The 52184-nt window shown below is 59.8% G+C and carries 40 protein-coding genes (1 of these 40 only partly in view); 20 read left to right on the forward strand and 20 right to left on the reverse strand.

What is annotated here, in order from left to right; all coding sequences use genetic code 11:
* The 3 genes from BSU04_RS14895 to BSU04_RS14905 all read left to right on the forward strand — a co-directional run.
* Positions 1-1238: the 3' portion of a Y-family DNA polymerase gene (locus BSU04_RS14895; RefSeq protein WP_089161320.1), read on the forward strand. Its footprint begins 256 nt before the window's first position; 1238 of the gene's 1494 nt are visible here — the last part of the coding sequence; its start codon lies off the left edge, out of view; its stop codon occupies positions 1236-1238.
* Between the two features lie 6 nt (positions 1239-1244).
* Positions 1245-4406 carry an error-prone DNA polymerase gene (locus BSU04_RS14900; RefSeq protein WP_089161321.1) on the forward strand — a complete coding sequence of 1054 codons (3162 nt, stop codon included), beginning with the start codon at positions 1245-1247 and terminating at the stop codon, positions 4404-4406.
* A gap of 133 nt (positions 4407-4539) precedes the next feature.
* Positions 4540-5013 (forward strand): DUF2501 domain-containing protein, encoded by a 474-nt coding sequence (locus BSU04_RS14905; RefSeq protein ID WP_089161322.1) that lies wholly within the window; start codon positions 4540-4542, stop codon positions 5011-5013.
* Between the two features lie 249 nt (positions 5014-5262).
* Here BSU04_RS14905 and BSU04_RS46435 read toward each other — a convergent pair whose 3' ends face one another.
* Positions 5263-5427: a hypothetical protein gene (locus BSU04_RS46435; protein WP_179258323.1), complete on the reverse strand. Its 165-nt coding sequence runs from the start codon at positions 5425-5427 to the stop codon at positions 5263-5265.
* Positions 5428-5816: 389 nt separating this feature from the next.
* Between BSU04_RS46435 and BSU04_RS14910 the strand changes: the two genes are divergently transcribed.
* The 3 genes from BSU04_RS14910 to BSU04_RS14920 all read left to right on the forward strand — a co-directional run bounded on the left by BSU04_RS14910 (position 5817) and on the right by BSU04_RS14920 (position 7970).
* Positions 5817-6731, forward strand: coding sequence for a LysR family transcriptional regulator (locus BSU04_RS14910; protein ID WP_089161323.1), 915 nt, complete (start codon positions 5817-5819; stop codon positions 6729-6731).
* Between the two features lie 334 nt (positions 6732-7065).
* Positions 7066-7356 (forward strand): hypothetical protein, encoded by a 291-nt coding sequence (locus BSU04_RS14915; RefSeq protein ID WP_089161361.1) that lies wholly within the window; start codon positions 7066-7068, stop codon positions 7354-7356.
* A gap of 287 nt (positions 7357-7643) precedes the next feature.
* Positions 7644-7970: a hypothetical protein gene (locus BSU04_RS14920; RefSeq protein ID WP_089161324.1), complete on the forward strand. Its 327-nt coding sequence runs from the start codon at positions 7644-7646 to the stop codon at positions 7968-7970.
* A 783-nt stretch (positions 7971-8753) separates the two neighbouring features.
* Here the strand turns inward: BSU04_RS14920 and BSU04_RS14925 are convergent.
* On the reverse strand, positions 8754-9395 hold the full coding sequence (locus BSU04_RS14925; RefSeq protein ID WP_089161325.1) for a TetR/AcrR family transcriptional regulator: 642 nt from the start codon (positions 9393-9395) through the stop codon (positions 8754-8756).
* An 88-nt stretch (positions 9396-9483) separates the two neighbouring features.
* On the opposite strand from BSU04_RS14925, the gene BSU04_RS47595 reads away from it, so the two are divergent.
* Both BSU04_RS47595 and BSU04_RS14930 read left to right on the forward strand, forming a co-directional pair.
* Positions 9484-9612: a hypothetical protein gene (locus tag BSU04_RS47595; RefSeq protein ID WP_256982768.1), complete on the forward strand. Its 129-nt coding sequence runs from the start codon at positions 9484-9486 to the stop codon at positions 9610-9612.
* A gap of 183 nt (positions 9613-9795) precedes the next feature.
* Positions 9796-10329 carry a hypothetical protein gene (locus tag BSU04_RS14930; protein WP_089161326.1) on the forward strand — a complete coding sequence of 178 codons (534 nt, stop codon included), beginning with the start codon at positions 9796-9798 and terminating at the stop codon, positions 10327-10329.
* 63 nt (positions 10330-10392) lie between these two features.
* Here the strand turns inward: BSU04_RS14930 and BSU04_RS14935 are convergent, their stop codons facing one another.
* A complete protein-coding gene (locus BSU04_RS14935; RefSeq protein WP_089161327.1) occupies positions 10393-10668 on the reverse strand; it encodes a hypothetical protein in 276 nt (91 codons plus the stop codon).
* A 12-nt stretch (positions 10669-10680) separates the two neighbouring features.
* Between BSU04_RS14935 and BSU04_RS14940 the strand changes: the two genes are divergently transcribed.
* From BSU04_RS14940 to BSU04_RS48520, 3 genes are all read left to right on the forward strand, one after another.
* Complete coding sequence (locus tag BSU04_RS14940) at positions 10681-12063, forward strand: HD domain-containing phosphohydrolase (protein ID WP_089161328.1); 1383 nt, start codon at positions 10681-10683, stop codon at positions 12061-12063.
* Positions 12064-12172: 109 nt separating this feature from the next.
* A complete protein-coding gene (locus BSU04_RS14945) occupies positions 12173-13987 on the forward strand; it encodes a putative bifunctional diguanylate cyclase/phosphodiesterase (protein WP_089161329.1) in 1815 nt (604 codons plus the stop codon).
* Positions 13984-15849 (forward strand): ATP-binding protein, encoded by a 1866-nt coding sequence (locus tag BSU04_RS48520; protein WP_179258324.1) that lies wholly within the window; start codon positions 13984-13986, stop codon positions 15847-15849. The genes BSU04_RS14945 and BSU04_RS48520 overlap by 4 nt, the downstream gene beginning before the upstream one ends.
* 59 nt (positions 15850-15908) lie before the next feature.
* On the opposite strand, the gene BSU04_RS14955 is transcribed toward BSU04_RS48520, so the two are convergent.
* Positions 15909-16781: a phytanoyl-CoA dioxygenase family protein gene (locus BSU04_RS14955; RefSeq protein WP_089161331.1), complete on the reverse strand. Its 873-nt coding sequence runs from the start codon at positions 16779-16781 to the stop codon at positions 15909-15911.
* 215 nt (positions 16782-16996) lie between these two features.
* Complete coding sequence (locus BSU04_RS14960; protein WP_089161332.1) at positions 16997-17383, reverse strand: MerR family transcriptional regulator; 387 nt, start codon at positions 17381-17383, stop codon at positions 16997-16999.
* Positions 17384-17467: 84 nt separating this feature from the next.
* Here BSU04_RS14960 and BSU04_RS14965 point away from each other — a divergent pair, with 84 nt between their 5' ends.
* Positions 17468-18376, forward strand: coding sequence for an alpha/beta fold hydrolase (locus tag BSU04_RS14965; RefSeq protein ID WP_089161333.1), 909 nt, complete (start codon positions 17468-17470; stop codon positions 18374-18376).
* A 114-nt stretch (positions 18377-18490) separates the two neighbouring features.
* On the opposite strand, the gene BSU04_RS14970 is transcribed toward BSU04_RS14965, so the two are convergent.
* The 5 genes from BSU04_RS14970 to BSU04_RS14990 all read right to left on the reverse strand — a co-directional run bounded on the left by BSU04_RS14970 (position 18491) and on the right by BSU04_RS14990 (position 25736).
* Positions 18491-19597 carry a porin gene (locus BSU04_RS14970; RefSeq protein ID WP_089161334.1) on the reverse strand — a complete coding sequence of 369 codons (1107 nt, stop codon included), beginning with the start codon at positions 19595-19597 and terminating at the stop codon, positions 18491-18493.
* A gap of 391 nt (positions 19598-19988) precedes the next feature.
* Positions 19989-22754, reverse strand: a complete 2766-nt coding sequence (locus BSU04_RS14975; protein WP_089161335.1) for an Hsp70 family protein — start codon at positions 22752-22754, stop codon at positions 19989-19991.
* A gap of 5 nt (positions 22755-22759) precedes the next feature.
* Positions 22760-24607: an Hsp70 family protein gene (locus BSU04_RS14980; protein ID WP_089161336.1), complete on the reverse strand. Its 1848-nt coding sequence runs from the start codon at positions 24605-24607 to the stop codon at positions 22760-22762.
* Positions 24604-25164: a DUF2760 domain-containing protein gene (locus tag BSU04_RS14985; RefSeq protein WP_089161337.1), complete on the reverse strand. Its 561-nt coding sequence runs from the start codon at positions 25162-25164 to the stop codon at positions 24604-24606. Before BSU04_RS14985 ends, BSU04_RS14980 begins: the two co-directional genes overlap by 4 nt.
* A 311-nt stretch (positions 25165-25475) precedes the next feature.
* Positions 25476-25736, reverse strand: a complete 261-nt coding sequence (locus BSU04_RS14990; RefSeq protein ID WP_089161362.1) for a hypothetical protein — start codon at positions 25734-25736, stop codon at positions 25476-25478.
* Between the two features lie 489 nt (positions 25737-26225).
* On the opposite strand from BSU04_RS14990, the gene BSU04_RS14995 reads away from it, so the two are divergent.
* Both BSU04_RS14995 and BSU04_RS15000 read left to right on the forward strand, forming a co-directional pair.
* On the forward strand, positions 26226-27467 hold the full coding sequence (locus BSU04_RS14995) for an ABC transporter substrate-binding protein (RefSeq protein ID WP_179258326.1): 1242 nt from the start codon (positions 26226-26228) through the stop codon (positions 27465-27467).
* Positions 27464-30418 (forward strand): bifunctional diguanylate cyclase/phosphodiesterase, encoded by a 2955-nt coding sequence (locus BSU04_RS15000; RefSeq protein WP_089161339.1) that lies wholly within the window; start codon positions 27464-27466, stop codon positions 30416-30418. Before BSU04_RS14995 ends, BSU04_RS15000 begins: the two co-directional genes overlap by 4 nt.
* A gap of 139 nt (positions 30419-30557) precedes the next feature.
* Here the strand turns inward: BSU04_RS15000 and BSU04_RS15005 are convergent, their stop codons facing one another.
* The 6 genes from BSU04_RS15005 to adh all read right to left on the reverse strand — a co-directional run bounded on the left by BSU04_RS15005 (position 30558) and on the right by adh (position 40371).
* The gene (locus tag BSU04_RS15005) at positions 30558-32642 is read right to left on the reverse strand and encodes a putative bifunctional diguanylate cyclase/phosphodiesterase (RefSeq protein WP_089161340.1); all 2085 of its coding nucleotides are present in this window, start codon (positions 32640-32642) and stop codon (positions 30558-30560) included.
* Positions 32643-33057: 415 nt separating this feature from the next.
* Positions 33058-34860, reverse strand: a complete 1803-nt coding sequence (locus BSU04_RS15010; RefSeq protein ID WP_089161341.1) for an NAD(P)/FAD-dependent oxidoreductase — start codon at positions 34858-34860, stop codon at positions 33058-33060.
* 99 nt (positions 34861-34959) lie between these two features.
* Positions 34960-36105 carry a sigma-54-dependent Fis family transcriptional regulator gene (locus BSU04_RS15015; protein ID WP_089161342.1) on the reverse strand — a complete coding sequence of 382 codons (1146 nt, stop codon included), beginning with the start codon at positions 36103-36105 and terminating at the stop codon, positions 34960-34962.
* Between the two features lie 185 nt (positions 36106-36290).
* Positions 36291-38273 (reverse strand): sigma-54-dependent Fis family transcriptional regulator, encoded by a 1983-nt coding sequence (locus BSU04_RS15020; protein WP_373452835.1) that lies wholly within the window; start codon positions 38271-38273, stop codon positions 36291-36293.
* 110 nt (positions 38274-38383) lie between these two features.
* The gene (locus tag BSU04_RS15025) at positions 38384-38776 is read right to left on the reverse strand and encodes a DUF779 domain-containing protein (RefSeq protein WP_089161343.1); all 393 of its coding nucleotides are present in this window, start codon (positions 38774-38776) and stop codon (positions 38384-38386) included.
* A 74-nt stretch (positions 38777-38850) separates the two neighbouring features.
* On the reverse strand, positions 38851-40371 hold the full coding sequence (adh, locus tag BSU04_RS15030) for an aldehyde dehydrogenase (RefSeq protein WP_089161344.1): 1521 nt from the start codon (positions 40369-40371) through the stop codon (positions 38851-38853).
* Between the two features lie 317 nt (positions 40372-40688).
* Between adh and BSU04_RS15040 the strand changes: the two genes are divergently transcribed.
* Positions 40689-41411 carry a haloacid dehalogenase type II gene (locus BSU04_RS15040; RefSeq protein ID WP_089161346.1) on the forward strand — a complete coding sequence of 241 codons (723 nt, stop codon included), beginning with the start codon at positions 40689-40691 and terminating at the stop codon, positions 41409-41411.
* A gap of 26 nt (positions 41412-41437) precedes the next feature.
* On the opposite strand, the gene BSU04_RS15045 is transcribed toward BSU04_RS15040, so the two are convergent.
* The 4 genes from BSU04_RS15045 to araD all read right to left on the reverse strand — a co-directional run bounded on the left by BSU04_RS15045 (position 41438) and on the right by araD (position 46510).
* On the reverse strand, positions 41438-42508 hold the full coding sequence (locus tag BSU04_RS15045) for a LacI family DNA-binding transcriptional regulator (protein WP_089161347.1): 1071 nt from the start codon (positions 42506-42508) through the stop codon (positions 41438-41440).
* Between the two features lie 74 nt (positions 42509-42582).
* Positions 42583-43917, reverse strand: coding sequence for an MFS transporter (locus BSU04_RS15050; protein WP_089161348.1), 1335 nt, complete (start codon positions 43915-43917; stop codon positions 42583-42585).
* Between the two features lie 49 nt (positions 43918-43966).
* Positions 43967-44698: a ribonuclease activity regulator RraA gene (locus BSU04_RS15055; protein WP_089161349.1), complete on the reverse strand. Its 732-nt coding sequence runs from the start codon at positions 44696-44698 to the stop codon at positions 43967-43969.
* A gap of 18 nt (positions 44699-44716) precedes the next feature.
* Positions 44717-46510, reverse strand: a complete 1794-nt coding sequence (gene araD / locus BSU04_RS15060) for an L-arabinonate dehydratase (RefSeq protein WP_256982777.1) — start codon at positions 46508-46510, stop codon at positions 44717-44719.
* 304 nt (positions 46511-46814) lie between these two features.
* Here araD and BSU04_RS15065 point away from each other — a divergent pair, with 304 nt between their 5' ends.
* The 5 genes from BSU04_RS15065 to BSU04_RS15085 form a co-directional block, all read left to right on the forward strand.
* Positions 46815-48026: a putative DNA modification/repair radical SAM protein gene (locus tag BSU04_RS15065; RefSeq protein WP_089161350.1), complete on the forward strand. Its 1212-nt coding sequence runs from the start codon at positions 46815-46817 to the stop codon at positions 48024-48026.
* A 27-nt stretch (positions 48027-48053) separates the two neighbouring features.
* On the forward strand, positions 48054-49571 hold the full coding sequence (locus BSU04_RS15070; protein ID WP_089161351.1) for a UdgX family uracil-DNA binding protein: 1518 nt from the start codon (positions 48054-48056) through the stop codon (positions 49569-49571).
* A gap of 209 nt (positions 49572-49780) precedes the next feature.
* Positions 49781-50656 (forward strand): helix-turn-helix domain-containing protein, encoded by an 876-nt coding sequence (locus tag BSU04_RS15075; RefSeq protein ID WP_089161352.1) that lies wholly within the window; start codon positions 49781-49783, stop codon positions 50654-50656.
* Between the two features lie 87 nt (positions 50657-50743).
* Entirely contained in the window at positions 50744-51655 is a 912-nt protein-coding gene (locus BSU04_RS15080; protein WP_089161353.1) for a PhzF family phenazine biosynthesis protein, read from the forward strand.
* Positions 51652-52184 (forward strand): RidA family protein (locus tag BSU04_RS15085; RefSeq protein ID WP_089161354.1); only part of this gene is annotated, 533 nt, incomplete at its 3' end. The genes BSU04_RS15080 and BSU04_RS15085, both read left to right, overlap by 4 nt.

The raw sequence follows: 52184 nt of genomic DNA on the forward strand, positions 1-52184 counted from the left end.
TGATGAAATTCTCACCCATGGTCGCGCTCTGCGATGAGGAAACCATTGTTATCGACGTCACGGCGAGCTTGCGGCTCTTCGGCGGCATCGTGCGGCTGTGTCATCAGATGCGGGACATTGTCGATGCCATCGGCGTGACGGCGCGCCTGAGCACGGCGCCGACCGGCCAGGGCGCGTGGCTGCTGGCCAAAAGCACCTACAGCATTCACCAAGGCAAGCGGCGCGTGCTGAAGATGGCATCGCTTGAACGCAAGCTTGGAACGCTGCCGTTCCAAGCCGCACCGGAAGTGCGGGCTTTCATGGACTGGTTCACGGGGCTAGGCTGCAAGACGCTGAACGACATCCGCCGTCTGCCGCGTGCCGGGCTTAAAAAACGCTGCGGCGTCGCGCTGCTGGATTCGCTCGATCGCGCTTATGGACTCGCGCCCGAGTTGTACGAATGGCTGGCTGTGCCGCCGGCTTTCAGCGCGCGCATCGAGCTGCCCGATCGTATCGAGCATGCGGAAGCCATGTTGTTTTCCGCGCGCCGGTTGATCGTGCAACTGTGCGGCTGGCTGAGCGCGCAGCAACTGGCGCTCACGCACGCCACGCTCACGCTGGAACACGAGCGCGGCCGCGACGCCATCGACCCCACCGTTATCCAGATCGCCCTCGCCGAACCCACCTGGCACGAAGAACATCTGCTGCGCTTGTTCAAGGAGCGGCTTGGCCGCACGGAACTCGTGGCTCCGGTGATCGCCATGCGCCTGAGCGCGGCAAAAATACAGCCCGCCGAACCGCCTACCGAGACGCTTTTTCCCGAACCCGGCGGCTCGCCTGAGGACCACAACCGCTTGCTGGAATTGCTGGTTGCGCGACTGGGCGCCGAGAACGTGCTGCGCGCTGCGCCTTCATCGGATTACCGGCCTGAACAAGCGAACCGATGGATCTCCGTCACCGACACCACCCATCCTCAAAAGCTTGAAGCCGTGCCGTCCGATCTGCCGCGCCCGGCGTGGCTGCTTGAAACGCCGCTGCAACTGATGATGAAAAGCCATCGGCCGTTCTATGGGTCGTCGCTGAAACTGGTGTCGCCGGCTGAGCGCATCGAAGCGGGATGGTTCGACGGTAATTTGACAAGCCGCGATTATTTCGTCGCGCAAGCCAGCGATCAAAGTTGCTACTGGATTTATCGCGAGCGACCCGGTAGCGCGGAGGCCGAAGACCCGCGCTGGTTTCTCCACGGTCTGTTTGGATGATGCATCGTGGATACAACCTTCTCCATGCTGCCCGCGTATGCGGAGCTTTTCGCGTTTTCCAACTTCACGTTCCTTCACGGGGCATCGCGTGGAGAGGAGCTGGTCGCGCGGGCGGCGCAACTCGGTTATGCCGGCCTGGCGATTACCGATGAGTGCTCGCTCGCGGGTGTCGTACGCGCGCATGTGGAGGCAAAGAGCCTGAATTTTCCGCTTGTGATCGGCTCGTATTTCAAGCTCGTCAACGCGGATCTTTCGCCGGCCTTCGGACTCATTTTGCTGGCGACGAACCGCAATGGATACGGCAATTTGTCCGAGCTCATCACCATTGCCCGCATGCGATCGAAAAAAGGCGCGTACCTGCTCACGCCGAACGATCTGGCACGGCCCGATAAAGAGTTCGCGCATCTGCGCGGCATGCCGGATTGCCTCGCGATCCTGGTGCCCGATTTCCCCGCCAAGCAGGCTGCGCTCGATGCCCAGATCGAATGGCTCGACACCACGTTTCCTCAACGCGCGTGGGTCGGGTTGACGCTGCACCAGCGCGCACTCGATGACATGCACCGGGGGACCGTCGAGCATGTGGCCGCGTTTCATAAGGTGCCCGTGGTGGCGACCGGCAACGTGGTGATGCATGTGCGCTCGCGCAAGCCGCTGCAGGACACCATGACGGCAATTCGTATCGGCAAGCCGGTGTCGGAATGTGGTTACGACCTCGCTCCGAACGCCGAACAACATCTGCGCTCCAGGTTGCGGCTCGCTAATCTCTATCCGGAATACACGCTTGGTGAAACGCTCAACGTGCTCAGGCGCTGCACGTTTTCACTCGATGATTTGCGTTACGACTATCCAGACGAGATCGTGCCGGCCGGTTATACCCACGCCGCTTATTTGCGGCAGGAAACCTATATTGGCGCGAACCGGCGTTTTCCGCTCGGCGTTCCGCACAAGGTACAGGCGCAGATAGAACACGAACTCGAGTTGATCGAGCATATGAAATACGAGGCGTATTTCCTGACGGTCTATGATCTCGTGCGCTTTGCCCGCGCCGAAAACATTCTTTGCCAAGGACGTGGTTCCGCGGCGAACTCCGCCGTGTGTTATTGCCTCGGCGTGACCGAGGTGGACCCGGCGCGCAGCAACATGCTGTTCGAGCGGTTCATCAGTAAAGAGCGCGGCGAGCCGCCGGATATTGATGTCGACTTCGAGCATCAGCGGCGCGAGGAAGTGATCCAGTACATCTATCGAAAGTATGGGCGTGATCGCACCGCGATTGCGGCGGCGGTGTCGACATATCGGCCGCGTGGCGCATTGCGTGAAACAGGCAAGGCGCTGGGGGTCGATCCGCAGATTGTGGATCGCGTCGCGAAGTCGCATCAGTGGTTCGATACCAGTCATGACCTGCTGCAGCGTTTCACTGAATCCGGGCTTGATCCGGAGAATCCGTTGATTCAGTCGTGGGCTTCGCTGGCCGCGCAATTGCTGAATTTTCCGAGGCATCTGTCCCAGCATTCCGGCGGTTTTGTGATCAGCCGGGAGAAACTCACGCGGCTGGTTCCTATCGAAAATGCGGCTATGGTGGATCGCAGCGTGATCCAGTGGGACAAGGATGATCTGGAAGCGCTGGGGCTTTTAAAAGTCGATGTGCTCGCGCTCGGCATGTTGTCAGCCATTCGACGCACGCTCGATCTCGTCTCGGAGAAACGCGGTGAGCGCCTCGAGATGCAGGACATCCCACCCGACGATAAAGCGACCTATGACATGATCTCGCAGGCCGACACTATCGGCGTGTTTCAGATCGAGTCGCGTGCGCAGATGTCGATGTTGCCGCGACTGCGGCCGAAGGAGTTTTACGATCTGGTGATCGAGGTTGCGATCGTACGGCCCGGTCCGATTCAGGGTGGTGCCGTGCATCCGTATTTGCGGCGGCGTCAGGGTTTGGAAGCGGTTAAATATCCTAGCGAGGGGTTGAAGGTCGCACTGGAACGAACCTTGGGCGTGCCGATCTTTCAGGAACAGGTCATGCAGATCGCGATGATCGCAGCCGGGTTCACAGCGGGTGAAGCCGATGCATTGCGGCGGGCAATGGCCGCGTGGAAACGCAAAGGCGGTCTGGGGAAATATTATGACCGGATTGTGAACGGCATGGTTGAGCGCGGTTATGAAAAGGCCTTTGCAGAAGCTATTTTCGAACAGATCAAGGGCTTCGGTGAATATGGTTTTCCTGAGAGCCATGCGGCGAGTTTTGCGCTGCTTGTGTATGTCAGCAGTTGGTTGAAGCGACATGAACCGGCAGCGTTTCTCGCTGCCATGCTGAACTCGCAACCGATGGGTTTCTACTCCCCTTCGCAACTCGTGCAGGATGCGAAGCGCCATGGCGTGGTGGTGTTTCCCGCTGACGTGACGGTGAGCGGCTGGGATTCGGTGCTTGAATATCCGGATGCATATCGGGGCGATGACAGCAGGCCTGCTGTGCGGCTGGGGTTATCGCTGCTTCGCGGGATGCGCGATGGTGCGGCTGAGCGTATTGAAACGGCCCGTAGTGTGCGTCAGTTCGAGAACGTGGGGGACCTCGCGCAACGGGCGCAACTTGATCGGCATGATCTGCAGGCGCTGGCTGCTGCCAACGCGTTGACTTCGCTCGCCGGTAATCGACGGGAAGCGTTATGGCAGTCCGTGGCCGCAGTGCCCGACAAGGACCTGCTCAACGATGCACGCGTGGAAGATGTCACGCCGCTGCTCGGTGCGCCTTCTGAGGCCGACGATATTGTCAGCGACTACAAGACTACCGGTCTATCACTCGGACGTCATCCGCTTGAACTGTTGCGTCCGGCGTTGCTTGAGCACCGGTTGATGTCGGCTGCTACGTTGCGCAATTACAGGGACGGCCGGTTGGCACGCGGTTGTGGACTCGTGACTGTGCGCCAACGGCCTGGAACGGCGAAGGGTGTGATGTTCGTTACGATTGAAGATGAGACCGGTAACGTCAACGTCATCGTATGGCCCAGTCTGCTGGAGAAGCAGCGCCGCGAGGCGCTCGGTTCGACATTGCTGGCGGTGTACGGTACGTGGCAATGCGAGGGTGAGGTTCGACATCTCGTCGCGCAGCGATTGGTGGATATGTCGTATCTGCTGGGTGGATTGACGAGCGTGAGCAGGGACTTTCATTGACATTTTTTGATCTTCTTTGATTATCAGCACTCCATCAAATTGCTTAGGCGCAAGCCGGGAACGTTCTTATTCAACGTCTTGCGTGAAACGCACTATATTAGAGGCTGGTTTTAGTCACTGAAGGAGTTCGAGTATGAAAATCCGCACGTATCGCCGCACAGTTGCAGGCATCGCAATTGCAATGTTGTTACCCTTTTCAGTCGCTCACGCGCAGCTTGGCAGTTTGTTGAAGGGTGGCGGATCCGACGGGTCATCGTCCAGCGGGCTCAGTAGCCTGGGGAGCATGAGCGGTATGACTAGCGGGTTGAGCGGGTCATCGCTGACATCGGGTAGTACCAGCAATGTTGCAGGCGTGCTGCAGTTCTGCATCAAGAACAACTATCTCAGTGGGAATGGGGCTTCGTCGGTTAAAGACTCGCTGATGAGCAAGCTGGGTGGGACATCGGCTGCGTCGTCGGATAGTGGGTATACCGCAGGGGCCGCAGGTCTTTTGAAAAGTGGTGATGGGAAGTCAGTGGATTTGAGTGGGGGTGGGTTGAAGCAGCAGGTCACGAAGCAGGTTTGTGACAAGATTCTTTCGCAAGGGAAGTCGTTGGTGGGCGGGTGATTTGGTTCTTTAATACTGCTCTGGCAACTTGACGAGTTGTCTGGGTTGTCCGTTATTTTTCAACCCCGGTGGGTCCTTCATTCCGGTTGGGCCTGTCGGAGTCGGCGCGATGCATCGCCCTCTTTAGTTCCGACTTCAGTTTCGATTCTAGTCCGGATGCACACCCCCCGATGCACACCCCACTACCCACGTTTGAGACCGGTATGCGTCGTCCTTGATCGAGTGACGGAATCATCGCTGGTCGAGCAATCAGACCACTACTCGATCCTTGTCGTGGAACTGCTGCATCCAGTACACGCCCGCAAGCGGACTCCACACCAGAAGTGAAACATCATTCATCGCCGCACCGGTCTGCGGATTGGCATGGCCGGATGCTCGCTTCAACAGGTCGCGGCGGGGGAGTTGAATGGTCATCTTCTACTCCTTGGGAATTGGAATGAACAATGGTTGGCGTGACGTGCCAATCAGTGACATCAGCGACATCAGCGACATCAGCGATGTGCGCGACTCGCGGCCCGCTGAGGTTGAAACGTGCTGTTGGAATGCATTGCGGATAAACGCGATGAGAAACTAAACGACATGAATGACACTTGCTAAGTGACTGATAGTTACTAATGAGTCATAGTGCGGTTTTTGACGCACTGTGCAGGGCCACCCAATAACGGTCCTGCACGGCGCGAATCGGGTGTTCGGGACCGACTGCGTGGCCTTCGATCGCGGCTGTGAGCCGGAGCCGTCCTGCGTGCTGTGTTGGCGTTCGACTGAACGTCTTTCGACCATTAAATGACCAGGGTGCAGCGCCTATGAGATCGTCCAGCGAGAATCTCTCTAGCGGTATCAGCGTATTTGCTGCTGTCGTCGATGCGGGAACGTTCGCAGCCGCCTCCGAATTGATGGGTATGTCGCCACCCGGCGTTAGCCGTGCAATCGCTCGACTCGAAAGGCGGCTGAAAACACGGCTCTTCAATCGGACGACCCGTGCCGTTTCCCTTACTGAAGAGGGCCGGCGGTTCTATGAGCAGGTCATGCCGCACTTGAGGGGAATGGAGGAAGCGGCCGCAGCCGCGGCGGGAGGCGCCGCGACAGTGCGCGGGAAGCTGCGAATCAATCTTGATCCAGTGTTTTCTCGAATCATTCTGGGCACCAAGCTCGACGAATTCATGGATGCGCATCCCGAACTTGAACTCGAGTTCATTGCGAGAGATCAGCTGGGCGACCTCATCATGGACGGCTTCGATCTGGCATTGCGATTTGGCGAACCTCGCTCATCCAGTCTCATAGCGCGAAAGCTCCTTGACACCGCGATTGTCACTGTCGCTTCGCCCTTGTACCTCGCTCGCCGGGGGCGCCCAGCTGAGCCTCAGGAGCTGGGTCACAAGGTGCACAGGTGTCTCGAATTCCGGAACCCGGAGACCGGAAAGCCATATCCGTGGGAATTTCATCGCAAGCGCAAAAAGCTTGTTGTCGAAACGAATGGACGGCTTACGGTGAATGATCCGAGCGCACTCCTTAACGCGTGTCTGGCTGGCTCCGGCATCGCGCAGATGCTTCTGCTCGGAGCCGAGCACCTGATCCGCGAGGAACGGCTCGTCAACCTGTTCCCAGACTGGCCGGATGAGCGCTTCCCGCTCTATGCTTACCATCCGTCGCGGCACCAGATGCCGGCCAAGACAAGGGTATTTCTTGACTTTATCGTGGCCTTGACGAGGACGAGTTAGCAAGTCAGAACAGGTCTGTCGTCGAGAATCCGTGCGAATCAGAACGATGCTGACGTTCGCCCCACCGTCGCATCTCTACAAGCCGCGTGGCCTCGTCGGCGAGCCCGTCAAACGCTTCAGCCGACACGCTTTCGGAATGATGCGCGACCGCGATTCAGATGCGACCACAAAGGGACGCTCGACCGGACTGTCTACATCGTCGACAATTGATTTTTCATTCGCAGACGGAATCGCACCCATGTTGAGAGGAGAAGTATTCGTCACGTTTCTATGCGTGGCTTTGTTCTCAGGCAGCGCAGCTTCGGAACAACCGCAGAGGCCACCAGGACCGGTAATGATGGTCCATTTCGATTACTACCCCAAGGACCGCGCGCGAATTCGCGTTCTGGAACGCCGGCTAGAAAGTGCGATAAAGCATGCGGGCGTTGGCGAACTTGGAGAGACCGAATATCACATCGACGGCAATGATGGCTATTTGTATATGTACGGTCCCAATCCCGATCGACTGTATGGGGTGACGGGTCCAATCCTGAAATCGTCCAGACTGATGACCGGCGCCGAAGTGACGAAGCACTATGGTCCCCGCGCGGAAACGTTCGCGATACACCCAGACGGCATCCGGTAACGACTGACCCTTCAGACTCTCAACGTGAAACACATTTCGACATCGCGTATTGAGCCTTCCCAGCACCAATCGGTCATGACCGTCCGCTAACGAGGATGGATTCCGGTCACGCGCGCCTCAGCTGAACGACGTGGCGCAGCTGCCAAGCGCAGACGAAAGCCGCTCGCTGCGACGCACATCGTTGCGGTGCGAACGAGCGCGCGCGGCACGGTGATTGCTGCGATTGTGATCAAGCAGGCGGTGGTCGTCTGCGCCTATATTCCAGTCCAATCAAGGAGGGACGGATCATGAACAAAGCAACCAGCACGTTAATCGCGGCCGTCGCCGCACTCACGCTGTCGGGCGGGGCTTATGCACAGGCGGGCGGAGGCTCGAACGGCGGCAGTTCGTCGGGCAGCACGGCCAGCCCCGCGAACCAGGTGAACCAGATGAACGGTGCAACCGGCGGCTACGGCACGCCAGGCGTCAGCAACTCAGACAGCGGCATGGCCAAGGCGCCGAACTCAGGCCTTCCGAGCAGCACGAACAGCACCTCGACGTCCGGCACCAGCGCTCCCCCGAGTAACAACACCCTGGCGACCCCGAGCGTAGTGTCGCCGGCCGCCAGCCATTAACCGCTGCAAAGATGACAACCCGCCGCGAATAAGCGCAAAGCGTGCAAGCGGTTCGATCGCATGGGGCGCATGAGTAGATGCGATCGGCGCCCCAGTTTCGCTTGCTAGCAAGCGGCGGTTCGCTAGCGAATACGACTAACCCACACACGGTCCATGCTGCCGAGCGTCACGGATAGTAGAAACTTCGCGACGAAACATTCTCATTGATGCGCAGGTGCGCAAGAGACCGTGAGCAATTCAAGCCTTGGCGAAAAGAAACAACGACAGGTTTGGCTTATGTCGTAACAGACTGCCCTCACGAAATCTACAAATCCGACGTTCAAGTCCCTCATTCGCCACCCGTCGTAAGACAGGCCGCCGCCCCAAGGACAGCGGTCTTTTTTTCTCCCTGAACACTTCCTGGCGGCGGCTATCGGCACGCCGACTGGTGCATGCCCATAGGGCCACCGGATACCAGCGACTGGCGATACCGATCAGCAACTGTCAGAAAGCGCTAACGCGATTGGCCTAGCCCGCCATGTAGCACCAGATAGGCATCAGATAGGCATCAGATTGCCGAATTCGACCTAACGTTGAAGATCGCTTTGCGGAAGATCGACGGACGAAGTGAATCGAATTCTGCTGATCGACGGCCGTCAGCGACCCGTCAGGAGCGTGTGCTCAATCTCGCCTCGCTGGTTTCGCGATAACGGCCACCTGGGCGCCATGCCACAGCATCGCCAGGTGGCCGTGACATCGGACGGATCATCCATGCATCAGGTCTGCTGGCGGGGCGTCGCAGCGCTAATCGCAAGCGGGGTGAAGTCTAAGAAACGCAGCTGTGGCGTCGCGGGCACGTGCCGCGGCTTCGCGTGAATTCGGACGCTCGGCGACGCCGAGCAGCAGACTGAGCATCAAATTGCCCCACAGCAACCCTCCGAACTGTTCGGCAAGTTCGGCAGGACGGCCATTGAGCTGTCCGGCCACCTGTGCCTGCGCCATGATTTGACGCACGGCGGCACGACTCGTCTCGCGCCCTATCGAGTCGAGCGCCTGCGCCACCTCAGGAGCATGGACCGCCTCGGCGATCGCCAGTCGGAATACTGCAACGACCGTTGGATCGGTTATCTCGCGGACAAGCTGCGTCCCGAGGGAAGTCAATACGCGCGCGAGGGTCTCGCGATCTTGCGGCACAGGCAAGTCAGTGGATACCTGCAGTCGCGTGGCCCGCGCGCTTATGCATGCGACCAGCATTTCCTTCTTGTTGCCCACCAGCGCGTACAGCTCGCGTTTCGAAACGCGAGCGCGCGTGGCGATCTCAAGCGTGCTGGCCGCGGCGTAGCCACTCTTCATGAACGCCGCGAAAGCTGCGTCAAGAATGCGCGCGCGCACCTCGGTTTCGTCGCGGCCTTCCTGGCGCTCCTTTGACAGCGATGCCGTGGTCATCTCGCCTCTCTTGACAGTCGGTACCGCATAGTACCATACTGGGGTCACCAGATGGTACTTACAAGTACCAGACTTGCCGGAGGACATCATGCGCAAGCCAAGGATCCTCGTGAGCGGTGCGACCGGGGAGATGGCCAAGGCGATAGATCAGGTCGTGCCGATGCCGCGCCGGTTATTCATGAAAGCCGCCAGATGGGCGGCTTGCCGACCGATCTGATCAGCGGCGTTCGCTACTGCATTGACGATGACAAATGCAGGGCTTTTGAGCCAAGCGCACCGACCGCCGATGCGCTTGATTCGTGGCTCACACAGAGCGCGGCGTTGTGATCGCGGAGCGACGCACGCTGCGCGCTCAAGTTCTCGAAGTCAATCGCGGGCATTCGAACCAAAGGAGAGACTCATGCAGCCGCAACTCTATTTTTTCGTGAACGTCGCCTTCAGCCTGATCGCGTGGGGGATCGTCGCGAAGCGATACATCTGGCCAAACCTCCGGCTCCTGGGACGGGCCGAAGCGCTGCGGCCTCTTCTCGTCCTGCACAGCTTCCGCTTCCTTGGATTGGCATTCCTCGTTCCAGGCGTCGTGTCGCCCGCGCTGCCGTCTGTCTTTGCGCATTCCGCCACATACGGAGACCTCATTGCAGCGACACTCGCGATGCTCTCGCTCGTATTGCTGCCAGGCGGGGCTGGCGTTGTCATCGCATGGGTCTTCAACCTCTGGGGCTCAGCCGATATCCTGAACGCGTTCTACCAGGCTAATGCTGCCGGGCTCATGGCGGGGCAGTTGGGCGCCGCCTACTTCCTTCCGACGCTCGTCGTCCCGCTGCTGCTGATTACGCACGGCCTCATCTTCCGGATTCTTCTGCAACATCAAAGTCAGTCCGGAATGCGGGAGGCCGACAGGCTGGCGAAAGGCTATCAAGCGGAGGGCCCGTGATCGACGCAACACCCTCCACAGAGCCTCAATCGGTCTGATGGAAGTTCAGTTTTCAGTCGATGCTCAAACCGTCAGGGCCGACCAGATGATCAGTAATCCGAATGCCATGATAGAGCCGCTTTCTGCCCATTTCAGCCAGGTGGGGCGGCGCAGGAAACGTCCCTCGAAAATAGTCTCGATAACCTGCGCTTGAATTTCGATACCCGGCACCAGACAGTTCGCAAAGATCTCGTTTTCCCTAATACGTAATTCATAAAATCGGTCGATATCTAGAATGAGCCTAAAACAATTAAAGAGAGGAGCACCGTGGCGGAGCCCGTGGAAAAGCTGCACATCCATGTCTTGGACGCAATGCCAGCGACCAGGCAAGCGGACGAGCGTCCCCCGGTATCGATTGAGGACTCCAATCCGGCGTCTACCCCCGTTGTGCTACTCGTCGACGACGAACCGAGTGTCTTGTCTGCTCTCAAGCGTTTGCTCAGGCCGACTCGTTACCTGACACTCACGGCGGAAAGCGGCGCGGCAGCGCTGGAGCTGCTCGCGTTGGCCAAGGTTGATCTGATCGTCTCGGACATGCGAATGCCCTATATGAGCGGAGCCGAATTCCTCGCTCACGCCCAAGCGCTCTATCCGGATACGATGCGCATTCTGTTGACCGGCTATTCAGAAATTGAATCGGTTGTCCGCGCTATCAACGAAGGCGGCGTCTATCGATATCTGAACAAGCCATGGGACGACCAGGACTTGCTCCTGACAATCGCGCAGGCACTCGAGCAACGCAGACTCCTTAAGGAAACCCAGCGACTGACCGCGCTGGCACACAAACAGAACGACGATCTGCGGCGTTTCAATGCCGAACTCGAGACGCAAGTACTCTCTCGCACAGAGGAAATCCGTCAGACCGTCATGTTTCTCGAAGATGCACAACGCGATCTAAAGCGCAATTTCTCAACGATGGTGCAGGTCTGCGCAAGCATGATCGAACTGCGTTGCGGTGTACTCGGTGGCCAATCACTGCGTATAGGTGAAGTGGGACGGCGTCTGGCGCTGTCGTTCAATATGAGCGACTTGCAGGCGCAGGATGTGTTCTTTGCCGGTCTGCTGCATGGCATCGGCAAGTTGTCGCTGCCTGACGAACTGCTGCGAAAATCGCTCGATCGTCTTTCGCCCGAAGAGATCCAGTTCTTCTATCAGCATCCGCTACGCGCGCAAATGGTTTTGACACCGGTCGCGCAGTTGGACCACGTCGCGCACATTATTCGGCACCAGTATGAGCGCTTCAATGGTCGAGGCACGCCGGACGGTTTATCAGGCTCGGACATTCCGTTCGGATCGCGAATTTTGGCCGTCGCCCGCGATTTCGAGGGTCTGCGCAGTGGCGCAATTGTGAAGCAAGCCATCTCGCTCGAGCAGGCGATCGTGATGCTCAAGTCGCAGGCTGGAACGCGCTACGATCCGCAGATTGTCGATCGCTTCGTGGAGTTGGTGAAGGACCCGCTCGCGTTGAGTTCGGAGACCTCAGTCGTGCAGATCGACGTATTGCACCTCCGGGAAGGCATGCGTCTCGCCGACGACCTGCGCACGAGCCGAGGTGTGCTGCTGCTCGCCAAAGACGGTGTGGTTTCCGCTCATCAGATCGAGCAGGTAAGACGCTTCCAGGCACAGGAAGGGACGCCATTCACGATTCTGATTCACGCGGCCGTACTGGCTCAATCCGAGCCCGCGAACCCATGACCGCATCAGCATAAAGCAGCGCTTGCCAGATGGCGCCGCGCAATTTTGTGCGACCCCAGGGCTTATCCGGAAGCATCGCAGCATCGAGTCAGCTCAAAGAGAGACATAGATGAACGTCATTCATAGTCCCTGCGCGCAGGTAGCCGAACTTGACGAGCCGATGCGCACGCGCAAAGAGCTCGTGCGCGAACTGACGGTGCAGCGGGACCGCCTGACAACCGCACTGGAGAGCATGCCACAGGGTATTTGCATGGTGGACGAGACGGGTCGGCTCACCATCTGCAATAGACATTTCCTCGAGATGCTTCAGCTTCCGGCCAACGCTTTCGACGACGGCAAGACCTATGTCGATGTCTTGTCCGGCAGCCCGGTATTCGGGGAACATATTGAATGCCCGGTGCGCCCTTACGCTGCTGAATATTTCGCGATGGTCTGGTCGAACGGTCCCGCGAATGTGCAACAGCAATGGTTCGACGATCGCGTCATGTCGATTACGCATCAGCCGTTGGCCACGGGCGGTTTCATTGAAACGTTCGACGACGTCACCGAACTACGCCGCGCCGACGCGCGCATTGCGCATATGGCAATGCACGATGCGCTGACCGAGCTGCCAAACCGGGCGCTGCTGCGGCAGCGGATCGAAGAGACTTTGCTGCACGGCGACCCTGCGGGTTTTGCGCTGCTGTACGTCGATCTGGACCGTTTCAAGAACGTGAACGACACCCTCGGGCACCCGATCGGCGATGCCCTGTTGCAACAGGTCGCGGCACGGCTCACGCAGCAGTTGCCGACCAGTGCCCTGGTCGCGAGGATCGGCGGCGACGAATTTGCAGTGCTGATGCGAAGCGACACCGGGCGCGGGCAGATCGCGATGCTTGCCGAGCGGCTAATTTGCGGTGTTAGTGATCCCTACACCATCGAAGGACATGACATCGTGATCGGCACCAGCGTTGGCATCGCGATCGCTCCGGAGCACGGTGACGACTGGGCAGCGCTCGCGAAGCACGCGGATCTCGCGCTGTACGAGGCGAAGTCAGCCGGGCGCGGATGCTACCGCTTCTTCGAAGCCAAGCTGGAGCATTCGATGCAGGCGCATAGAGCACTCGCACTCGAACTGCACCAGGCGATAGGCCGGCATGAATTTGAGCTGTGCTACCAGCCGCTCATCAATCTGCACCCGCAGCGCATCAATGGCTTTGAAGCGCTGTTGCGATGGCGTAATCCGAAGCGGGGTATCGTCGGAGCAGGCGAATTCGTGCCGCTGGCAGAAGAACTGAGTCTCATCGTACCGATCGGCGAGTGGGTGCTCCGCCATGCCTGCTGGCGAGCAACGCGCTGGCCGGAGCCTCTGCGCGTATCGGTGAATCTTTCCGCAGCCCAGTTTCAAGGCGATGGTCTTGTAGACACTGTTGCATCGGCCTTAAGGGAGTCGGGTCTCGCGCCGCATCGGCTCGAACTGGAGATCACGGAGTCGATGTTGCTCGAGAACACGGAAGCAGTGCTGGCCGTGCTGCATCGGCTTCGACGGATCGGTGTCAGCATATCGATGGACGATTTTGGCACGGGCTACTCGTCACTGAGCTATGTGACGATGTTTCCGTTTGACCGCATCAAGATCGACCAGTCTTTCACGAAAGGAATCGATGAACGTCCTGAAGCGGGAGCCGTCATCCGGGCGGTGACGGGCTTGTGCGCGAGCCTAGGAATCGTCAGCACGGCGGAAGGGGTAGAAACGATTGCGCAACTCGACTTCTTGTCCCGTGCCGGATGCGACGAGGCACAGGGATATCTTTTCAGCCGCCCGCGCCCGGAACAAGAAATCGCACGCTTCCTCGCCTCGTGGGAGCCTGGCGAATCGCGCCGTGCACCGATTCTATCGGAGGCGGGTACAGACCCGCACGCAGAGCAGGACGACCTGTCGTGACCTCGCGCTCATCGCCCCGGATTCGCCCTCAGTCGACGAATCCGGCTGCGCGTCTCTCTCCCGTGTTCCATGCGTTGCATGCACTTACGGCGACACGCGCACCCGACGAGTTATTCGATACCTTGATTCGTGCCGTGATGGAGAATTCGGAGGCTTCAACGGCCTTTTTGCTGTTGGCAGAGGGCGGAACGTTGGAAATAATCGCACAAGGAAAGGTGAAAAACCAGCGCGTGAACGTGCGCACGAATCGTCAAGGCACGTCATTCTCCGAACTACCAGAATCCATAGTCGCTAACGTACAACGCGAGCGCGTCCAGGTTGTTCTCGCTGACGCGGCGGAGGTCAGCCCCTTTTCCAACGACCCCTATCTGATGAAGCAGCATGTCCGGTCGGTTGCTTGCTTGCCCATGATCGGGCGAGGCGATTTCCTCGGGCTTGTCTATTTGGAAAACGATCTTCAGCCCGGCGTGTTCACGCAAGAGCGCGTCACGCTCCTGAACTTGCTGGTCGCGCAGGCGGCTATCTCGCTGGAGAACACCCGGTACTGCGAACGCCTGACAAAAGAAAATGAGCGCATGAATGCGGTACACGGCGAACTGGTGTTCCAGCGCAATTTGCTGCGGACGTTAGCTGAAACGTTCCCGCACCGCATCTATGCCAAGGATACCGAAACGCGCTTCATTTTCGGAAATATGGCTGTAGCGCAAGGCATGGGGGTGAGCAGCCCCGATGATTTGCTTGGAAAAACGGACTTCGGCTTTTATCCGGAGGCATGCGCCGCTCGTTACCATCGAGAAGAACGAGCGATCATGCAATCCGGCCAACCGTTGATGCATCGGGAAGAAGAAGTGAACTATCTGTTGACCAATGACGTGGCGTGGATGTTGACGACAAAGGTCCCTCTTCGGGATGACGACGGAAAAGTGGTCGGCATTGTCGGCGTCAACTACGACATCACCGAACGCAAGAGAACGGAGATGGAACTGGTCTCGCGCAATGCTCAACTGCTGGAACTTAACGCCAAGCTTTCTCGAGCTCAGGCGCAACTCGTGCAATCCGAGAAGCTGGCTTCTATTGGTCAGCTTGCTGCGGGCGTTGCGCATGAAATCAACAACCCGGTTGGGTTCATTTTCTCGAATTTCACCACCCTGGATGGATACCTGGAGAACCTGTTGACTATGCTCACTGCCTATGAAGAGGCGGAGCATTTCATTGAATCCCAAGCAATGAAAGACAGGTTGAGAGCGCTGGGTGAGACCGTTGACCTGCCATTCCTAAAGGAGGACATACCGGTGTTGATGACCGAGACCAAGGATGGAATCGCAAGAGTACGAAAAATCGTGCAAGCGTTGACCGAATTTTCACGCGTGGGCGGCAATGTAGAGTGGCGATTCGCGAATCTGCACCAGGGTATCGATGCCACATTGAACATCATCAATAGCGAGATCAAATACAAGGCAGATGTGATCAAGGAATACGGACAGATACCAGAGATTGAGTGCCTGCCGTCCGAAATCAACCAGGTAATCATGAACCTGCTCGTTAATGCAGCCCATTCGATAGGGGAAGATAGAGGCAAGATTACTATCCGTACGAGCGTAATGCGCGAGACCGTATCAATCGAAATTTCGGATAACGGTTGTGGCATTGAGAAGGAGAGCCTGTCACGCATCTTCGACCCGTTTTACACCACGAAACCAGTGGGTAAAGGAACCGGACTTGGGTTGTCGTTATCGTATGGCATTGTACAAAAGCATCGCGGAACCTTGGAAGTCGAAAGCGAAGTCAAGCAAGGTACGACTTTCCGACTGACTCTGCCAGTCAAACAAGGGCGCCTTCAAACGGGAATAGCCGACGCGTGAGGCCATAGAGCCGGGGGCGGCCTCTCGTCAGGTTATGCGCATTTGTCGGCGAGACACCATCACGCATCGCTTGTTGTTCGCGCGATATTGCCCGACTCGCCCGCTGGCCAGACAACAGGAAAAAGCGGATGTTCCATCACCGCGCCTTCGCTCAGCGTCTCCCCAAGACCCGGAAACTCAGGCGAGGTACGCCAACGCCGTGGCGCATGCCGAACGTCATCGCCAATAAACCGAATCGAGAAAGCGCGCCGCCGTGTCGGCCCGCTCACACCACCAGACGCATGCAGCGTCAGCATGTTAAAGCACACCATATCACCGGGCTCAAGCGCCCACCCAATGATCGGATACGCCCCCCGATCACCCTCAATATCCGGCAGATCCACCAAGCTGCCCTCAGGAAACCATTTAGCCTGATTGTCCATGAACGTACGCGGCATTAGCCACGGTCCGAGATGCGAGCCCGCAACAAACTCCAGCCGTGACTCCTGAGAAACAGGATCGACCGGAATCCACATGCTGACGTTGTCGCGGCCGGTGATGTTGTAATAGGGCTGGTCCTGATGCCATGGCGTACGCTGCCGGGTATTCGGCTCCTTCACCAGCAGATGATCGTGGTAAAGCCGTATCGTCTCGCTCCCCAACAACGCCGCCGCAACTTCGGGTGCTGCCGAATGAAAAATAAATTGGCGATATGCTTCGTTATCCTGCCAATTGCAGAAGTCTTCGAAGAACCAGCCCGGATCGTCGGGACGGCTCGCGACCTTCGCGCGCGGACTGGGTGCCTGCAGGTTGCTATCGATACCCTCGCGCAGCAGCGCCACTTCTTCCTGTGTGAATATCTGGCGGATGCAAACCGCGCCATCGCGGTGAAAGTCTTCCATCAATTGCGGCGTGACGGCCCGCGCAAGACGGGCGGTTACGGTCTCCAACATATCTGACTCCCTGCAAGAAAGAATGGGCTGAATCCTGACGCTCAATCGCCGTAAATGTCGAAATTGAAGTACTTCGCAGCGACCTGTTGATACACACCGTCATGACGTATCGAGTTTGCCGGAAACACGCCATGTGCTGCAGTCAGTCGAACTGTTGATCTGATGGTGTGCCGGGACTTCGCGAATGGTTTGCAGGCCGGCTGTGCGCCGGCGAACTAGTCCAAAGGCGGAACGATTCCCTCGACCAGCGTCTTGCGCAGGCGCGCGCGACGGCGTTCGAGGTCCGCTATCTGGCGCTCGATGGAGGCCAGCCGTTTGCGCTGCGCATCGGTGGTTTCGGAACACGAACTCGCGCCTTCGATCATGCGCATGCAGTCAGGAAAAGCGCGGATATCAGCCAGGCTGAAACCCGTCGCTATCATGCGCTGGATCTGCCTGACCTGCGTGACAGCCGCACTCGGAAACGCCCGGTAGCCATTGCTGGCGCGGATGGATGTGAGCAGGCCGTGTTCATCGTAGTGACGGATCGAGCGCACGCTTGCACCGGTCTCGCGGGCGAGCTCGCCAATGGTCAGCAAGTCTTGCGTAATGGCTTGGGTCATGAAAAAGAATAACACTTTTTGCTTGACCCTCACATCAGTGTAAGGGTTGAGACTGGGTATCTCAACGACCCTGGAGTACTGTTCATGCCCCGCCGCATTCTTCGTTACGCACTCTGCGCCCTGCTCGCCATGGGTGCCGTATTTGCAGCGTCACCCGCCGCAATCGCCGATACAAAAAGCTATACCGTCACCGCGCCGGACGGCGTCACGCTGGCTGTCCAGGAATCGGGAAGCGCAGATGGACCCGCCATCGTTCTCATTCACGGACTGCTCGGCAGCCACCTGAATTGGGACGCGCAATTGAAAAGCCGCGAGCTTCAGCGGTACCGCATCATTACCTATGACATGCGCGGCCACGGCCTGTCGGCGAAGCCAACGGACGCCAATGCCTATAGCGACGGGCGGCGTTGGGCGGATGATCTCGCAACGGTCATCGAGTCGTCGCACGCGCGCAAACCGGTTCTTATCGGGTGGTCGCTGGGCGGAGCTGTCATTTCGAACTACCTGGCAGCATATGGGGATAGCCGCATTGCCGGCGCGGTGTATGTCGACGGCGTAATCGAGTTGAAGCCGGACCAGATAGTGGCTCATCCGGAGGTGTACCGAGACATGAACTCACCAGACTTGAAGACCCACCTCGATGCCGAGCGCGCTTTCCTTAGCCTGTGCTTCCACACGCAGCCCGACAGGTCCATGTTCGAGCGTCTGCTCGCCAATGCCGCCATGGCCTCGTGGGACATGCAGAGCGCGGTTCAGTCGATGACCGTCCCCGCATCCGAGGGTTTGAGCCGCGCCCGGGTACCTGTTTTGTTGATCTATGGCGCGCGCGATGCGCTTGTGAAGGTCAAGCCCGCGATTGCCCGTGCGTCGGAACTGGATCCGCGGATACAGACCAAGCTGTACGCTAATTCGGGTCACGCGCCGTTCATCGAAGAGCCGGATCGCTTTAATCGCGACCTGTCCGCTTTCGTCGATGCCACTTCGCCGCGTTGAGTGGACAAGCGCAAAAAGTGGCATCCATTGCGCAGACAAAAAACGGCGCGCACCATCGAGTGCGCGCCGTTGGTTCGGAAGTGTCATGCCCGGCAGCAAACCGGGCGGCCCACATCAGAATATGTTGCGAAAGCCGACCGCGACGCCGGTCTGGTTGTTGCGTCCCGGGAAGTCTGCCTGCGCCGCGCCGGTGCCGCGGATGAAATCGACCGTGCCATACACTTCTGTCCGCTTGGACAGTGAGTATTCGGCAAGCAGCACGCCTGAGTAACGCACGCCGCGGCTAAGCGTTGTCCCGTCCGCATCCAGCGCATTGCGTGAGTGATCGTAGTAGGCCGCCGCGGTCAACAGCAACGGCGGGGTGACCTGCCACGTGGCGCCCGTGTAGAAACCATCGTCGATGCGGTTGGTGTTCGTCACAGGCGCCGCGAAATTGGCCGCCGGTGAGTTTGCAGCCGACATGAAGATGTCGACCATGCCGGTATTGTCCTGCGAATGCAGCCAGCCCGCGAAGGCCTTGACCGTGCTGAATGCATAGACCGCGCTCACGTTGACAACGTTGAACTTGTTGTTGTGCACGTCGCTGTTCTGCTGGAAGCCCGCATCAAGAGACAAGCCGGCGAACGTGTAGGACGCCGTCAAGCCGTACATGTTGCTCGCGCCGGTGCTGCCGGCCACGTTGCCGAAGCCGTACATGGCTTCCACGTTCACGCCGCCGAACTGGCCGTTGTACTTGACGGAGTTGTTCTGCCGCAGGCCGTAGCCGAGTGCGCCGGGCAACCAGCCGTCCTGATCGTAGTTACCCACGGTCAACGGGTCGTACACGTTCCCTAACTGGTCGAACAGCGGCGTGTTCTGTCGACCCAAGGTGACGGTGCCATATTGATTACTCGACAGCCCGACATAAGCCATCCGGTTGAAGAGCGTATTCGCGCTCGCAAACTGGCCGTTCCAGAGGTTGAAGCCGTCCTCGAGCCGGAACACCGCAGACAGACCGCCGCCCAGATCCTCAGATCCCTTCAAGCCCCATCGGCTGCCGGTGATCGGGCCGACGCCCATCGATACCTGGCTGTCGTTGCTCGCATTGGCGTTGGTGAGATAGCGGACGCTCGTGTCGACGATGCCGTACAGCGTGACCGAGCTTTGCGCGAAAGCGGATTGGGCAGCAATGGCGATCAGTGCGCCGCCGATTGCGCCAATTGCGCTGGTAGTTTTCTTCACAGAGTGTCTCCCCTATTGATTGCTGGGCAAACTACGGGCGTATGTAACGCAGGTAGCTCATGCGCGATTTTTGATCGCAAGCGGGATAATATTTCCTTCAAATTAAATCGGGATCTGTTTTCGATTGTTGTGTCTCCCGTTCACAACATTGGATTGACTTCCGCGTCGCGGGATAGTCCATAAAATCTGGGTTGGTTAACAATTATTGAAACGCTGTTAAATACCGTTTCGCCCAGCAGGCATCGAATCGCCAATAGGCGCCTGACGCATCGCAGCATCAATGGACGTGGGTCCCGAAGGCACTCTTTCTGGTCGGTGCTAAAATGAGCGTTTAGCGCAACGTGTATCGGCCGCCCGAATCTTTATGCATCGGAGCCGCTCGTAAGACGCATCAGCCAATAATCAGTTTTAATCCGGCTGGCAGCGACTCTCCGAATACGCGCCCGGTGTCTGCGTTATCGAGCGTCACGACCTCGCGAACCATGTCGGCCCACGCCGGCGGTGCATTGACGGCTTCGAGTCGTCGCACGACAGTTTCGCGGATCGGCTCCTGCAAATCCCTTGAACGGTCGCCCGTCATGCGGGCGATTTGCGCGGCGGCAAACATGGCCGGCTCAACCTTTTTCCAGTCCAGTGCGAGGATTGCGTCCAGCCATCGGGTCGCCACGTCCGCCGGGACAACACCATGCACGCTGCCATAGAACGGCCGACGTGCACCGATGCGTCCAATCGCCCACCAGCCCTGGTGATTTTCCGAGGGCCGCTGTAGCCGAACCAGAAGCTGTTCCGCGATGCTGATCTTGCGATCGACAGTGATGCGTTCAAGCGACGCGGAAAGGCGCAGCATGTCCGCGTAGCCTACCTTCGCGGGATCGAAAGGCAGCTTATGTCGCTTCGTGCCCGCAGCAGCCTGAAGCCAGGCCATTGCATCGAGCACCTGAAGCTGTGCATCCTCATGCAAGCCGCCTGCCGCGCGACGCCAGAGCGTCCACCATTCCGACCACACCTGGCCCTCGTTGACGTACTGAATGCCGTCGTCGAACAGCGACCAAAGCTGTTCGATGCGCCATTCATCGAGCGGATAGCCAAATCCCGGCCGCACGCAATAGCCGGCCAGATTCAACCATAGGCGTTCGTGATCCGCTGAACGCCGCCGCCGGCCGGCGCGTTCCCAGAGCGCCCCGAACAGTTCGCGAAGCAGTGCGCCCTCCCAACTCTGACGCGGCCCCAGAAGCAGTTCAAGTCCTGCACGCAGGCGCTTCACTTCCTTAGGATCGACGTTCGCCGAGCGGACGCCGAACGTGCGGTCGATGAGTTCAATGGCCTTGTCGAGCGACGGATTTCGGATAGCCGCAGAAACGTCGTGTTCAGCATCGTCACGTCGCAACTGGAACTCGAGCAGCCATCGTTGCGAAGCATCGTCGGTTGCGATGCAGTGCATCTCCAGCCGGCCGAGTTCCGTCAGCGACGTCGTGAGTCTGACGGGCCGCTCACGAGGCCCGCTTGCATCCTGCTGCTGTACCACCGTTGCGACCGGCGGCAAGCGGACGAAGTCGCCCGTCGTGACGTCGACAAGCTCGCCGGGCTGCCAGGCCGTGTCGGCGACGGTCGAGACCAGATGGAAGCGCACCGGATGCCCGATCCGCAACGCAAACACGCGATCCTCGAGATGCACCTCGTGGCCTTCTTCGGTTCCACGTGGCAACAGGCACACGCCCCGCGACGCCTGCGCGTCGTCATCGAGGACGAGAAAGTAGCTGCGTGGCGAGCCGCCGCCAATACGCGGTGCATGTCCCGCGCGGGCCAGGCCGTAAGCGACCGCGCCACGCGCAACAGCGACGTCGGGATGGTCGTTTTCCAACACATGCAGAGGCTGCTGGCGCCACGTGCCGAGCGCACTCGCCAGACGCCCGGAGAGCGCTTTGGCACGGAAGACGCCGCCGTTGAGCAACAAGGTATCGGGCATCGGCGTTTGCGCCACATCCGATGCGCCCAATGCATCGCGCGACTGCGCTTCGAGCCTTTTCAGAAACGCTGCGATGTGCCGCGTGATTGCCGGATCGGCCGCATAAGGCAAGCCGAACTCGACGAGCGCTGCCCGCGAACGGCGAGGCAATTCGTCCGGGCTGCCCGTTGGAAGGAACCCTTCCACGATGATCTGCTCGACTTCCTCCCGGCTCAACTCCGTCGTGCGCGCGCCGCCGACAAGCCGGGCTCCCGCACCCAGCAGCGTGATCGCAACGGAGTCGGGCGGCTGTGCGCCAAGCAGTTGTTCCTTCGCGGCGCGGCATCTTTCTACGAGCTGGGACAGGCTCGCCGCCGACAGTCGCGTTTGCTCCTTGGCCAAACGCGTCTCGACCAGATGCGCCAGCGCGAGATCCATGTTGTCGCCGCCGAGCATCAAATGATTGCCGACGCCGATGCGGGTCAGTTGCGGCTCGCCGTCCTCGACATGCACCTTGATGAGTGTGAGATCCGTCGTGCCGCCGCCCACATCGCAGACCAGCACGAGGCGTGTCTGCGAGAGTTCGGCGCCGAGTGTCGCGCGATGATGGAACAGCCAATCGTAGAAAACGGCCTGGGGCTCTTCAAGCAGGCGCAGTGCCGGGAGCTTCGCGATACGCGCGGCCTCCAGCGTGAGCGCGCGCGCGCCGTCATCGAACGATGCAGGAACGGTAAGCACCACGTCCTGATCTTCGAGCGGCGCGTGCGGAAAACGACGGTTCCACGCGGCACGCACGTGAGCCAGATAGCTGGCGCTCGCCGTTACCGGCGAGACCTTGCCGACGTCATCGTCCGCGCCCCACGGCAGAATTGGCGCGAGACGGTCGACCGACGCATGCGAGAGCCAGCTTTTCGCGCTGGTCACGAGCCGTCCCGGCACCTGCGCGCCCAGCGTGCGGGCGAGATGTCCAATCACGGCCGGTGGCGTCTCGGGCTTGTCAGCCTCGCTCCACGGTAATTGCAGATCGCCAGGCGCAAGCTCGCCCGGCGCCGGGTGATAGCGCACAGACGGCAACAACTCGCGCGCGCCGACCTCGCCAAGACCCACGAGCTGATCGATATCAAAGATGCGGATCTCGTCAGTACCCGCCTCGACGTACGCAACGACCGTATTGCTCGTGCCGAGATCGATGCCGACGATGGTTTGCTTCATCGAACTCAGGCGTTCGCGCTGCCGCGCACATCGAATTCGACTTTCCAGCGCTCGTTCGTGCCGCGCGGCACGGCTTCGAGTTCCAGTGTGCCGGCTTCAGTGATCCGTGCATGCAGCTTCACTGCGACGACTTCGCCGGGCGTGCGTCCTTCGGTTGGCAGCGTGGCGTGGATTTCCTCCAGCTCTTGCAACTCGTCGGGCGACCAGTAGTCGAGCATCGTGCCCACCTGATCTTGCCGACGTACCGACGAACCGAAGAAGCGGAAGTGCACGGGCTCGCCGACCACGAGGCCGAATTCCTGAGGCGGCAGGGCCGCGTCCGTGCCCTCTTCCATACCGAAGGGCGCGAGGCACAACGCCTGGAAAGGCGGTTCCATGCCGGGCACGGCCGGCATGGCCGACTCGATCGCAATGTAGTAGGCGCGGGCCGTACCGCCGCGAATGCGCACGCCTTTGCCCCGTTTCACGTAGCCGTAGTACGCCGCGCCGCGCGCGACCGCGAGGTCGAGATCGGCACCGCCCAAAAGACGCGCAGGCGCCGCGCCTTCCGCTGCGAGCCAGCCGTTGAGGCCATCGAGAATTCGCTCGACGAGCAGCATCGACTTGAACACGCCGCCGTTGAACAGGACCGCCGTGGGATGCAGGAAGCTCGCGTTCTCGGCCGGCATGTGCTGCAGTCCGTCGAGCTCCGCGAGCGCCGCCACCTGTCGGCCGAGGAATGCGGCGAGGTGCCGCGTGATGCCCGCATCCTGCGCGTACGGAAGGCCGAGTTGCGTCAAGCCGCCGCGCGTTCGGGTCACCGGCCGCGCCGATGCATCGACTTGCGGGAAGAAGCCGTCGAGAATCGTCTGCGTGAGTTCGGCGCGGGTCAGTTCGGTGCGGATCGAGCCGCCAATCAGTTTCGATCCGCGGCTCGGTACGACCAGCGGCACGGTATCGGTACTGCGGTCAGTCAGCAGCGTTTCCTTGGCTGCCCGGCACGCATAGGTGAGCGCACGCAACTGCCACGGGTCGGCCTGGGTGCCCTGGGCAGCCAACTTGCGCGCGACCACGTGAGCCAGCGCCAAGTCCATGTTGTCGCCGCCCAGCAGGATGTGTTCGCCGACCGCGACACGATGCAACTCAAGATTGCCTTCGCGTTCGATCACCGCGATCAACGACAGGTCGGTCGTGCCGCCGCCCACGTCCACAACCAGGATGATGTCGCCGACCTTCACTTGCTTGCGCCAGGCGCCGCTGCTTTTCTGGATCCAGCTATAGAGCGCGGCTTGCGGTTCCTCCAGCAGCGTCATGCGGGCGTAGCCAGCCGCCTGCGCTGCCTCGGCCGTCAATTCTCTTGCGGCCGGATCGAAGGAAGCAGGAATGGTGACCGTGACTTCCTGCTTGCTGAACGGTGCATCGGGATGCGCGTGGTCCCATGCTTCACGCAAATGCGTGAGATAGCGAACCGAGCTTTCAAGCGGCGAGACGCGCGTCACTTCAGGCGGCGCGTCGCTTGGCAAGATCGCCGCGCGACGGTCCACACCAGGATGACAGAGCCAGCTCTTGGCGCTCGACACGAGACGAATTGGCGTCCCTGCGCCTCGGCTGCGTGCCATTTCACCGACTGCGAAATCGCGTTCGGCAGTCCATGGCAAGGCCAGGTCACCGGGCGTCAGTTCGCTCGGATGGGGCAGGTAGAGAAACGAGGGCAGCAGCTCGGGCGCTTCGATCGCCCCCGGTGCGGTGAGCTGCGTGATCTGCAGGACGCCTTGCACGGTTTTCTCGCCGTCACTGGCGAAAAGGTCAACATACGACAGAGCGCAGTGGGTGGTGCCCAGATCGATGCCGATTGAATAGCGCGCCTCGGTCATAGTTCCACCTCGGCCTGTGCGATCACGGTCGCGTCATGTGTCTTCGTCAACATCGGGAGTCTGACCTCCTCCACTCGCCAGCCGCGGTGACTGACGTTGCCGCTGAATGGCGGCTTGCCCACCACGTTGCCTGTCAGCCGGATTGCGGTTGCGTCGAAGCCGTCGGCGAGCGTTACGCGGCTGCCTTCGGCCTCCTCGCGCACCGGCCGAATCGTGAAATGCTCGCGCAGCGTCGCGCGGCAACCGTCGTGCACCAGCCTGGCGGCCGCGCCGATGTCCGCATCGGAATAGCCTGCAATGTCCTCTTCGACGAAGTCGATGAAACGCGCGCCACGCTGGAGAAGCCCCAGAAGCTGAAGCGCTGCCTCCGGGCTTGTCTCCTTGATCGTGGGTGCGGCCGCTGTTGCGGGCTGGGGCGCCGTGACTGGCGCCGCCGCTACTGCCCCGTCACGCAGCCGACGCACTTGGGCGGCAAATTCGCGGTCCCCCAGGACCGCGAAAAAGGTGCCGACGGCCAAGGAAAGTCTGCTGAGAAAAGACATATTCGATTCGGTCATACAAAATTGCTCCTGTAGGCTCGCTTGAACAACGAGCTATCCTGCCGGCCGCAAGACCAGGCTCGTTGAAAGCCTTGAAGGGCGAGTGCCGGCGCTTAATTCGTGAGCCCGATTCAGGGCTGAAACCCGTATTTTGCCTTGATGTGGCCGAGAGCCGTTCAATATGCGAACGATGGTGGTCTATTGTCGCGATTGCATTGCTGCGCGCCGCCTGAAGAGCCCTACGGGGCGGGATCTGTTGCGTGCGTAAGCCCGCCACGCTGCGGCTTCGCTCGCTGAAGGCAAACTGTCGACCAACGTCCGTTTTGCGGCTAGTCGGCGTCGAAATCGTCCGCTGCCTTACGATTCCGGCGCTCTTCGTTGGCACGGCGAGCGCGCACACGCTGGCGCCACAGGACAGTAATGACCTCTCCCGTAGTCGCGCCAGCGGGAATTTCGTTGCGGATGAGATTCGGCACCATCGGCAAGCCCAGGCGCTGCCTGCGCAGAGCCCGGGCTATGGCCGTGCGGCACTCCTGCCCGTGGCAATCCCATTCGTCACGCATTTTTCCGCAGTAACGGCACTCGTTCATGGCAAATAGTTTAACTGTAATCTCTGATAGCCTCCCGGCCGCGGGGCAAACCACCCCGTACTTTGCCAGGCTTTGTGGCTGGCCGTGGCCAGTCAGGAGTCCGCAGGCAGTCAGTGACGCCATCACGCGCCAGGCCTTCGCATAACGGATTTAAAACGGATCTACAAACGCCTATTCGCGTCGACTGCTACTCACCATGTCGGGAAGATCCCGGCTCGCGTTAGTTAAAGTATTTGCGTCCGTTGCCGATATTCAATCTAAGCACTGCCCCCGTTCAATTCGCCTTGTCTTTGCGATTTTCCGCTTCAGAGTCGACACCATGGTCATGCCGTTGGCTCTTTCGCGATGCAGGTTCCTGCGGTCAGCTTTCAGGTGCGTCTAAAGTGCCGACTGAAGCCGGGTCGTTTCATCCCGCAACCAAAAAGTAAACCTCAAGTGCGACGAATTGAGCTTGCCTCCCTGCTATCTGCCTTAGTCAGCGTCATTCTCATGTCGTTGTACGGTTGTCACCAGCAAGACCACACCTCTTCGAACACGACCGTTCCGACCCCGACCACCATCACTGCGTTGATATGGGCGCCAGACTGGCCGGAAGAGATGCTTCAGATCGCCGCCGAATTCGGCAAGCTCAATCCGGACATACGCGTGAATGTGCAGTTCATGATCGGCAATTCGGTCGAGGAAAATATCAAGCCCCGGATCGCCTCTGGCAACTTGCCGGATCTGGTCAGTGTCAACCCGAACGCCTACGCGGCCGAATTGGCCGATCAAGGGATCCTGGCGGACGTCGGCGGGACATCGGCATGGAAAAACATGCTCGACCCTCTCAAGGGCGACTGGACCAGTCGCCAGTCCAAAAAATTCGGCATCTCCGGCGGAGTGGCCACGACGCTGATTTACTACAACCAGGACATGTTCGCGAAGGCGGGGATCACGCAACTGCCCACCAATTTCCAGGAGTTCCTGGTAGTTTGCGATAAGCTCAAACGTGCGGGTTTTACACCTGTCATGTGGAACGGCGGCTTCCCGAACATGCTCGGCAACGGTCCCTTCAGTTTCGGCTTTGCCAACAATGTGGTGGCACGGGAGCCGGATTGGAAAAGGAAAATCTCTGACGGCACGCTGGATTTGAACACGCCACAGGTAGCCGATATCTTTGCCAAGATTCTACTGATTGCAGACCGTGGATATGTACAAGAGGGGTTCATGGCGACGGACTACGACCAAGGCATACGTCTGTTCAAGGAAGGCAAGGTTGCGATGGCTTTTCACGGCAGTTGGGCAGCCGGCCTTTTCCTGCACGGCAACCCCTTCGAGGTTGGGGTGTTCATTCCGCCCTGGAACGCGCCGGGCAAGCGGGTGGTGCCTGTGATTGGCAGCGAAACAGGGTTCGCCGTGTGTGAGACGCCCAACAAAGTCGCGGCGACGCGCTTTCTCGAGTTCATCGCCGGGAAGGGGTTCTCCATTCTCCAAAGAAAACGCCAGAACATTCCGCCATTCAAGCAAGTCGACGAAACAATGGTGAGCAACCCGAAGATTGCCGACTATACGAATAGGGTCAGTCGCTTCTCCGTGACCGCCAGCCCGTATTATTCGGTTTTACCCTCCAATTCGATCGAGCGGCTGCATCAGTTGATGCAGGATGTGCTGTTCAAGAAAATCACGCCCAGGCAGGCGGCAAAACGCCTGGATGAATCTGTCAAGAACGAAGCAAAGATGCACTACAAATGAGCTCAATCATGGGTTCGCTGCGAAGCGTTTTCGAATACCTCTCGCTGGATCTGCTGCGCCGGGTCGAAATTCGTTACCGGCTGATCTCCGCATTCATTCTGCTTTCGCTGCTACCCATACTTCTTTCGGGATACTTATCGTATGTGGAATCAACCGCAGCGATCAGGGAGAAAGCGGAAATATTTTCGAAAGAAGTGGTCAAGCAGCTATCCAAGAACGTCCTGCTACGGATGGAGCAGGTCGAGACGGAAAGCAGCTTCCTCGTGCTCTCTGATCGGGTTCAAAGCGCGCTGACGAAGGTCGCAAACGGCAATGCGACGGAGCAGAGCGAGGCGCGCCGGGATATGACCCGGCTGCTCCTGGAGCATTACGGATCGATCGATTTCATCAACCAGAAATATCTGCTCGACAAAAACAACCGCATCATGGACACCCAGGCCTTCGCGCAATTGACCCAGGGTGTGACGCACCTGGTCATGCAGGCTCCCGCTCATAATGGACACCCCTACTGGGGCAGTTACGACAACGGCGTTGGACAACAGAACCTGGGGATGGTCCGAGCCATCATCAGCAAGAGCAACAATCAGCAGATCGGCAATCTGGTTCTGGTGATTCGTCCCGAATATTTCTCGACAATTTTCAATGACGTCGCCTTGGGGAGCGGAACGCAAATCTACGTTCTCGATGCCAACAGCAACAAGCTGATTGTCCGTGCCGACGACACCCCCACGAACACCGGCGAGACGGTCGAACCTGGCCTGATCGATAAAATCGCGCACAACGAGCCATACGGCAAGCCGAGTGGTTTCGTCGCCTTCGAGGACAAGCGCCGCGCGCGCTACTTTGCCGCGTACTCCAGGATTCCCGGTACCACATGGTTTGTGGTCAGCACCATTCCGGAAGCGAAGTTGACGGCACAGGCACAGTCGGTGCGCAACCAGATCGTACTGGTCGGGATCTTGGGCTTCCTGCTTTCGATCTTCCTCGCCTACTTCATTTCCCACAGCATTTCGGCGCCGCTCAAGGAGCTGGTGCGAAAGATGCACGATACAGGCAACGATGCCGGAGCGCAGGCAGACGACGGTGCGCAAGCACTCAACAATGCTCACGGTGAGGACGAGTTAGGCAGACTGGCGCAGCGCTTTGAAAGAATGCGCGAGGCGATCAAGCAGAAGATCCAGAAGATCAACGAGATCAACGCGTCCCTTGAGCAGACCGTCATTGAGCGCACGGCCGAACTCGTTACCAAGGAGCATGAGTCGCGGACCTTGATCGAGAATTCTCCGGACACGATTACCCGCTACGACCGTGACCTCCACCGCATTTATGCCAACCCCGCATTCTGTACCTCGGCGGGTTGCAGCCTCGGCGAATCGCTCGGCAAACGGCCCTCAGAGATCCCCGGCGGCGCGAATGCATTGATCTACGAGATGAAGATTCTAGACGTCATTTCAAACGGGGAAAGTTCGCAGTTCGAACTGAAATGGGTCAGCAGGGACGGACAGGAACAGTGCACCCATATCCGCCTGACTCCGGAGATTGACCGGTCAGGCCAGGTGAGCTCGGTGCTGGCCGTGGGTCGTGATTTATCGGACCGGATGGCATTCGAAGCGACAATCTGGAAACAAGCCAATTTCGATGCGCTGACCCGCCTTCCGAATCGTCAGATGTTCCATGACCGTCTGGACCATGAAGCCAGACTGTCGCGTCGTTCCGGAAAGTGCATGGCCTTGATGCTGATCGACCTGGATCGCTTTAAAGAGGTCAATGACTCCCTGGGGCACGACACAGGAGACATCCTGTTGATCGAGGCCGCCAGGCGCATCACGTCGAGCGTGCGGGAATCGGACACTGTTGCGCGTCTCGGCGGTGACGAGTTCACTGTCATTCTGCCCAACCTGGACGACACCGAAAGCATTGACCGGATCGCACAGGCTATCATCGACAAGTTAGCTGAACCCTTCATGCTCGGCCCGGACGAGGCTTTCATATCTGCCAGCGTCGGCGTGACAATTTACCCCAACGACACCATCGAACTTGATGTCCTTTTCAAGAATGCCGACCAGGCCATGTATGCGGCCAAGAACGCGGGGCGCAATCGTTTCAGCTACTTCACGCCCGACCTGCAAGTGGCGGCAGAAAAGCGCCGGCGTCTCACGAGCGATCTACGCGCCGCGCTGCCTGGCGAGCAGTTCCAGATCTATTACCAGCCCATCGTTGACCTGGCGACTGGAGAAATCTACAAAGCCGAGGCATTGATCCGCTGGCAGCACCCCGAACGCGGCACGATCAGCCCGCTGGATTTCATTCCATTGGCCGAAGACACCGGGCTCATCGTTCCGATCGGAGACTGGATGTTCAGACACGCCGTGCAACAGGCCCGGCAATGGCGCAGCCGATTCCATCCGTCTTTCCAGATCAGCGTCAACGTGTCACCGGTGCAGATTCGCCAAGACAGTCTCTTGTGTGTCCAATGGCCCGAGTATCTGATTCAGGAAGGAATGCCGGGGGAGTGTGTTGCGATTGAAATAACCGAGGGGCTGTTACTGCATGCCGAATCGAAGATTGATGAGAAACTGCTGACCTTTCGCGATGCGGGGATCCGGATCGCGATCGACGACTTCGGGACGGGTTACTCGTCGCTGGCGTATCTCAGGCGCTTCGACATCGATTACCTCAAGATCGACCGTTCATTCGTGCAGAACCTCGCCTTCGATGAAGACAATCAGGCGCTTTGCGAGGCGATGGTCGTACTGGCTCACAAACTGGGATTAAAAGTCATTGCCGAAGGGGTAGAGACGACAGAGCAACGGGATTTCCTCATCGCCGTCGGCTGTGATTTTGCCCAAGGTTTTTTATATTCCGAACCGGTTCCGGCTGATCAATTTGAGGGGTTGGTATGGCCGGCTATCGAGGAGAGACCAGACTGTCTCTCATGTGCTACGTCTTAGGTGGAACGCTCGATCGGTGAACATGCGCATGCGCGCTCGCTTGAGCCAGCACGCCTGACCCAGCCGCTTGAGCATCGCCGTATCAACCCGCTTCTCCTTCGACGGGCGCCAACGCGTCGTCCTCTCTAGCGGAACGGCGTCACGTTGCCTCTTGCAGGACACCGTCTGGCGATAGCACGTCGATCAAGTCATCTGCCGACATCGGATGGCCAAGCAGGAAGCCCTGCAGGCAATCGCAACCAAGGCGGGTCAGGAATTCTTGCTGTGCCCTTGTCTCCACACCCTCCGCCACGATATTCAGATTGAGTGTCTGACCCAGCGCCACGATTGCCGACACAATCGCCGCGTCCTCTGTGTCGCGGGCCAGGTCGCGGATAAACCCACGGTCGATTTTAAGCTCGCTTGCCGGTAGCCGTTTCAGATACAAGAGACTTGAATAGCCGGTGCCAAAATCGTCGATGGAAATACGCACGCCCATATCGTGCAATTGCTGCAGGATTTGCAGGCTTGCATCGACATCGTGCATGGCCGTGGACTCGGTAATCTCGAGCATCAGGGAACTCGGTTCCAGTAGATGGCGCTCCAGGGTCTCCTGGACAGTTCGAATCAGACACGCGTGTCTGAATTGCAATGCCGACAGGTTGACCGCCATGGTCAGGTCGTGGTGGCCGGCGTTGCGCAACACCGCAATCTGCCGGCAGGCCTCGTCGAATACCCATTCGCCAATTGGCACGATCAAGCCGGTTTTCTCCGCCAACGGGATGAACTGGTCCGGCGGAATCAGCCCGCGAGTGGGATGCCGCCAACGCACCAGCGCTTCCACGCCGATTACCGGCCCGTTGGGTGCGGTGAATTTTGGTTGATATTGCAAGATCAGCTGGTTTCGATCAACCGCCGCGCGGAGATCTTGCACGAGCTGTAACTGTTCGTGCACATTGGCGTTCATCGAGGCTTCGAAGAAGCAGTAGGTATTTCGTCCTAGCGCCTTTGCGTGATACATCGCGGCATCCGCATTGATCAGCAACTCCTCCTGATCAGAGCCGTTGCCGGGATACATCGCAATACCAATGCTGGTGGACACCCGCAACTCGCGGCCGGCAAGCTGAAAGGGGTCTCGCGTGACGGCCAATATTTTGTCGGCGAGGGTCGCCGCATCCGCGGGTTCGGCAACCTCCGCGAGCAGCACGAATTCGTCCCCCCCTACACGGGCGATCGTGTCCTGTGATCGGACATTCAGCCCAATACGGTGCGCGACTTCGATCAGCAACAGGTCGCCGACGTGATGGCCGTAGGCGTCATTGACCGCCTTGAACCCGTCCAGGTCCATGAACATCAGGGCGAAGCGGCCATGTTCGCGTTCAGCACTCTGGATCGCCCGACCGAGCCGGTCTTCCAACAGCACGCGATTAGGAAGCTTGGTGAGGGCATCATGCAATGCCAGGTAAGTCAATTCCTGGTTGGCCTCAGCGAGTGAGACCGCCAATATGGCAGTGCGTGACTCCAGCCGAAGGTCAAGAACTGAAATGATCAGGGCAATGGCGAGTACCGCCAGCGTGGCAATAATGATCACGAGCGCCAGCCATCCTGCACTCACGCCTTCACGCACGGCACCGCAAACGCTCCCAAGCGGAAATTGCGCTGCGGCCATGCCCGTGTAGTGCATCACGACAATGGCAAGACCCATCACCACCGCTGCGCCTGCACGCATTTGCCGAACCATGGGTAAAAGCCGGCGCAGGTGGAATGCAATCCATAGCGCCGCGCCCGACGCGAGCATCGCGATGATGACGGAGAGGATAAAAAGGGACGGGACGTAGCTGATTCCGGGCGTCATGCGCAACGCAGCCATGCCCGTATAGTGCATACCCGCGACCCCGGCACCCATTAATACGGCGCCGCTGATCAATCGCGACACAGGCAACTCGTTCTGGCCCACAAGCCACAGCGCGAACGCCGAAGAGGCGATGGCGATCAGAAGCGAGAGTACGGTGATCATCGGGTCATAGCCGAGCGAAATCGGCAAGCTGAAGGCCAGCATGCCGACAAAGTGCATCGACCAGATGCCCGTGCCCATGGCGCACGCGCCGCCTACCAGCCACCCGAAGGCTGCCCGTCCCTGAGAGGTAGAAATTCGGCCCGCCATGTCCAATCCGGTATACGAGGCCAGAATCGCGACGAGCAGCGAGAACAAGACGAGCAAACTATTGTAGCTACCAGCAAGCATGGGGTATTCCGTAAGTGTTGATCCGAACTGCGTGGATCTCTCTCGCCGCGTCCGCGCACAACAGCGCGAGCATCAAGTGATCGTTGAGCGTTAGCCTCCCACGTGAAACACATGCCTGAGGCACGGAGAAGAAGCGGCCATAAGAGCCAACCCGGTGTGCGAAGTCGCCATAGCCGAGTTCACGGCAACGGCTCACGCCTTACCTATAACGACCCGGTGTTCGGAAACTTGAAAGAATCAGGCGCAGGTCGGGTGCCACCGCGCGCCGCAACCCGTGTCGAAACAGCTCTGATACGGTGGTCGCGGGGGCGTGCCGACACATAAAACACACGTGCCCGGCAGCAATCGATAAAGATATCGACCACCGCCGGGCACGTCTGGCGCTCCGTTGCAGAGCGTCAGTTACAGCTAGCCATCACGACAAATGATGCACCTCTTGCAAGCCGAACACCGGCGTTGGGATCCCCTCCATCCGAGCCTTGAGTTGCAGCGATAAATACTGCGAGTAGTGGCGCGATTGATGCAGGTTCCCGCCATGGAACCACAATGCCTGCTGCTGCGTGGGTTTCCACATGTTGCGCTGCTCGCCTTCCCACGGCCCCGGGTCCTTGGTCGTATTCGATCCCAATCCCCACACCTTGCCCACTTTGTCCGCCACCTCGCGCGATATAAGATCCGCAGCCCAGCCGTTCATCGACCCATAACCGGTCGCGTACACAACCAGATCCGCTTCAAGTTCGCTGCCGTCGCTGAGCACGACCGAATGCTCCTTCAACTCGACGACTTCCACACCGCTCTTCAGCTTGATCTTGCCGTCCGCGACGAGGTCCGCGGCACCCACATCAATGTAATAGCCCGATCCGCGCCGGAGATATTTCATGAAGAGGCCCGAGTCATCATCGCCGAAATCAAGCATGAAACCTCTTTTCTCCAGCCGATCATAAAACTCCGCATCACGCACCTTGATCGCCTTGTACACCGGGATCTGGAACTCGTGCAGGATCTTGTACGGAATCGATGCGAACGTGAGGTCGGCCTTCATCGTGGTCATGCCCGCAGCCACCGCGCGTTCGGAGTAGAGATCGCCCAGCGCCAAGTCCATCAGCGAGTCCGACTTGACGATGTGCGTGGACGAACGTTGCACCATGGTCACGTCCACGCCCGCTTCCCACAACGCCCCGCAAATATCGTGCGAAGAATTATTCGCGCCAATCACGACAACTTTCTTGCCCTTGAAAGCGTCCGGTCCCGGATGTTTCGACGAATGATGCTGCTCGCCCTTGAACACATCCATGCCCTTGAATTTTGGCAGATTCGGCTTGCCCGACATGCCGGTGGCGAGCACGAGTTGCTTCGGCCGGAGCGTCAGCTTTTCGCCACCACGGTCGACTTCCACGATCCATTCGCCCGCGGCCTCGTCGTATTGAGCGGACGTGCAAGTGGTCGCCCCCCAGTAGTTCAGCTCCATCACCTTCGTGTACATCTCGAGCCAGTCGCCAATCTTGTCCTTGGGCGAAAACACCGGCCAGTTGTCCGGGAACGGCAGATACGGCATGTGGTCGTACCAGACCGGATCGTGCAGGCACAGTGTTTTATAACGGGCACGCCAGGCGTCGCCGGGCCGCTCGTTCTTGTCGATAATGATCGCCGGCACGCCCAGTTGCCGCAGTCGCGCACCCAACGCAATCCCGCCCTGCCCGCCGCCGACGATCAGGCAATACGGCTGCTTCTCATACCCCAGCGTTTTCTGTTCAGCCTCGCGGTTTTCCTTCCAGCTGGTGCGCTCAGTGCGCGCGCCGTGTTCAGCGCCCATCGGGCGCTTCAGGCCTTTCGTTTCTTCGTGGCCCTTGAGTTCGGTCATGGTCGTGAGCAACGTCCATATCTGTGCGTCCTTCACGCGGATAAAACCCGTGCCGCGCGCGACTCCCGTCTCGAACGTGATCCACGCTTGCGTCACGCCGTCCGCTTCAGTCGCCGTTTCGTTATCGGCAATCTTCAGTTTTGACGGCTTGATCGTGTTCAACTGTGACTCCAGCATCGCGGCAATCTGCTCGCGGCCTTCCATCGTCTTGATGTTCCAGGTAAACGCAACAAGGTCGCGCCAATATCCATCGGGCTGAAATAGCGCAACGGCCGCCGCTGTGTCGCCGCTTTTAAGCGCAGCCTCGAATGTCTCAAGGATGTTGGTGATGGTTTGGTTTGGATTCTGTTCAGACATGGTCGCTCCTCCATGAGATACGGATCACTAAGTATCGATTGGTATCGATTAAGAAAAGACGGGTTCTCTGCCCGCTAAAATAAAAATGCTCATTCGCTGCTAGCGCCTGTGCGGCGCCACTATTCCAAACTTTGCGATGCGGCGGTACAACGTCGCCCGCGATATGCCCAGCGTCTGCGCCGCCATGACGGGGCGCCATTTCGCATCGGTCATCGCTGCAACAATGCGCACGCGTTCCAGTGCTTCGCTTTCAGACAACGCAGGTTGCGTCACGGGTTTGGTGGCTTCGCGTGGTGTCGGCGTCGGGCTTCTGGAAGCGCGCAGGACAGGCGGCCTGACACGCGCATGCAGCGGCGACCCGGAGCCGATCAACCTGAACGAGATGAGGTCGCGTCCGGGGCGTGCATCGAGCAGGCGTTCCGGCCGGATATCGAAGAGTTCGCAGACGTGACGCGGCAACTGATCGAGACCCGGCACACATTCCTTCGCGCGCCGGTTCGCCGCGATCGCGTAACCGCGCGCATCGAAGGCGATAAGAATTTCCGGCTGCGCCTCAACGTAATGCCGGCTGCGATGCGCGAGCAAGACCCAGCAATGCGTGGTCGCGTTGAGGAAGAAACCGTCCTCGATCAGCAACGCGCTTTGCCGCACGATATGGTTGACCAGCCGCTGGCTCTCGCGCTCTTCGGGCGAGCGCACCGCTGACGCATCCAGCACGCCGATCAACTCGCCTTGCACGCCGAAGATAGGCGATGCGCTGCATGTCAGCGTGGTGAACGCCGCGCGGAAATGGTCGGTCTTGTGGACGGTGATCGCCTCGGCGTCGAGCAGCACCGACGCAACGCCGCAAGTCCCCTCTTCACGCTCGGACCAGCATGAACCCGGATACAAACCTGCGCGCTTGAATTCGTGACGGCGATCGCGATCCACCCGGTAGTCGATGGTGACGCCCGCTGCATCGGTCAACATCACGCAGTAATCGGCTTCGCGTACCGTTTCATGCAGTCGCGAAAGACATTGGCCGGATGCACGCAGCACAGTTTCTTCGCGCTGCTGGACATCGCGTAATTCGGGAACGCTCAGGATGCGCGGTCCAATAGTCGCGCCCGGATCGAGATGATATTGCTCAAGCGAGCGCTTATACGATGACGCCAGCCGCGACCCATCGGCACCCGGGCTGCTCATGCGGCCTTCTATCACGTTGCGCACGCGATCGATGTGTCTGGTCTGCGAAACATACGGCATGAAGAGCCTCCGGCGGATTCGGTGCGCTCGCGCCATTCACGACACACTGCAACCCGAAAACTTAAACGCATGGTGACGTTTTAGCATGCGTGCTCTGGGAGATCACACCGCAGTGCACCATCGAAGTTGATGAGACATCTGTCTCACTCATTTGTCTCACTCATTTGTCTCGATCGACGGCGACGTTATCGACGCCGCGTTTGCTCGAGCGCAGCCATCTTCCGGTAGAGCGTGTTACGCGATACGCCAAGCATTCGCGCCGCCGCCGAGACGTTGCCGGAGTGTGTATCGAGCGCTGCCGCGACAGCTGACAACGCGAGATCATCCAGGCGCGCGCTGTCCTTCGCAGACGGCGAAAAAACCGCTTGTGCGTTCTGCGCGTCGCGTTCTTCATCGAAGAAATCTTGCGGCAGATGATCGAGGCCGATACATGTCTCATCGTCGTCGAGCATCGCGCATGCGGTCCTCAGCACGTTCGCGAGCTGCCGGAAGTTTCCTGGCCACGGGTGGCGCGTGAACGCCGCCAGCACCTCAGGTGAAACCCTGATGGGCACACCCGTCGCACGTTCAGCACGCAGGATCTTTTCGACGGTCACGGCCAGATCGGTACGCTGGCGCAACGGCGGCAACGTCACCAGCAGACCGTTGATCCGGTAATAGAGATCCTCGCGGAATTCACCGGCAGTGACGCGCTCGCGCAGATTGCGATTGGTCGCGCAGATCAGGGCGAAATCCACGGGCACGGCGCGCCTGCTGCCAAGCGGCGTCACCATGCGCTCCTGCAGCACACGCAGCAAACGGCTTTGCAATGAGAACGGCATATCGCCTATTTCATCAAGGAACAAGGTGCCGCCATCAGCTTGCAGGATCTTGCCGCAAGCGCCGCGTTTGGACGCGCCGGTGAATGCGCCTTCCTCATAACCGAACAACTCCGCTTCTATCAGCGTGTCCGGGATCGACGCACAATTCAAAGCAACGAACGGCCCGTCGCTACGCGGCGAATCACGATGCACCGCGCTCGCCAGGACATCCTTGCCGGTACCCGTCTCGCCGCCAATCAGGATCGGAATATTTTTACCGATCACCTTGCGCACCCGTTCAACGAGCGCCGCAACCTGGGCGTCTCCGGTCATCAGGTACCGCAAGCCGGACAGTTGCGGCTGCGGTTCGGGAACGCGTTTGCGAGCGACGACATCGATGACATCGTGGCTATCCGTCGAGAGTGCAACGGCCGTCGAGCGCCTCAGATCGGCACTGGCAAATACGTTGACGCCACTGTGCAAACACAGCGAAATCGTGCGTTCGACGGGCGTGCCCACACCGCTGCGGATCCGGTCGAACAACTCACCACACGAGACGTTGAATAACGATGACAAGGTATGCGCGCGCAACGAGGCCAGCGGCAAACCAAACTGAAATTGCGCGCTGCGGTTCGCCGATAGAAATCGGCCATCAGCCCTGAACGCGGCAATGCCTTCCATCAGCGTGCCGATAAACTCCGGACGCCCATGAAAATGGATTTGCAATGCTTCAGGAAAGGCGCTCGTGAACAAATGGTTCTCGATCATCTGCGCGGACATCTTCGCAAGCGCCATCGTGTGACGGCTGTGGCCGCGGCAATCGCCGGTGACGTCGAGAACGCCCAGCAACGCTCCGAATGGATCAAGAATCGGCACGCTGGAGCACGCAAGAAACCGGTTCGCGCGCAGGTAATGCTGGTCGCCGAGCACCATGGTGGCGTCGCCTGCGGCAATGGCCGTGCCTATCGCGTTGGTGCCCTGCTGCTGTTCGCTCCACAACGCGCCGGGGCGCAACGCGACACGGTCGGCACGAGCGAGGAAATCGTCGTCGCCGAGCGAATGCAGGATCAGCCCTTCGGAGTCGGTCAGTACGACCATGCTATGCGTATTGGCAATCTGTCCGTAGAGCGTTTCTATGACGGGCAGCGCATGCGTGGAGAGCGCGCGATTCTGCTCGCGCTTGAGCCGGAGATCAGCTTCGCCGAGCACGCCGTAGTCGGGCCGCATGGTGTCCGACAGGCCAAAGCTGCGGGAACGTTCGTGCGATTGCCTAATGATATCCAGCCCTTCCATGCGGCCGGCATGATCGCTGGCCAGCAGCGCGGATCGGCTTGATGCGCTTGAACGGTCGATAGAAACCGGGTTCATAACCATTGTCTCCTTCGCCAGCATTCGCGGAAAAGGAGTCGGTCGTCAGCTCCGCCCGTCGCGTGGTCGATCGAGACAATGTACCACTGCTACAGTGTTCAACCCCGGGTTTAGCCCGTCACGTGCTCGACCGGATGGCGTTCGAGCCAGCCAGATTCGGTGTCGTCGAAAAGGCGCGACCGGGTGAGAAAACGCAACCCGCTGGGGCGTTCCAGCGAAAACATGCCGCCATTGCCCGGCACGCAATCGATGATCAACTGCGTGTGCTGCCAGTACTCGAATTGCGATTCGCTCATGTAGAACGGCACGCCGGCTAGCGCGCCGAGCTTGACGTCGGACGAACCGACCATGAATTCGGCAACCGGGAAACACATGGGCGCGCTGCCGTCGCAGCAGCCGCCCGACTGATGGAACAATACCTGCCCGTGTTCGGCTTTCAGCTTCTCGATCAACTCGATCGCCGCCGGCGTGGCGACCACGCGCGAAACTTCTTTTTCGGTCATAAGGGTTTCCACTGAATACGCAACATGGCGAGCCGCACAGGCGGCCCGCCATTTCGATCAGATGACTGCTTCGATCAGAAGAAACCAAGCGGCTTCTGGCTATAACTCACCAACAAGTTTTTCGTCTGCTGATAGTGGTCGAGCATCATCTTGTGATTTTCCCGGCCAATGCCTGATTGCTTGTAACCCCCAAACGCCGCATGCGCCGGATACGCGTGATAGCAATTGGTCCACACACGTCCAGCCTGGATGTCGCGGCCGAAACGATAGGCTCGCGTACCATCGCGCGTCCACACGCCCGCGCCGAGGCCATAAAGCGTGTCATTGGCGATTTCCAGCGCCTCTGCCTCATTCTTGAACGTCGTCACAGACAGCACCGGCCCGAAGATTTCCTCCTGGAAGATGCGCATCTTGTTGTGACCGCGGAAGACCGTCGGCTTGATGTAGTAGCCGTTCTTCAACTCGCCGTCGAGCGTATTGCGTTCACCGCCGATCAGGCATTCAGCACCTTCCTGCTTGCCGAGATCGATATACGACAGGATCTTTTCAAGCTGCTCCCGCGAGGCTTGCGCGCCGATCATCGTCTTCGAGTCGAGTGGATGGCCCTGGCTGATGGCCGCCACGCGCTTGAGCGCGCGTTCCATGAAGCGGTCATAGATCGACTCTTCAATCAACGCGCGCGACGGGCACGTGCAGACCTCGCCCTGGTTCAGCGCGAACATGGCAAAACCCTCGAGCGCCTTGTCGAAGTAGCTGTCGTCCGCGTTCATGACATCGGCAAAGAAAATGTTCGGGCTCTTGCCGCCGAGTTCGAGCGTCACCGGAATCAGGTTCTGGCTGGCGTACTGCATGATCAGGCGGCCGGTCGTGGTCTCACCGGTGAACGCAATCTTGGCAATCCGCTTGTTCGATGCCAGCGGTTTGCCTGCCTCCAGCCCAAAACCGTTGACCACGTTCAGCACGCCGGCCGGCAACAGGTCTTCGATCAACTCGAGCAGCACGAGTATTGAAGCGGGCGTTTGTTCCGCCGGCTTCAGCACCACGCAATTGCCCGCAGCAAGTGCAGGCGCGAGTTTCCACACCGCCATCAGGATCGGGAAATTCCACGGGATGATCTGTCCCACCACGCCTAGCGGCTCGTGGAAATGGTACGCGACCGTGTCGTCATCGATCTGCGAAATCGAGCCTTCCTGGGCACGCACGCAACCGGCGAAATAGCGGAAATGATCGATCGCCAACGGGATATCGGCGGCCATTGTTTCGCGTAGCGGTTTGCCGTTGTCGATGGTTTCCGCCACCGCGATGCGCGTCAGATTCGCTTCCATCCGATCCGCGATCTTGTTCAGGATGTTCGCTCGCTCGGCGGGCGACGTCTTGCCCCAGGCGGTCTTGGCTTTGTGCGCTGCATCGAGCGCGAGTTCAATATCAGCTTCGCGTGAGCGCGGGATGGAGGTGAACGCTTCGCCCGTGATTGGCGAAATATTATCGAAATACTCACCACCTAACGGCTTGACCCATTGACCACCAATGAAATTGCCATACTGCTTTTTATACGGGAAGTCAGTGTTCAAAAATTGCATCTCGGCGTGATTCATGTGCGTGCTCCTCGCATGTCGGTGAGAATGACCGCCGCGACTATGATTGCCGCGACCGGTGGGAACATGCTTGCGAGATGCGTGCCAATGGGTGAGCCGCAGATGGGCAAAGGCGGCGGGCGGTATGCGCTTGCCCACGAGCATGATCATGCGTTCCGTTTCGGAACACGTGCATCGACAATCGCGTTGAAACGGAACAGCGCGGTGGCGCAATGCGTGAGCACGACGCGCGGTGGATTTATTGTGCAAACTATGGGTTCGACCGTTAAGCACGGCGGTGGCGTTTCGTCATAGGTAGAACTAGAGAGAGGCACGCGATGGCATTGATCGGCGTTAAAGCATTCGTATTCGATGTATTCGGCACCGTCGTGGATTGGCGCGGCGGCGTGGCGCATGACGCGGCGCTGTTTCTGGCGCGGCATAAGATCGATGGCGTCGCCACGTCTGAATTCGCCGATGCCTGGCGTCGCCGGTATGGCCCTGCCATGGAGGAAGTGCGCAGCGGCCGGAGAGCATTTGTCCGGCTCGACGTGTTGCACCGCGAGAATCTACTGGCGGTGCTGGGGGACTACGGAGTTGATGCAGCAAGCATTCCAGCGGAGGAAGTGGATGGACTGAATCTGGCATGGCATCGGCTCGATCCATGGCCCGATTCGCTGAGCGGCCTCACGCGGCTCAAGGCCACGCGCATCATTGCGCCGCTTTCGAACGGCAACATCGTGCTGATGCTGGACATGGCGAAACGCGCCGGCATTCCGTGGGACGCAATTCTGGGTGCGGAAGTCGTGCAGGCGTACAAGCCGATGCCCGAAGCGTATTTGCGAACTGCCGACGTACTGGGTCTGCGGCCGGAGCAAATGTGCCTGGTCGCCGCGCACAACAGCGATCTAGCGGCTGCGAGGCAATGCGGATACAAGACGGCGTTTGTTGCGCGCCCGACGGAACATGGGCCGGGGCAAACCACGGACTTGAAGGCGGAAGCGGACTGGGACGTGATCGCGCGTGACTTCAATGACCTGGCGGATAAGGTGGGGGCTTAGGGCGGCTGAGGGTGGCTTAAACTGCCTCAAACCGTCTGCCGCTCGACAATATGAAACCCTACATCAACCACGTTCGCTTCGGTCAAGCCTTTCAGGCGCTCTAACAAACAGCGTGCTGCGCTCACGCCAATTCGCGTGCCGTCCACGCCCACGGTCGTCAATTGCGGGCTCGTTTCAGAAGCGAACTCCAGATCGCCGAAACCGCAGATGGCCAGTTGCGACGGCACGTCGATACCCCGGCGTTTCGCCTCGCCAAGCACGCCGATAGCAAGCAGGTCCGAGCCGCAGAAAACCGCATCGAGTGCAGGCATCTGTTCAATAAGCTTGGGCAACGCGGCCTTGCCAATCGATACCGAACTGGGCGGCGCAACTATCACGTTCGCCACATCATGAATCCCTGCGCGTGCCAACCGCTCCCGAAAGCCGGTAATACGTGCAATTGCGCGATCATCGTTGGCCGACACCAGTCCCGGATGCGAAATACCTCGCGCGAGGAACCGCTGCGCAACCGCAACGCCTACATCGTAATGCGAGAAACCAACGAGCATATCGATCGGCGTCTGCGTCATGTCCCACGTTTCCACAATCGGAATGCCGACATTACGCAACCGTTCGCGCAACGAATCCGTGTGCGCCACGCCCGTCAACAATACCCCTTCAGGGCGTCGGCTCAAGACGGCATCAAGCAGCGTTTCCTCACTGGAATCGCTATAGCCGCTCAACGCAAGCAGCACCTGATAACCGGCCTTCGACATGGTCTCGCTGAACACCTGAATAGTCTCGGAGAACAACGAGTGGGCAATGGTCGGGACGATCGCCGCGATCAGCCGCGACTTCGACGAAGACAACCCGCCCGCCAGCCGGTTAGGCACATAACCCAGCTTCTGGACAACCTGACGCACGCGCTCGAGCGTTTCCGGCGCGACCGAGTCCGGATTGTTGAAGACGCGCGATACCGTGATGGGCGAGACGCCCGCCACGGCCGCTACGTCGGTGATGCGCAGCCCTTTCGGACCACCGCGCGAGCGCTTGACGGGCGCAGGCGGGGCTTCGTCCTGGGCGTCGATAGGATAGGCGGTCGGCTTGTCGTTCGGCATGGTTCGCTTGGTTACAGGAGGGCTTGACGCCGGTATTGTAGACAACGCCGACCGGCCTCGTCGCAGGAACGGTCCTATGTCGCTTCCACCCTCCTTCGAGTACTCGCCTCCTGCGTACCGTCATGGCGATTGCGCCGAATCAAAATCAGCGTGACAACGCCGAAAGTAAAGAGACACGCAGCAGGGATCAGCATGGGCGCCTTCGTGCTGCCACTCACCTGCCGGACCCATGGCACCAGATTCTGCGCGATAAAACCGCCCACGTTACCGAGCGAATTGATCGCCGCGATACCGGCTGCCGCACGCGCGCCGGTCAGGAACTTCGACGGCAGCGTCCAGAAACACGGCAGGAGCAAATACATGCACGGCGCGCCAAGACTCAACGCAATGAAACGCAACGTGTTGGTCGGCAGGAACACGCTGCCGAGAAAGAACATCACGCCGAGTACCGACGCACAGAGCATCGCGGTCATCGTGCGGTCGGCCGCGCGCAACTTCGACGGCAACCACGCGAGCACGATAGTCGCGAGCAGCCATGGCACGATGTTGATCAGGCCGTTGACCGTATTGCTGACACCGAACCCCTTGACGAGCGTTGGCAGCCAGTAGCTCACGCCATACACCGACATGGACAGCATCATGTAATACAGCGCCATGCCAATCACGCGCGGTTCCGTCAACACGCTCAGGAACTTTGTCTTGCCCGCTTCGGTCTGCGCTGCGAGAGCGCGCTCATTGTCGAGCGTATCGGCCAGCCATGTCTTTTCTGCATCCGACATGAATTTCGCTTTGAGCGGAGACGCAGGCAGATACAAGAGCACGACAGCGGTCAGAAGAATGGATGGTATGCCCGTGACAATGAACACGAGCTGCCAGCCTTGCAGACCGAAGAGTCCACCCTTGTCCAACAGCCAGCCGCAAATAGGCGCACCAATCATGTTGCCCAGGCTGCTGCCCACCGTGAAATACCCCAGCATCCGCACCCGATGCCGCGATGGAAACCACAAGGTCAGGTAATAAATCACGCCGGGATAAAGCCCGGCTTCGGACGCACCGAGGAGGAAGCGCAGCACGTAGAACGTCGTGGCGTTTTTCGTGAACGCGAGCAGCACGGTGACAATGCCCCACGTCAGCATGATCCGTGCGATCCAGCGCGGCGCGCCGTACTTGTGCAGCAGCACGTTGCTCGGCACTTCGAAGATCAGATAGCCGATGAAAAACAAGGACGCGCCAAGCCCATACGCCACTTCGCTCAAACCGAGACTGCCCAGCATCTGCAGCTTGGCGAAGCTGATATTCGAACGGTCGATATACGCGATCAGATAGAGCAGGCCAAGCAGCGGCATCAGCCTGAATGCCAGCCGGTTGATCAGTGGTATTTCGTCTATCGCTTGCGGAACAGTATTCACCGTGTCTCCTGCGCCCGCTGCGTGACAGCGAGCCGTTGCCTATACGTCGTTATTTTTTCGCACGCCATTGCGCATAGGCCGCCAGCGTTTCCTCATTCGGCGGATAGGTGCCGCGCAACGGCCTGCCTTCATCAATACGTTGCGAGATGAAGACTTCCAGTTGCTCCTGCTCGGTCGCATCCCGCGCCACGTCTTCCGCCATTTCATGCGGCACGATCACGACGCCGTCCACATCGGCGACAACAATATCGCCGGGGTACACCGCGACTCCGCCGCATGCTATCGGCACGTTCATATCTACCGCGTGATGTTTGGCGAGGTTCAGCGGCGCGCTCGCGCCCGCGCACCACAGCGGCAGGCCGAGGCCGGAAATCGTACCGCTATCGCGCACGGCGCCGTCGGAGACCATGCCTGCCACGCCACGCTTTGCCAGCCGGAGCGCGAGAATCGATCCCACCGATGCCACCGAACGGTCCCCGCGACAGTCCTGGACCAGCACGCTGCCGGGCGGCGCGCTCTCCACCGCCTTGCGCTGCGGATGGTCGGGGTCCTGGAACACGCCCACGTGATCGAGGTCTTCACGCGCCGGAATATTGCGCAGCGTGAATGCCGGTCCAACCAGGTTCGGTGCGCCGGGTGCGGGTTTGACGAGCGGTGCGACGCCTTGCAAAAACACGTTGCGCAAACCGCGTTTGAACAACTGCGTGGTAAGCGTAGCCGTGCTGACGTGGCGCAACAGTTCCAGCGCTGCGCTGCTGACGGGGGTATCGGATGGGTTCATAAGGAATGCTTTGTAAGGTTAGTGGATCTCGGGTTCGTCGCGATGCGCACCCGTCGTTGCTGCCACAGTCTCCGACGACGCGGCCACCGGTTCTTCGAGAAAATCGAAGTCGCAGCCCTTGTTTGCCTGCGTGACGTGAAGCTGATGCATCACGCCAAAGCCGCGCTCGAACGGACGTTTCGGCGCCTTCCACGCTTGCCTGCGAATGGCGAGCTCTTCGTCACTGACATCGAGATGAAGACGTCGGCCGGGCACATCGAGCTCGATCATGTCGCCGTCTTTCACCAGAGCGAGCGGACCACCAACAAACGATTCCGGCGCCACATGCAGCACGCACGCGCCGTAGCTCGTGCCGCTCATGCGGGCGTCCGAGATTCGCACCATGTCTCTTATGCCTTGCTTCAGCAGCTTCTGCGGGATCGGCAGCTGGCCCCACTCGGGCATGCCGGGCGCACCCACTGGACCCGCGTGTTGCAGCACGATCACGGACTCGGCGGTGATGTCGAGTTCTTCGCTGTCGATGCGCGCCGCCATATCGGCGTAATCCTTGAATACGACGGCCGGTCCGCGCGCCTTCAGCAGATGCTGCTCCATGGCGGCCGGCTTGATGACAGCGCCATCCGGGGCCAGGTTGCCGGTCAGCACGGCAAGGCCGTCGCGTTCCACCAGCGGGTTGGCGCGTTTGCGGATCACGTCTTCGTCGAAGATCTCCGCGCCCGCGATGTTTTCGCCGAGCGTCGACCCGCTCACCGTCATCTGCGTGCCGTCGATCAGGCTGCCCAGTTCCACAAGCAATGCGCGCAAACCGCCCGCGTAGAAGAAGTCTTCCATCAGGTATTTGCCGGCGGGGCGCAGGTTCGCCAGCACTGGCGTGATGCGTGCGAGTTCATCGAAGCGCGCGGTGGTCAGGTCGATACCCGCCCGGCGCGCGACCGCCACCAGATGCACGATCGCGTTCGTGGAGCCGGACATGGAAAGCACGGTGGTGACGGCGTTATCGAAGGATTTTGCGGTCAGGATGTCCGACGGTTTCTGGTCGGTCCAGACCATCTCCACAATCCGCTGTCCGGTCAGCGACGCGAACTGCGCGTGACGCGAATCGACTGCGGGTATCGACGAAAAGCCGGGCAGCGTCAGGCCAAGCGATTCCGTGGCGGTAGTCATGGTCGATGCCGTGCCCATGGTCATGCAGTGGCCCGGCGAGCGCGCAATGCCGCTTTCGATGCCTTTCCATTCTTCTTCCGTGATCTTCCCGGCGCGCAGTTCCGCCCAGTATTTCCACGTGTCCGAGCCGCTGCCGAGCGTGCGGCCGTTCCAGTTGCCGCGCAGCATCGGGCCGGCCGGCAGATAAATACTCGGCAGGTTCATGCTGATCGCACCCATCAGCAGGCCGGGGGTAGTCTTGTCGCAGCCGCCCATCAGCACGCAGCCGTCGAACTGATACGACTTCAGCAGCTCCTCGGTTTCCATCGCGAGGAAGTTTCGATACAGCATGGTGGTCGGTTTCTGGAACGGCTCGGCAAGCGTCATCACGGGCATTTCGACCGGGAAGCCTCCAGCCTGCCAGACACCGCGCTTGACCTCCTCCACGCGTTGCTTGAAGTGCGTGTGGCACGAGTTGAGCTCGCTCCATGTATTGACGATGGCAATGACCGGCTTGCCCATGTAATCGGTCGGGTGATAGCCCATTTGCGCCGTGCGCGAACGGTGTCCGAACGAGCGCAGGTCGTTCACGCCATACCAGCGGAAGCTGCGCAATTGTTCTGGGGTCTTGCGGGGGGGTACGGAATTCGGGGGCAAATTCGAGGACAAGCTGGTTCTCCTTGGTAGCGCTATCAATACGCTCTTGAAGGAGCGAATGGTAGCGCTATCATTGCCAAGCGTCCGTAAGGGATTTCACGCATAAGAGGGATGAGAGTCTTCTCTGGGACGGCTCTCGCCTCTCATTCCCTCTTTTGACTATCACCGCCTTCGGGGTAACTGGCCAGCACAAATCGATCATCCCAAGCCGATCCGGCAGGACTTCAGCATCAGGGACGCAAGCGCGAAAAAAACCTTGCGTCGCCCAGACATCCTCTTACAATACTGTATATATATACAGTAAAGCGCTGACGAAATGGAACTGCTCAAGAAGCTCGAAGTGCTGGCAGATGCGGCGAAATACGACGCTTCTTGCGCCAGCAGCGGCGCGCCGAAGCGCAGTTCGCGAGGAGGCACAGGGCTAGGAACAAGCACGGGCGCCGGTATCTGTCACAGCTTCACGCCGGATGGCCGCTGCGTGTCGCTACTGAAAATCCTCCTGACGAATTTCTGCCTGTATGACTGTCAGTACTGCGTCAACCGTCGGTCCAGCAACGTACCGCGTGCGCGCTTCACGCCTGAGGAAGTGGTGGACCTGACACTGGATTTTTATCGGCGCAACTATATCGACGGCCTGTTTTTAAGTTCCGGCATCATCCAGTCGTCGAACTACACCATGGAGCAACTCGTTCGCGTTGCGCAGTCATTGCGTGAGGACCATCAGTTCCGCGGCTACTTGCACCTGAAGACCATTCCCGACGCTGATCCGGAACTGATCGCACAGGCCGGAAAATATGCTGACCGGTTAAGTGTCAATATTGAACTGCCGACCGAGGTCAGCCTCGAACAGCTCGCGCCTGAGAAGAGTGTGCGCACGATCAAGCTGGCCATGAGTTCAATCCGACTCGGACAGGAAGAAGCGCTCAGCGACAAAAAAGCGCCTAAATTCGCACCCGCTGGTCAAAGTACGCAGATGATCGTCGGTGCAGACACGACGGACGACCGTACCATCTTGCGCACAGCTGAAACGCTGTACGGGTCGTATAAATTGAAGCGGGTTTACTACTCGGCGTTCAGCCCGATCCCGGACAGTCCTTCCGCCCTGCCCTCGCAGGCGCCGCCGCTGTTGCGCGAGCACAGGCTTTATCAGGCTGACTTCCTGATGCGCGGTTACGGCTTCAACGTGGCCGAACTGTTCGGTGATACCGGCTCGCTGTCGCTTGATATCGACCCGAAGCTTGCGTGGGCGCTGTCTCATCGGCATCAATTTCCAGTCGATCTTAATCGCGCGCCGCTTCGCATGATTGCACGCGTGCCAGGAATCGGCATGCGCAATGCCCAACGGCTGGTGGAGCTGCGCCGCTCGCGAGCTGTGCGTTACCAGGATCTGGTGCAGTTGCGCTGTTCGATGGCAAAGATCAAGCCGTTTATCGTCACACAGGATTATCGGGCTCCATTGAAGGACGTGTCGTCGGAACAGCTGCGGCGAGTGCTGACGCCGCCACCTGTGCAGCTTGCGCTGCTGTGAGCGCGCATGTTACCGAGCGGGCATTCGATGCAAACCATTGCCATCGAGAACACGTATAGCGCGTGGCGCGCCGCCGCCCTGCGGATGCTCGCGGCAAACGTGTCCCCGGAAGCCATCGACTGGCGGGTTGACGACTTGGAGCATGGCGCTGCGAGCGGTCATTTGGAGCCAACCAGCGGTTCGTTCGATTTCAACGCGAATCAGACCGGCAATGACGAGGCGGTGTCCGCGTTGCGTCCTGTCGAGTCTGCGGAGCCGTCACTGGTAGTGAATATTTCGAAAACACTTGCGGCCCAACTCAGCGATGCCGCGCTATATCGGGATCCACGTCGCTGGGCGTTTCTGTATAAGGTCATGTGGCGATGGCACCAGGGCGATCGCGCCGTGGCATCGCCTGCCGACGTCGATGGTGCACGCCTGCAGCACATGGCAAAAGCGGTTCGACGTGACAAACACGACATGATCGCGTACGTGCGCTTTCGCCAGTGTGCGCAACATGCCGCGGGCGAGCCGGAGTACGTCGCCTGGTATGAACCCGCGCACGACATCCTCGCGTGGGGCGCCGAGCAGTTCGCCCAGCGCATGGGCCGCTCGACCTGGCTGATCGCCACGCCATTGGGCGCTGCATCGTGGGACGGCGTCACATTGCATCTGAAATACGGTCATGCGCAGCGCAGCCCGATTGCACCTGACGCCGCCGAAGCGCTCTGGCTCGCGTATTACCGCAGCACCTTCAATCCGGCGCGGCTGAATGAGTCGGCCCTGCATCAGCACATGCCGGTTCGTTACTGGAAGGGACTACCTGAAGGCATGCTGATTCCATCAATGATCAGCGAAGCGAAGAGTGGTGCTCGACGGCTTGCGCAAGCGAGCGGCATCGGTGCGCTGGATGGGAAAGCCATTTCTATCGAAGCCGAAGCGGCGCAGCCGTCGCGAAGCGCGCCTGGTTCGCTCGACGCGTGCCGCCGCTGCGAGCTGTGGCAGCACGCAACGCAGGCCGTGGAGGGCGAAGGTCCGGCGGATGCGCGCATCGTATTGCTGGGCGAACAGCCTGGAGACCAGGAGGACCTGAGCGGCAAACCATTTGTAGGACCAGCGGGCCAACTGCTTGACGAGGCCATTCAGCGCGCGGGGTTGCGTCGTAGCGATCTCTATCTCACGAATGCGGTCAAACACTTCAAGTGGACACCACGGGGCAAACGCCGGCTGCACAAAACGCCGGCGCAGCGCGAAGTGCAGGCTTGCGCGGTTTGGCTTGAAGGTGAGTTGCAACGCGTTCGACCCGCTGTCATTGTCACGTTAGGGGCGACGGCGCTGAGCGCATTGCTTGGTGAAAAGGTCAGTTTGCAAGGGTATCTCGGCGATTCGTTCGAACTGAATGGCATGCGGGTGATCCCAACCTATCATCCGTCGTTTGCACTGCGTCGGGATGACGTGGGAGGACGTGAGCAGGTCGCCCTGGCGATCAGCGATGCGTTGGCGCGCGCGCGAGACCTGACGAATTGGCGCGCTGACCGGCCTGTGGGCGATCAGGGAAGCTTATGACAGTGGTACAGAACTGAGGGGTTGTTTGCAAATAGCGGTCCATCCCGCATTGATGACAACCGGAATATCCCGCCGTATTTTGCGCTGCTATCCTCGCCAGATCCCGTTCATGCCGGGCCGATGCTGTCCTGACCGCATGCGCGACGCGGATTCCTTGCAAAACCGGCCAGCGGTATGACACCCACTTAAACTCGCATGGGAGGTTCGCCATGCTGCGATCGTTCGACCAACTCTGTCACCCGGCCGACAAGGGCCTGCTGGTCGCCGCCGACCAAGGCCACGCGACGCTTACCGGCGGCGGCACCTACGCGATGCCGTGGCACTGGCACGACTGCCTGATGTTCATCCTGCCAAGCCACGGCGCGGTCGAGCTCCGGCACGAAGACCAGCGCGCGGGCACCTGGCTGTCGCAGGATCGCTTCGCCGTGGTGCCCTCGGGACGGGCGCATCAAACCCGTGCAGGATTCGCCACGCACACCCACGTCGCCGTCTACGTGACCGACGACGCGCTGCAACAGCTTGACACCGGAATTGGCTCACTCGGCGAATTCCGTCGTCGCACGCGCGTCCCGCTCCTCGTGCGCCGAACCGCCGCCATTCGTGCGCTGCAGGAAATCTCGCTGCGCAACGACATGGGCACCTATGGCGGCCCGACGATCCGCCAGGCCTTGTCGTCGGCTTTGCTGATGCAGTGCATTGGCGAGGTCATCGCCGGCGAGACGGTGCCGGGCACTTCACCCCGAGAGCACGGCATGGCGCTCGTTGCCGAACTCGAAGCCTTCATTACCCGCCATGCCGACCAGGACATCCCGCTCGACGCCCTGGAACAACGCTTCGGCATCTCCCGCCGTCACATTACGCGCCTGTTCCGCGAAGGCACCGGCCTCTCGATCGGCGAGTTCCAGCAGCGCACGCGTTACGAGAATGCCCGCCGGCTGCTCGCCGAGACGGACCTGCCGGTCGGCGAGATAGCTTTCCGTGTCGGTTTCGAAAGCGGCGCGGCCCTCGCGCGCGCCATGCGCCGGATTGGCGACCATTCGCCCTCTGACCTGCGTACCGGCATGGCCCGTTCGGTCAAAAGGTAAGGCCCGTTCGAGCGCGCGGCGCCGCGCCGATCCCCGTAATCTGACTGGATGGAAACACGCACCCCGGTCAGCGGGGTTCATCCCGTCATGCCTCAGCGTCACTCAGTCGAACTTGTCAGCGTGTTTGCCGCCGGTCCCGGCGGCGGCAACCCGGCGCCCATCGTGGTTGATGCCACCGGTATGTCCGACACGCAAATGCAGGCGGTGGCCCAGCGCTACGGCCACGAAAGCGGCTTCGTCCTGCCGCCCCCGCCAGGCTCTGACTGCGACTACGAGTTTCGCTTCTGGGTCCCCAACCACGAAATGCCGATGTGCGGGCACGCCACGGTCGGTGCGGTCTGGCTGCTCCATCAAAGCGGGCGATTGCAGCGCGACCGGCTGACCATCCAGACCCGTAGCGGCAAGGTCGGAGTTCGCATCACCGGGCAAACCGCCGAAGGCGCCGCGGTCGAAATTTCTCAACCCGCAGGCCGTATCGATGCATTGTCGGAAGCGCGACTCAGCCGGGACGAGATCCTCGATGTGCTCGGCATCAGCGCCGCGCAACTCGCGCCGCTTCCAATCCAGAACGCCTGTACAAGCCGGGGCAAGACGCTGATTCCGCTCGCGAGCACTGCTGACCTCGATAACCTTCAGCCGCGCTTCGAGAAAATCGAGGCGCTGTGCGAGCGAATCGGTTCCACCGGCCTTTATCCCTACGCCACCTTCGACGCGGACCGGCAAATCTTCGACGCCCGGCAGTTTCCGCGTGCCTCGGGTTATCCGGAAGATGCGGCCACCGGAATCGCGGCCTCTGCCTTGTCTTTCGGCCTCCTGACCAATGGCATGGTTGAAGCCTCCGAACGGACCATCACGATCCGCCAGGGACGCGCGATGAAACGCCCGTCGCAGATCTCGGTGCGCTTCAGTTTCGACGCGGGCCTCGAGCGTAGCCACCCGGACGGCTGCTGGCTCGGCGGCCCGGTGTGCTTCGAAGCGCACGCCGGAGCCCCATCATGACGATCGATATCGCCAGGCGGCTGGCGCAACTTGGCTTGACGCTGCCCGATGCGCCATCGCCGCGAGGCGTCTACGTCGGTGCGGTGATCCACAACGGCATCGCTTATATCAGCGGTCAGGTAAGTCGCGTTGGCGACGAGATCATCACCGGACCAGTCGATCACGATACGCCGCCCGGCGTCATCCGGCTCGCGGCACGGACTTGCGTGCTACGTGCGCTGAGCGTGCTCGTTGCAACGCTGCCGGCCGCGACCTCATTCGATCGCATCCTGTTCCTGCGCGGCTTCGTCAATGCCGTGGCCGGCTTCGTGAACCATAGCCAAGTCATGGATGAGGCCTCGACCCTCCTCCACGACATCTTCGGCGAAAGCGGCCGGCATGCGAGATCCGCGCTCGGTGTTGCAAGCCTGCCAGGCAACGGCTTGCTCGAAATCGAACTCACGGTCGCGCTGACCTCCGTGCCTCGTGACCGTCCACAAGAACACGTCGGCGGGCGGCGTCGGCACCAAGCAATAAAACACAAGCCATA

It is taken from the genome of Caballeronia sordidicola, from assembly GCF_002220365.1.
In the GTDB taxonomy this organism is placed as follows: Bacteria; Pseudomonadota; Gammaproteobacteria; order Burkholderiales; family Burkholderiaceae; genus Caballeronia; species Caballeronia sordidicola_C.

Excerpts from the sequence above, each read along its gene's own strand:
- BSU04_RS14905 (WP_089161322.1), top strand. The coding sequence starts at position 4,540 with ATGAAAATCCGCACGTATCGCCGCACAGTTGCAGGCATCGCAATTGCA.
- BSU04_RS46435 (WP_179258323.1), bottom strand. The coding sequence starts at position 5,427 with ATGACCATTCAACTCCCCCGCCGCGACCTGTTGAAGCGAGCATCCGGC.
- BSU04_RS14910 (WP_089161323.1), top strand. The coding sequence starts at position 5,817 with ATGAGATCGTCCAGCGAGAATCTCTCTAGCGGTATCAGCGTATTTGCT.
- BSU04_RS14915 (WP_089161361.1), top strand. The coding sequence starts at position 7,066 with ATGATGGTCCATTTCGATTACTACCCCAAGGACCGCGCGCGAATTCGC.
- BSU04_RS14920 (WP_089161324.1), top strand. The coding sequence starts at position 7,644 with ATGAACAAAGCAACCAGCACGTTAATCGCGGCCGTCGCCGCACTCACG.
- BSU04_RS14925 (WP_089161325.1), bottom strand. The coding sequence starts at position 9,395 with ATGACCACGGCATCGCTGTCAAAGGAGCGCCAGGAAGGCCGCGACGAA.
- BSU04_RS47595 (WP_256982768.1), top strand. The coding sequence starts at position 9,484 with ATGCGCAAGCCAAGGATCCTCGTGAGCGGTGCGACCGGGGAGATGGCC.
- BSU04_RS14930 (WP_089161326.1), top strand. The coding sequence starts at position 9,796 with ATGCAGCCGCAACTCTATTTTTTCGTGAACGTCGCCTTCAGCCTGATC.
- BSU04_RS14935 (WP_089161327.1), bottom strand. The coding sequence starts at position 10,668 with ATGGATGTGCAGCTTTTCCACGGGCTCCGCCACGGTGCTCCTCTCTTT.
- BSU04_RS14940 (WP_089161328.1), top strand. The coding sequence starts at position 10,681 with ATGCCAGCGACCAGGCAAGCGGACGAGCGTCCCCCGGTATCGATTGAG.
- BSU04_RS14945 (WP_089161329.1), top strand. The coding sequence starts at position 12,173 with ATGAACGTCATTCATAGTCCCTGCGCGCAGGTAGCCGAACTTGACGAG.
- BSU04_RS14955 (WP_089161331.1), bottom strand. The coding sequence starts at position 16,781 with ATGTTGGAGACCGTAACCGCCCGTCTTGCGCGGGCCGTCACGCCGCAA.
- BSU04_RS14960 (WP_089161332.1), bottom strand. The coding sequence starts at position 17,383 with ATGACCCAAGCCATTACGCAAGACTTGCTGACCATTGGCGAGCTCGCC.
- BSU04_RS14965 (WP_089161333.1), top strand. The coding sequence starts at position 17,468 with ATGCCCCGCCGCATTCTTCGTTACGCACTCTGCGCCCTGCTCGCCATG.
- BSU04_RS14975 (WP_089161335.1), bottom strand. The coding sequence starts at position 22,754 with ATGAAGCAAACCATCGTCGGCATCGATCTCGGCACGAGCAATACGGTC.
- BSU04_RS14980 (WP_089161336.1), bottom strand. The coding sequence starts at position 24,607 with ATGACCGAGGCGCGCTATTCAATCGGCATCGATCTGGGCACCACCCAC.
- BSU04_RS14985 (WP_089161337.1), bottom strand. The coding sequence starts at position 25,164 with ATGACCGAATCGAATATGTCTTTTCTCAGCAGACTTTCCTTGGCCGTC.
- BSU04_RS14990 (WP_089161362.1), bottom strand. The coding sequence starts at position 25,736 with ATGAACGAGTGCCGTTACTGCGGAAAAATGCGTGACGAATGGGATTGC.
- BSU04_RS14995 (WP_179258326.1), top strand. The coding sequence starts at position 26,226 with ATGTCGTTGTACGGTTGTCACCAGCAAGACCACACCTCTTCGAACACG.
- BSU04_RS15000 (WP_089161339.1), top strand. The coding sequence starts at position 27,464 with ATGAGCTCAATCATGGGTTCGCTGCGAAGCGTTTTCGAATACCTCTCG.
- BSU04_RS15005 (WP_089161340.1), bottom strand. The coding sequence starts at position 32,642 with ATGCTTGCTGGTAGCTACAATAGTTTGCTCGTCTTGTTCTCGCTGCTC.
- BSU04_RS15010 (WP_089161341.1), bottom strand. The coding sequence starts at position 34,860 with ATGTCTGAACAGAATCCAAACCAAACCATCACCAACATCCTTGAGACA.
- BSU04_RS15015 (WP_089161342.1), bottom strand. The coding sequence starts at position 36,105 with ATGCCGTATGTTTCGCAGACCAGACACATCGATCGCGTGCGCAACGTG.
- BSU04_RS15020 (WP_373452835.1), bottom strand. The coding sequence starts at position 38,273 with ATGAACCCGGTTTCTATCGACCGTTCAAGCGCATCAAGCCGATCCGCG.
- BSU04_RS15025 (WP_089161343.1), bottom strand. The coding sequence starts at position 38,776 with ATGACCGAAAAAGAAGTTTCGCGCGTGGTCGCCACGCCGGCGGCGATC.
- adh (WP_089161344.1), bottom strand. The coding sequence starts at position 40,371 with ATGAATCACGCCGAGATGCAATTTTTGAACACTGACTTCCCGTATAAA.
- BSU04_RS15040 (WP_089161346.1), top strand. The coding sequence starts at position 40,689 with ATGGCATTGATCGGCGTTAAAGCATTCGTATTCGATGTATTCGGCACC.
- BSU04_RS15045 (WP_089161347.1), bottom strand. The coding sequence starts at position 42,508 with ATGCCGAACGACAAGCCGACCGCCTATCCTATCGACGCCCAGGACGAA.
- BSU04_RS15055 (WP_089161349.1), bottom strand. The coding sequence starts at position 44,698 with ATGAACCCATCCGATACCCCCGTCAGCAGCGCAGCGCTGGAACTGTTG.
- BSU04_RS15065 (WP_089161350.1), top strand. The coding sequence starts at position 46,815 with ATGGAACTGCTCAAGAAGCTCGAAGTGCTGGCAGATGCGGCGAAATAC.
- BSU04_RS15070 (WP_089161351.1), top strand. The coding sequence starts at position 48,054 with ATGCAAACCATTGCCATCGAGAACACGTATAGCGCGTGGCGCGCCGCC.
- BSU04_RS15075 (WP_089161352.1), top strand. The coding sequence starts at position 49,781 with ATGCTGCGATCGTTCGACCAACTCTGTCACCCGGCCGACAAGGGCCTG.
- BSU04_RS15080 (WP_089161353.1), top strand. The coding sequence starts at position 50,744 with ATGCCTCAGCGTCACTCAGTCGAACTTGTCAGCGTGTTTGCCGCCGGT.